Genomic DNA, 57,671 nt, shown 5'->3' on the forward strand with positions numbered 1-57,671 from the left:
ACCGGTGGTCGTGTTCGGAATAATTCTTTTGGTCAGGTCTATTACGTTGGCGCCCGCCGAGTACGCGTACGATTCAACGGGGCCAAAGCCATAAGCCACAGCATTAAAACCGGCACCGGCGACCAGGTTGTGCGTGGGCTGGCTCTGCGAGGAAGCCGTTACATCTTCCTGTAAAAAAGAATAATCCGAATTTGGTATGGCCACAAAAGTGCCCGTTGGCCGCTTACCATCAATCCGGAAAGAGCCCACATCGGCTGTTTTCATAACCACGTTAATGTAATGTTCGGTAATGCGGGTAGGCGGATTGGTTTGGTTCTGCAGCGCCGAGTAAAGCGTGGTACTGGTAACGGTTTGTTCTACCGGGTTTAAAATAACCATATCGGGGTCGCCGGGAATGGTAGGGTTATTTATATCCGGTCCATTACGCGGGTCGCAGGTTTGGGCAATCTGGTACTGCGCTACCGAAATACCTTTATCGGCATTAATAATATTGGCTTTGTTACTCTGAAATTCGATAATAGATCCTTTCCGGTAGGGGTTCAGGAGTGGCGCTCCGTTGGCACTGGTGGTAGAGCCATTTACGCGAACAGTAGTATTATCTTCGCCTACTAATATCCGGTAAACTTCAAAATGACGGTTATAAAGCGGGGCCGTTACAAAATTCTGGCCCCAGGAACTTAGCGGATAAAGCTGCTGGTACAGGTTATCGCCCCCACTGGCGCCCACACAACCAAAAGCCGTCCAGGTACTGCCCGAGAAAACGGCTACTTTTTTACAGGTAACGTTTTCGGGTACATTGGTGGTAATATGGCTCCCGGTCAGGTCTATGGTAGATTGCACCTGGTACACTTCGCCGGTATTTAGGGTAACTTTAAATGGCTTATTGGCTTGCCGGTTACCGCGGGTCTGCTGGGTGGGGGTAATCTGAATGGTAGTATTATCTTCGATGGCCACAATAGTAAACTCCGAAAAACGATTGGGATCGTTTAACAAGGGTACCGACTGTTCGAAATTAAGGGTATAATATTCACGGCCCAGGGTGGCCGCAGGCAACACCAGCGTAGCCGCCGAACGGGCCATCCGGAAAATATGAGAATAAACCACAATATCTTTTTCGGCAGTTACCCGAATACCTTTCCGCTCCACTACCTCCGAGCTACCCACATAAGCCCGGTTACCATCAATGGGCACCACTGTAACGGTGTTCGCCGCCACATTTACCTGCTGGGGCGCTCCGCCGCCAATGGTAATGCTGGCCGTGGTAGCTTCCTCGGCCGTCAGGTATAAAAACATACGCGACAATACGTTATCGATATGCCCGGTATAAGCCACCCAAAAATCGGTTCCTTTGCTAGAAGAATTCTGCGAATAAACCGGCGTAGAATGAAAGAAGGATAGTAGAGTAAAGAAACTTAGGAATAAATAAACTTTAAAAGTACCGGGTAAAATTTTAAGCATACTAATATGATTTCATTAGAATAAGCTGCGTTCTGAGGCTATTTACCATAGCTGGTCAAATTATTTCAAGAATAAAGTTAATTTATATATTCAATAATCGTCTTTTTTTAGTATAAAAATTCCTAAAATTAGTATTATCAGGTATATTCCAGTTGATTGTTTGTCTAATTTCGTTTCTGGTATTGCTATTTTGCCTGATTTCAGCAGGATATCGCCTCTTGTTTTGAACATCTGGAACACCCAATAATACCTGGAACCACGTAGCTGAACAAAAGAAAAACTTAACTATATACTTAAATCTACTTCTAATTAAAACTACCGTATAACCGCTGGTTGGTAAAGATATAAGTTTATTTTAAACCGATACCTACACTCATTTATTAATATAATAAATATTATATATTAACCATTAAAAGAAGCTACTGCTGCCGCAAATTGGGTATAATTGAAGATTTTTTAGCTAGAGCTATTCCCAGTAAGGCCGAGATCTTACTTTTAAGCCCTTTCATTTTTATTTACGTGCTGTTAGTAGCGCTATTGGTTTGCTACCTGAAGAAGTTCCGGCAGGTAAAAACACCTTATACGCGCAAAATATTCCACTTTTTAATATTTACCACGGCTAGTATTTTTCAGTTTCGGTTTGGCCTTTCTTTGGTGGTTTTGTTTGGGGCAATTGTCAGTATTTTTGTACTGGCTGCCGTAGTAGCCGGCGAAGGATTTGTTTTTTACGAAGCCATGGCCCGCCAAACTGATCGTCCTCACCGCACGTTGTTTGTACTTATTCCGCTATTTACCACTGCTTTGGGTGGGGTGCTGATTAACTTATTTTTTCCGCAGTTTTCCTATATCGGGTATCTGGTAGGCGGCTGGGGCGATGCCGTAGGCGAACCGGTTGGTACCCGCTGGGGCAAACACCGCTATGCCGTGCCGTCGTTAATGGGGGTGCCGGCCCAAAGAAGCCTGGAGGGTTCGGCCGCCGTGGTACTCGTAAGTACCGGCGTGGCTTTTGCCGGCCTCTACCTGGCCGGCTACCCGGTGCCGACTGCTATTGGTACAGCTTTGGCCTGCGGCATGGGTGGCGCGGCGGTAGAGGCCATCAGCAACCATGGCCTCGATAATTTAACCATCCAGGTAGCGGCTGCCGGTATTGCTCATTACCTGTTAACCTGATTTTAAAATTCTACCGGCTTAATAGTAGCGCTCTAAAAAGTTTGAACCATTTTGTTTATAGACTATACTAATTTTTAGATTTACTTTAAAATATACCTCTTATATTTAACGCCCAACAAATAAACCCAATCACATCCACCTTAACCAATAATTACTGTTCATGAAAAATTTTTTCTTTTCTTTCTTGTTCTTAAGCTCGCTGCTGCTGGGTTGTAAAACAAGCTCCACTACAACTACCAGCAACTCCCAAACAAATGCCAGCGGTAGCGCCAATACCAGCTCCAGCACCGGCGCTGGCGCGGTTACTTCGGCTGCGTTGTCGGAAAATCCGTTTTACGAGATGCGTATTTACTACGCTGCTCCCGGCAAACTAGACGACCTGAATGCCCGCTTCCGGAATAATACGACGCGTATTTTTGCCAAACACGGGATGGTAAATGTGGGTTACTGGATGCCAATTGATAATCCGGAAAACAAAATTGTTTACATTTTAGCTTACCCAAGCCGCCAAGCCCGCGATGCATCGTGGAAAAATTTTAGCGCCGACCCCGAATGGCAGGCCGTTGCCAAAGCCTCGGAGGCCAACGGCAAAATAGTAGCCAAGGTTGAGACCTATTACCTCGAACTCACCGATTATTCACCGGCTGTCCAAATCGAAAAGAAAAGCCCGCCCCGTACTTTCGAACTGCGCACCTATACCGCCACTCCCGGTAATATCGAAAATCTGCACGAGCGCTTCCGGAATCATACGGTTAAATTATTCGAAAAACACGGCATGACCAATATTGGCTACTGGCGCCCTACCGATCGGGATAAAGAAACAAAAAAGGACATGCTGATTTACATCCTGGCTCATAAAGACAAAGCAGCCGGCGAAGCATCTTTTGCCGCTTTCCGGGCCGATCCGGTTTGGGTAGAAGCCCGTAAAGCTTCCGAAGTAAAAGGCGGCGGCTCGCTTACCACCAAGGTAGAATCGGTGTACATGCTACCAACCGATTACTCGCCGATTAAATAAAAGCTCATTTTTGTTCCCTAACAGATTGGCCGGCCATTAAGCCGTAAAAGCCAATATCTATTTTAATGATCCTTATCATCTTTGCCTTTTTTAATATAGCTGCTTTGTTATAGGCAGCTATATTTGTATTGAAGAGATGCCAGTTCTAGCTATTTATTAGCTTGCCGGTTTTCTTGAAGAAATCTGCTGCAAGAGTTTAGGCTACAGGTGTATTTTCTTCAGCAAAAAAGATTATTGAACCTAAATTATTCTTACTTAAAAGATGCCAACCGCCCCTATAAGTGAATATTTATTAAGAATACTCCTGCCTCAGATACCAGCGCCGGGCGTTACCTGGCTGCAAAACCAATTAAATAACCTCAAAGCCGAAAAAGAATTTTACCTGGCCTTTAGTGTAGCGTCCCGCTTTACCGGTAAAAAAAAACTGAATCTAACCGAAGCGGATTTACTGGAAGCCGAAACCCTGCGTCCCGGTTTTAACCCTGCCAGTTGGACCGCCGACCAGGTTGCCCGGACATTGCTGGTGCTGGCTATTCCGCACGAAACGCCCGAAGCGTATGTGGCCACCCTGAACAGAGTTTTCAGTACCGCCGATTTAAACGAATTAGCCACTTTGTACGCCAGTCTGCCCCTGCTGCCTTACCCGGAGCACCACGTAAAACGGGCCGCCGAAGGCGTGCGCACCACCATGACCCAGGTTTTTGATGCCATTGCTTTGCATAATCCTTACCCGCACGATTATTTGCCACAGGAAGCCTGGAACCAGTTAGTTGTAAAATCGGTGTTTAATGTGCGGCCGCTGTACCAGATTTACGGACTGGATAACCGGCGGAACGAAGCACTGGCGCAAATCGCCATTGATTATGCCCACGAGCGTTGGGCGGCCGGCCGCACCCTCACCCCCGAATTATGGCGTTTGGTGGGCCCATTCCTCAGCCCGGAAAATATTAAAAACATCGAAAAATTGCTGCAAAGCCCGGAAGAAATACAGCACCAAGCCGCCGCTTTGGCTTTATCCGAGAGCAATTTGCCGGAGGCGCGGGAATTATTAGCCAAACAACCAAATCTGACGGCAGCAATCCAGGCCGGAAATATTACCTGGCAAACCATCGGCGAAAGCGCTTATCATGCGTAATAACCAAAAATCATATTCGGTCCGGATTAATTTAAAGTAAAATTTATTTAAAAAGTATATAGCTATGTTGTTTATAGATCCCCACGTACACATGACCTCCCGCACCACCGACGATTACGAAGCCATGCGTAAAGCCGGTATTGTGGCCATGATTGAACCGGCTTTCTGGATGGGCCAGCCCCGCACCGAAGCCGGTACTTTCAAAGATTATTACAGCCATTTAATTGGTTTCGAACGATTCCGGGCGAGCCAGTTTGGCATTAAACATTATTGCACCATAGGCCTGAACTCCAAAGAGGCAAACAACGAACCATTGGCCGAAGAGGTAATGGAATTATTGCCGTTGTTCGTGCTAAAAGAAGGTGTAGTTGGCGTAGGCGAAATCGGATACGACGACCAAACCCCCGCAGAAGATAAATATTACCGCCTGCAACTCGACCTGGCTAAAGAAGTAAACCTGCCGGTACAAATTCATACGCCGCACCGCGACAAACGCAAAGGTACGCTGCGCAGCATGGAAGTAGCACTGGAACACGGCTTAGACCCGGCCATGGTTATTGTAGACCACAACAACGAAGAAACCGTTAAAGACGTGCTCGACCGGGGATTCTGGGCGGCTTTTACCATTTACCCCCACACCAAAATGGGCAACGAGCGCATGACCGAGATCGTCCGCCAGTACGGCCACGAGCGCATCATGATTAACAGTGCCGCCGATTGGGGCATCAGCGATCCGCTGGCCGTTCCTAAAACAGCCGAGCTGATGCTGGAACGCGGTATTTCGGAAGAATCGGTGCGCATGGTAACCTACCAGAATGCGTTGGCCGCATTTGGCCAGAGTGGGCAGATGCAGGAAAGCGACTGGCTGGCAGCCAGCCCGATTGACCAAAGCTTAAAATTCTCTGGCAACTCTATTTTGCGCGGCGGCCAAACGCCCCGCGTAGAAACCGGCGAAAACGAAAACGACTCCCGCATTATCCGCTAATATTACAGCCTTGGGGTGTTTAAAAGAATATTGAGCAGCCATAATATTCTTTTAAACAACTCGGGTAAGTAATGCGGAATATAGGGTAATATTTGCCAAATTTGCATATCTCTTAACTGGCAAAGCCCCTAACATGAACCGAATTTACGCACACCTGGTATTAATGCGGCCGGCTAATATTATAACCGCCATCGCCGATATTATGCTGGGCTTTGCTGCCTCGGGCTCCGTTACCCTCCTGATGCAGCAAGGCGGATTTTCGGCAGCTCATCCCCAACTACAGCTTTTGTACTGGCTCATAGCCGCCACCATAGGCTTGTACGGCGGCGGCGTGGTTTTTAACGATGTTTTCGATGCAGACCTAGACCGGGTAGAACGGCCGGAGCGGCCCATCCCCAGCGGCGCGGCCACCCGGTTAAGCGCTACGGTTCTGGGAGCGGCTTTGTTAATATTCGGCATAGCGGCAGCTTTCCAGGTATCCGTTCTGAGCGGTTCGCTGGCCGTTTTGGTAGCTATCCTGGCCTTGGTGTATGATGCCATTGGCAAGCATCATTCTATTCTGGGCCCTATTAATATGGGTGCCTGCCGGGGTGGTAATTTGCTTTTAGGTATCAGTGCCGTGCCGGCGGCGGTTTCGGTTTACTGGTATTTGGCTTTAATCCCGATCGTCTATATTTCGGCCATTACCATTATCAGCCGCGGCGAAGTACACGGTGGTGATAAAAGAATATTACTGGGTGCTTTATTTTTGTACTTTTTAGTGATAGGCAGTATTCTGGGCCTGATGCGGCTGCAGCAATATCAAATTCTGTACGCCATGCCTTTCCTGTTTTTATTTACCTACCTTATCTTTCCACCCCTGCTTAAAGCTATAAAAACCCTCGAAGCTCCCCACATCCGGTTAGCCGTAAAAGCGGGGGTAATTGCCTTAATCATGCTGGATGCCACCATTGCGGCTGGTTTTGCCGGCTGGTGGTACGGTTTAATAATTCTGGCTTTGTTCCCCATTTCGCGGTTTCTGGCCAAGCAATTTGCCGTCACTTAAATAATACAGCATATTCAAAATAAAATATTTAAATTACGAGTTAATATAAAGGGATAAATGCACTTAATTTATACCCAATTTTGTTAACTAAAAAAGCAGGTTATTCATGCCTGTTGAAATATATTTTAGCGCCGATTACTCATCATGCAATTATCCTCCATTCAACAAACATTTCAGGTACCGTTCTCTTATATTGTTCATTTTACCGAAGGCTTGTTTAATCCTGATAATCTTTTATTCCGCAACGTTATCGCTCAGGATGGCGGCGAAGGCCCCCGCAAGCTTTTTTTTGTAATAGACAGCGGGGTGCAGGAGGCACATCCGGATTTACAAATCAATATTAAAAATTATATTCAGGCTCACGCCGGCGTATTAGCGCTGAACGGCGATTTAACGGTGGTGCCAGGCGGAGAGCGTTGCAAAAACCAGCCCGAACTGGTACAACAACTTTTGGAAGCAGTTAACGATTACGGTATCGACCGGCATTCTTATATGTTAGCTATTGGCGGCGGCGCCCTGCTGGATATGGTGGGTTACGTGGCCTCTATTGCCCACCGCGGCATCCGGCATATCCGCATCCCAACCACGGTTTTGTCGCAGAACGATTCCGGTATTGGCGTTAAGAACAGTGTAAATGCCTTCGGCAAGAAAAACTTCCTCGGCAATTTTGCCCCGCCATATGCCGTGCTAAACGATTTTGACTTCTTAACCACCCTAAATGACCGCGATTGGCGCTCTGGTATTTCCGAAGCCATTAAAGTAAGTTTAATCAAAGACGAAACTTTCTTCCGGTTTATCCAGCAAAATGCCGGGAAATTGGCGCAACGCGACATGTCGGCGATGCAATATTTAATTTACCGTTGCGCCGAAATGCACCTGCAGCACATTGCCGGCGGCGATCCATTTGAGCAAGGTTCTTCCCGGCCATTGGATTTTGGCCATTGGTCGGCGCATAAAATGGAAGCCCTAAGCAATTACGAGATCCGGCACGGCGAAGCTGTTTCGCTGGGCATTGCCCTGGATTCGGTTTACTCGCATTTAACCAACCGGATTTCCGCCGATGAACTGGAGCAAATATTAACTGTAATTCACACGCTGGGCTTCGATTTATACGTACCCGAACTGGATGAGCACCTGGAAGATGCTTCGCACCCGAACAGTTTGCTTCACGGCTTACAGGAATTCCGGGAACACTTGGGCGGTAAACTAACCATTACGTTGCTGGATCGCATTGGCAAAGGCGTAGAAGTTAACAGCATGGACAACGAACTAATAATTGCGTCTATACAGTATCTAAAAAAATATTATTACCAATTATCCCCGGTTCCGGAATCAAAATAACCTTATTAGCGGGTTTGGCTCCCGCAAAATAGTTAAAACATAAATCCGCAGAAAACCTGTTAAACAAAATAGGTTTTCTGCGGATCTTTTGCTTTAAATAATAGTAGGATTATACCACATCTCCTAAACGTTATTATATAAAGAGCCTGTTCTTTCTGTTCTTCTTTTGAAAGATTGCATCTTTCAAGGCTGAGGTGCTAACTGTATTTAAAAGCCTAAGTTTGCTCCAGGCCGCGGGGGCCCGTTTGGTCATTCGGGCTGTCTAAGCTTGTTTTCCTCCTATCGTCGGAATGCTAAAGCACCACAACCTTAGAAGAGCATCTTCCAGAAGGCCCTCATTGCCCAAACTGCTGTAGTCTGCTTCGTAGCTGCTGGTTTTCTAAGCATAAATCATTATTAAAAATTAATTAACAAAGCTAATCCGCAACGTTCCGGTTCGGCCGAACTCCTTCCCTAATTTAGGGAAGGTGCCCGGAGGGCGGAAGGGTTAAACACTTCCAGAAGAAAAAATCGCACCAGCGAAAGCTAAAGAGGACGAAAAAGTACCACAGCATACCAAAGCGTCCTGAATAGACAACAAAGAACCTTAATTTTAAAATAATGCCTGTTTAGCCTTCCTATGCAATAATGATAAAAGGAATTGGTATTATTCAGAACATTATAATAAAGCTACTCTATTCAATTACAAAATGCGAATTTATAAGCCGGACACAAAGCCCTTGATAGCCGCTAATGTTTCGTGCGGGCGTTCAAACATGCCCATGTGGCCGGTCTGCTCCAGGAAAAGCGTGTAAGCCGTTTTGGGTAGGTGGCATTGTTGTAAAGTCTGCTCCAGGGTTACAGCTGTATCTTGTTTTCCGGCGATAAACAAGAACGGGAAGTTAATCGTAGAGAGTACTTTTATCCGGTCGGGGCGGTCGCGCATGGCTTTAACGGTACCGATGATAGCTTCCGGCGCTACTTTCTTGCCGGTTTCGGTTAATTGCTGGATAGCCGCCTGATTCTTTTGCCGGTTTCCTTCGTAAAACAAGGGCGCGACAAACGTATCCATAAACTTTTCTACGCCGTGCTTTTGAATAAAGTCGATGGTTTTATTCCGGTTTTCCTTTTTCTCTTCTGTATCGGGCAGCGCACTCGAATGAAACATAACCACCCCTGATAGTAATTCAGGATATCTTTCAGCAAAAGCCATAGCGGTGTAGCCGCCCATTGAGTGCCCGATTAAAATACACTGCTTAATATTTAAGGACTGTAAGGCTTGCTGAACAAAAGCAGCATTGTCATCCATCGAATATTTTTCGCGTGGCGCATTATTCTCGCCGTGGCCAGGTAAATCCAATAATATTACCCGGTAATCTTGCTGCAAGGGTTTAGTATATTCCAGCCATATTTCTTTACTTTCCAGAAAGCCGTGTAAAAATACCAGTACTTTATCGTTACCACCCGAATCAATAATAGTCGAGGCACTTATTTTATCTTCCATGCGCTTTATAGTAGTTTTAAACAATAGAGCCGGCAGTTACGCTAAACTACCGGCTCTTTTTACTTTATCTTTTAAATTGAGGTTGTGCTTACACGCTAACAGGCTGCATAATCCATTGCCGCACGGTAAGCTCAATACTTTTCGGGTCGATGCCGCATTCGCGGTGTAGTTCCAGTTGGGTACCGTGTTCAAATACTTCATCCGGAATACCTAAGCGTTTCACCGGGTTGGTATATTGGTTATCGGCCATAAACTCTAATACGGCGCTACCAAAGCCACCGGGCAAGCAGCCATCTTCCAGGGTAATAATTTTATCGTACTTCCGGCAGATTTCGTGCAGCATTTTCTCGTCCAGGGGTTTGGCAAAACGCATATCGTAGTGGCCGATTTTAATATTTTCCTTCTTCAGGTTTTTGCAGACTTCTACGGCGTAGTTGCCAATGTGACCAATGCTTAAAATAGCTACTTCTTCGCCTTCCTGCACCACCCGCCCAGTGCCCACAGCTATCGGCTTCAGCGGTGTACGCCATTCGGGCATCACCCCTTCGCCGCGCGGGTACCGGATGGTAAACGGTCCCATATCGGGTTGGCTGGCCGTAAACATCAAATTCCGCAATTCGGCTTCGTTCATAGGCGCCGAAACAATCATATTCGGAATGCAGCGCATGTAAGCAATGTCGTAATTACCGTGATGGGTTGGCCCATCAGCACCGGCAAAACCGGCCCGGTCGAGGCAGAAAACCACGTTTAAATCCTGCAAACACACATCGTGAATTACCTGGTCGTAGCCCCGCTGCATAAACGTAGAATAAATATTGCAGAACGGTATCAGCCCTTGCGTAGCTAAACCCGCTGAAAACGTAACGGCATGCTGCTCCGCAATGCCTACGTCAAACGCGCGGTCGGGCATAGCCGCCATCATAATATTTAAAGAGCACCCCGACGGCATAGCCGGCGTTACGGCCATTATTTTATCGTTCTGTTGTGCCAGTTCCACCATGGTATGGCCAAAAACATCCTGGTACTTGGGTGGCTGTGGCGTATCGTGGTGTACTTTGTAAATTTCGCCGGTTATTTTATCGAAAGTGCCGGGAGCATGCCATTTGGTTTGGTCTTTTTCGGCTAAGGCAAAACCTTTACCTTTTACCGTAAGGCAATGCAATATTTTCGGTCCCGGTATGCCTTTTAAATCGTTCAGTACCGAAGTCAGGTGATTAATATCGTGGCCATCAATGGGGCCAAAATACCGGAATTTGAGCGATTCGAATAAATTGCTTTGTTTCAGCAACGCAGATTTAATGCCGCTCTCAACTTTCGAAGCAATTAATTGGGCATTGGGTCCGAACTTACTGATTTTACCCAACACATTCCACACTTCGTCGCGCAGCTTATTATAGGTGCGGGAAGTAGTAATATCGGTTAAATATTCTTTTAGGGCGCCCACATTCGGGTCGATGCTCATGCAATTATCGTTGAGCACTACTAATAAATTGGCATTAGAAACACCGGCGTGGTTCAAGGCTTCAAAAGCCATACCGCCCGTCATGGCGCCATCGCCGATTACCGCAATGTGCTGCCGGTCCTGCTCGCCTTTGTACTGCGAAGCCACCGCCATACCCAACGCCGCCGATATAGAAGTAGAAGAATGCCCTACGCCAAAAGTATCGTACTCGCTTTCTTTGCGTTTAGGAAACCCCGATAAGCCTTTGTATTTGCGGTTGGTATGAAACTGATCGCGCCGGCCGGTCAATATTTTGTGTCCGTACGCCTGGTGCCCCACATCCCAAACCAATTGGTCGTAGGGCGTCTGAAAAATATAATGCAACGCCACGGTAAGCTCTACCACCCCCAGGCTCGCTCCAAAATGACCGCCGTAAATAGAAACATTATCAATAATATATTGCCGTAGTTCCTGGCAAACCTGCAGCAATTGCTCGGGGTTAAGTTTGCGTAAATCGGCGGGCGAGTTAATGGTGGCTAAAAGCTCTCCGGGTTGTATAATCATGAGCAGAAAGTTATCTTACAATAAGAACAGGAAATTTTCGCCCTTGTTCAAAAAATGCAATAAAATATTTTAAAGAAATAACGGGCAAAGGTAATAATAAAATATTTAATCATTGTTAAACCCCAATTGCGCCTTTGCTTAAATGCCAATTCCTTTCTGTCTCCGGCACTTCCATTTTTCTACACCTGCCCTGGTTGTTTTCAGATTTTTCAGATTTAACGCCATTATAATATATGATAAACGCTCGTTTTATAGTTTGGTTATAGATAGCGGTCGTAAATAATGCCCCGGTTGGTTTAAGCAAAATAGCCGAATACCGGCCGGGTAAGTGAAGCCGGCGGAATAAATAGTTAAAGATTGCGGCATATTTTGCTTAATTTTGAACGATTAAACAGGAGCATTGCCTACTAAAAGCTGATATTGTGAGTTTCGAGATAAAATTACCGCTTTTTGAAGGACCTTTTGATTTGCTGCTTTTTTTTATTGAGCGCGACGAATTAGATATCCATGATATTCCAATTTTTAAAATTACGAACGATTTCATGGCCTATATTGCCGAACTGGAGCAGCTAAATATTGAGGTAGCCAGCGAATTTATTTTAATTGCGGCCACGCTCATGCGCATTAAAGCCAAATTATTATTGCCCCGCACCGAAAAAGATGAGCAGGGAAACGAGATTGACCCGCGTAAAGAACTGGTGCAGCACCTGCTCGAATATAAAAAATACAAAAATGTTTTAGGTGATCTGGCCCGCCTGGAAGACAGAAGGCTGATGATGGAAACCCGGGGCAATATTCCGGACGAGCTGCAACTAATTGCCAAGCGAAGCAACCTCGATTACGAACTCCAGGATTTAAACCTGTATAAATTAATGCGGGTGTACGAAAAAGCCATGAACCGCTTTGAAGAAGAGCAAAACCGGCCCAAGCACACTGTTTATACGTACCCCTACACCATCGAAGACCAGAAAGGCTACATTTTAAAACGCGTAACAACCGAGCAGGAAGTAGACTTTTTACAAATTGTAGAGGCCTTTCCGGATAAAATAGGCCTTATTTTTAACTTCCTGGCCATTCTGGAAATGCTGCAATTAAATATTATCAGCATTCGGGTTAGCGATGGATTCAATAATTTCCGTATTACTCCATTTGAGGAGAACCAAGCCGCTTAAATGGATCAGAACCGCAAAAAGCTTTTAGAGAATTTTTCTACCCGCCGCATTATGATACCCGTGGTAATCGGGTTATCGGTGGTGGGTTATATGTTTTACCGCGACCCGGCCGCGTCTAACCTGAGCGCCTTTTTAGATGCCAAAGTACACTGGTTAGTTATTACGGTACTCGTGTTAATTGTGCGCGATGCCGGTTACATGTACCGCATCCGGCACATTACTGAAAAGGCTTTATCGTGGCGCCAGAGCATTGATGTAATTATGCTGTGGGAATTTGCTTCCTGCGTCATGCCGTCGGTGGTGGGCGGCTCTACCGTAGCTACTTTTATTATTAACAAAGAAGGTATTCCGCTGGGCAAGTCGCTGGCCTACGTAATGGTTACGGCCATGCTCGATAATATGTATTTCCTAATAGTGGCTCCTATTGTACTGTTAGCTACCCAGGGCGCTATTTTTCCCGATGTGGAAGGGCTTAGTTTTTCGGTTAGCTCCAGCCTGGAAGTAGTATTTATTATCAGTTATGCGCTCATGGCCATTTACGCCTTTGTAATGGTATATGCCTTGTTCTTTAAGCCCCAGTCGGTAAAACGGCTGTTGCTGCGCATTACCTCTATGCCGTTTTTACGCCGCTGGCGGCAATCAGCGTTTAAACACGGCAACGAACTGGTATGGGCCTCGCGGCAAATAAAAGGCAAACCGTGGCGCTACTGGTTTCACGCGGCGGTGTCTACGGCCTTCGTCTGGACAGCCCGCTATTATGTGGTAAGCTGCATTATTGCGGCCTTTATTCCGCTTTCGTTTAACGAGCACCTGCTTATTTTTGCCCGTAATTTTGTCTGGAAAGTGGTTTTATTAGTAGCCGTTACACCCGGCGGGGCGGGTATTGTAGAGGCAACTTTTAAGGTTTTCTTCCAGGATTTTATTGGCCCATCGCTGCTGGTGTTAATTCTGTTGTTCTACCGCATTGTTACTTATTATTTGTACCTGGTGCTGGGTTCTATCTTCCTGCCCCGCTGGATTGCCCGGGTATTCAGGGGTAAAAAAGAAGAAGATGTAGAAAAAGTGAGCACCCTCCAAAGCTAAGTTGGGTTAGCGCTTTCCTGCCTAAGCAGGCTTTACACACAACCATAAACAAGAGAGCCCGCCGGTGTTAAACCAGCAGGCTCTCTTGTTATAACTTCTTAAACGTTTCGCTGTGCTTAGAAACGCTCGTCTTCCCCAAAGAAGAAGTCGCCTTCAATCTGCGCATTCTCGTCAGAGTCGGAACCGTGTACCGCATTGGCCTCTACCGATTTGGCATATTTTTTCCGGATGGTACCTTCTTCGGCCTGGGCTGGGTTGGTAGCCCCAATTAGTTTACGGAAATCAGCTACAGCATTTTCTTTTTCCAGAATCATAGCCACAATCGGGCCGGAACTCATGTAGCGCACTAAATCGTTGTAAAACGGACGCTCTTTATGTACTTCGTAGAATTTACCGGCTCTTTCGGGCGTCAGGCGTGTTTTTTTCAGGGCTACTACCCGGAAACCACCTTCTTCCATCATTTGAATAATGCCGCCAATGTGGTTGTCCTGCACGGCATCGGGCTTTATCATGGTAAATGTTTTGTTCTCAGCCATCTTTTAATGCTTCTATTGTTTAGATTTAAATTTATTTAAGTTTTCTTATTTATTAAACTACTACGTATCAGCAATATATACTATTTAAAGAAACCAAAAGTAGTTATTCAAAAATTACAACTGCTAAGGGTTTCTGCTAAAAAGCTAAGCCTGTGTACGGTAAATAGCGGTGCAAAAGTAATATTCTTTTAATAATATACCGCTGCCCGAAGAAAATTGTAAGCCACTGGTCCGGCGTAGCAAAAACCATAAGTGAATTATTTTTTTGTTTTAGAAGTTTATAATGCAGAATTTTGTGTCTTGTTCCTGATATAAAACAGGCACTTTTTAAGCGAAAAATGCAGAATATTGTTGCTCTAACCGAGCTACTTAAGAATCCGAAACAGATCCTGATTACCACGCATCACAAACCCGATGCCGATGCTTTAGGTTCTTCCCTTGGTTTAGCTGGCTATCTGAAAAAGAAAGGACACCAGGTAACCGTTATTACCCCCTCCGATTATCCGGATTTTCTGAATTGGATGACCGGCAACGAAGATGTGATTATCTACTCGCCGGGAAGTGATGCTTTGGTGCAGAAAATTATTAACCAGGTAGATGTTATTTTTTGCCTCGATTTTTCGGCCCTGAGCCGCATCAACGAAATGGGCGAGTATATCCGCCAGGCCCAAGCTACCAAAGTACTCATCGACCACCACCTGCAGCCCGAAGATTTTGCCGATATTTCTTTTTCGGATACCTCGGCAGCCGCTACGGCCGAGCTGGTGTTTGAGGTAATCCGGGCGATGGGTGACCAGGATTTGATTGACGTTAAAATTGGTGAGTGTTTATACGCCGGCATTATGACCGACACCGGCTCTTTCCGGCACCCCAGCACCTCGCGCAACGTGCACCTGATTATAGCGGAACTGCTTCATATTGGGGTAAATACCTCTAATATTCACCGCCTGATATACGATAGCCACACCGAATCGCGTTTACGGTTTTTAGGTTACGTGCTGAAAGATAAACTGACAGTACTACGGGAATTCCGGACGGCGTACATTGCTATTTCGGCCGATGAACTGAAAGAATACGATTCTAAAACGGGCGATACGGAGGGTCTGGTAAATTTTGCCTTATCGATGGAAGGGGTAGTTTTTGCCGCGGTTATTATTGACCGCGTTAATGCGGTAAAAATATCTTTCCGGTCGGTGGGTAATTTCTCGGTGAACGATTTTGCCCGACAGCATTTTGATGGCGGCGGCCACCGCAATGCCGCCGGTGGTATTTCTTACCTGCCCTTAGACGAAACCGTGCGGAAATTTGTTAGTCTGCTGCCGGAACACAAAAACCAACTTTTAGAAAACTAATAACTAATAATAAAACCCAATGTTAACAAAAACTAAATTTTTATTGCCGGTTCTGGCTGGCTTGTTCGCTTTCCAGGCTTGCGATAAAGGCGGTAGCTTTAAAAAATCGGAAAGTGGCTTAGAATACAAGCTATTTTCGCAAACCAAAGATGGTAAATACGAGGCCAAAGAGTTTCCTAGTTTAAAAGACTCTACCAAACTGAACAAAGAAGGCCAGATTGTGCGCCTGCACATGAAATACATTACCGCTAAAGATTCGGTATTGCTCGATTCCCGTCAGAAAGGTATGCCTTTCTGGATTCCGGTAATGAAGCCGTCTTTTAAAGGCGGTTTAGAAGAAGCATTTGCCGCTCTTACGCCCGGCGATAGCGGTGTTTTTAAAGTTAATGCCGATTCGCTTTTTGCCAAAACTTTCCAGCAACCATTGCCTAAATTCATCGAAAAAGGCTCTACCCTGACTTTCTTTATTAAATCGGAGAAAGTAATGGACCAGCAGGAAGCCATGATGGATCAGCAAACGGCCATGATGTCTTTTATGGAAAAACAGAATAAAAGCGACGATGCGGTTATTCAAAAATATATAAAAGAGAAGGGCTTGCAACCTCAGAAGACGAATTCGGGTCTATACTACGTTGTAACCCAGGAAGGCAATGGCACCAAGGCTGAGCCGGGCAAACTGGTAGCGGTAAATTATACCGGCACTACCCTCGACGGAAAAGAATTTGACTCCTCTAAAAAGAATGGTAAGCCAATTGAATTCCCGTTAGGTCAGGGCGCGGTTATCCGGGGCTGGGACGAAGGTATTGCTTTGTTAAAAGAAGGTGGCAAAGCTACTTTTCTGATTCCGTCTACCATGGCTTACGGCCCACAGGAAAGTCCAGGCATTCCGGCTAATTCCGTATTGCGTTTCGATGTAGAATTAGTAGACGTGAAGGATATGCCGGCTCAGCAGGCGCCGCAATTCCCGGTACAGCCGCAATAAATTTTATATAATAAACGATGCTCAACTTAACTAAAACTAAAATCTACCGCGGCAGCACCTTGTTTTTAACAGGGTTGCTGCTGGCCTTTTCTTCTTTTTTTCTTTCAGGTTGTCTGGAAGGAGACAGTAACGTTGATGAACTGGGGCAAGAGGCGTTGGAAGCTTATAATAAACAACTGGCAATTGACACGCTAGCGATAAAACAGCACCTGGCCGACAATAGTATTACCAATGCCAAAAGTACAAAATCCGGCGTATTCTATGTAGAACAAAACGTAGGTACCGGCGTGCAGGCCCAGGCAGGTCATGTGGTAAAAACAGATTACAAGCTGCTAAATTTAGCCGGCGATGTGCTGGATACATCCTATGGCAAAACGCCCTACCAATTTCAGATTACCGGCAGAACCGGTCCCGGAAACCCGATATTGGGTTATCAGATTGCCACTACGCTTTTGAAAGTGGGCGGTAAAAGCACCTTCTACCTACCTTCTGGCCTGGCTTACGGCACCACCGGCAGCCCGCCTAAGATTGCGCCCAATACTATCCTGATATTTGAAATTGAATTACTCGAAGCGAGGTAAAAGTTTTTTATGAACGGTATCAAATATTTTCTCTTTCTGTTGGTGTTCGGCGTATTGCTCTCGTCGTGCAAAGACGAGTATGCCGAACGGATAGAACGGCAGAAAGAACAGGACGAAGCTTCTATTCAGGAATATTTAACTGAAAACAAAATCCAGAATGCGCAGAAGCAGCCCTCCGGTATTTATTACATACCGCAAACGCCCGGTACGGGCGCCCAGGTACAAAAAGGCAGCACCATTAAAATTCACTACATTGGTCGGTACCTGAACGGGCAGAAAATACAATCTACCTATGACAGTGGCCAACCCTTAACGGTGGTGGCTAACCCGGGCCGCAACAACGGCTTAACCGAGGGCTTAAACGAAGGATTACTCCTTTTGAAAGAAGGAGAGAAAGCGACGATTATTGTTCCTTCGATGTTAGGTTCGGTTAGCTATTACGGCCAATATGGTTATGTAATGGTGTACGAAATAACGGTATTGGAAGTAAAATAAGGAAGGCATGGCCAAGTGGATTGGGAATATTTTTTTCTGCCTGTGGCTAGCCCTGAGTGCTGCTTATGCCCAAACCGATACGACTGTAACGGCTTCGGGTATTAAATACGTAATATTGCAGCAAGGTACCGGTGCTAAACCAACCAAAAATGCCCAGGTAAGGGTAAACTTTACCGGTAAATTCAAAGACGGTCATATTTTTGATACATCGGCGCTCGATAAAAAACCCCTTAAAGTACGCCTGGGTCGTGGCGAAATAATACCGGCTTGGGAAGAAATATTGTCGCTGATGCAAACCGGCACTAAACTGATAATGGTTGTACCTGCCCAACTGGGCTACGGCGATAAAGGCCTGCTTTCGGATGAAGATGGTTATACCGTACCGCCGGGTTCTGATCTTATTTTTGAGATAGAACTGGTAGATATAAAGAAATAAAGTCCCGAATAACAAAAGAGCCTCCTGGTATAAAGGAGGCTCTTTTGTTATTCGGCCAATACCTCCGACAACACATTTAAAGAACGGATTTCGCCGAGCTTTTCTACGTGCAACTGGTAATATTTAATTAAGATGTGCAGCAATTCCCGCCGCACTTTACCATTCAGGTTTTGTACCTGCTCCGGCTGGTGCAGCAAATTGTCGAAATGCGCCTCAAACAACTGAAAATGCAGAATGCCGGGGCGGCCGTTAATAAATTGCTGACTACCGGCAAAGGCTACCTGTGAGGTGATGTCGGCACCGGAAGTGGGCCCGAAGCCTAAAAAAAAGGAAAGCTGCAGCAAAAATATCAAGTGAAAATTCTCGAAGCCTTCTGTTTGCTGATCAAAATATACCATGGCCTGGTAAATGTAATCGAACAAAGGCCGGTTTTCTTCTTCTTCTTTTATCGTATACGAAACCACTTCCGATAAAAACAATAACATACTGCTCTTTCGAATATCAAAAGGAATAGACATATACGGGTAGCTGCATTTGTATTCGGAAATCCGGGTAATGCCGCCTTTAGCCGACGTGTACACCACCATATCCAGCAACGTAAATGGCTGAAATAACGCAATGCGGGGCGTAGTGGATTTTTGCCGGACACTATTTACAATATAGGTTTGCAAACCCAGTTCTTCGGTATAAACCCGGGCAATAATAGAGGTTTCCCGGTATTTAATAAAGCTTAAAACAATGCCTCGGGTTTTAACTAACATAAAGCGATAATTGGTTTGCAGGTATTGATTAAAGATTTAACGTTACCGGCAAAAGAAAGATATTTTTGCCCGTTCCAGTTTATTGCCCGATAACCGCAATTTTGCTCGTGCAGCTTTGTTTACCATTGGCAGAGGCGCTGAAGGCCAAATATACCCCCGATTTAACTCTCTTTCCGTTTCCATCACGTAAATCCCAGGCCAGCGTACCGCCGGTAGCGTGGGCTTGGTAAACCAGGTTTCCGGCGGTATCGGTAATTTTTACCAAAGCATTATTGGGTAAACCCGAGATACCCACCAAGCCGGTATAGCCCGGCCGCACCGGATTCGGATATACACTGGCACAATCGGGTTTGCCGGTAGTTTCTGTGGCTGTACCGCGCACAGAAATTAGCCCGTTCGGGGTAGAAATAAATACTTCGCCGGTGCTGTGGTTAACCGTAATATCCTGAATTTTATCTGCCGGCAAGGGGCTATTTTCGGTGGTATAATGGGCGACAACGGTCTCTCCTGCTTCCGAAAGAAGCCATAACCCATTATCGGTGCCTACCCACTTGCGGTTACCACCGTCAACCGCTATGGCCCGCACTAATTGGTTTACGAGTAAAGGCCGTCGATTTAAAACCGGAATGGTGGCGGCTATGGTATTAGCAGTAAAAATATTTTCGGGCTCGTAAAAAACGGCCACACCCTTATCGGTACCAGCCCAGACATAACCGTGTTTATCTTTAACCAACGCATAAATAGCCGAACCAGGCAGGTTCCCCATCGCCGGGGCAGTTATCAGATGGCGGTATGCGTTCTTTATTTCGTCGTAAACCAGAATTCCCCCGCTGTTTTGGTTATTCTTACTTACCGTCATCCACTTATAACCATTGTTATCAATAATTATTCTTTCCAGGTTGCCGCTATCCGGAAAGCCCGGAAAACTAAAGGAATTCCAAGAGCCATCCATTCGCAGCACGTGCAGGCCAGGGGCATTAGCATTTTGGTGCCGGTTCACAACCCAGATATTACCGTCGGCATCCGAAGTTAAATCCGTTAAGAAGATTGAATGCTCATTACCCGGCGAAGCACGCAACAGCGGGCTGTTGGCCGAATGATACAATTTATATTTTCCCAAGTCTTCCCACTCCAGCAAACCATCGCCATAACTAGCCAGGTATAATTTCTGGTTTACCGGGTTTCGCACTACGCCCACCAAATCCTGTACCAACGGGTATTGCTTTACATCCGGATAAATAAATGAATTAAAGCTTTTCCATTGCCTGGCATTTAACACCTCAAAACCTTGCTGCGATTCCTGGGGCTTATAAGTTTCGTCATAGGCTCCGTTTACCACATACACGTTTTTACTATCGGCATACATCCGAAAACCAGTACTAAATAGGGGGCCGTTGGGTATTAATATTTCGGTAGTCGCACCTGTTAACTTTACTAAACCTTTCTGGTAATCGGCTATCCAAAAAGTATTGCCGGCTTCGGGTACCGCATACCTAGGATTTTGCAGTCCGGGAGCAGCTTTTGTGGTGAGGTTATTATTTTTATCCAGCAACAGCAGCTGCTCACCGTTTGCCAGGAGCAGAAAATCCGGATAAGCGGTTAGCTGATGGAGCTGTTTATTTTGCAAATTGATAATTGTTTTCTGCCACCGGGAACCGTTGTAAAGGTAAACTGCATCGTTATTTACCGCCGCAAATATTTTATTATTAAAAGTTGTTACCTGCCGGAAATCAGGGTTGTGCGTAACTGGCAGGCCATCGGCCGGTGTAAAAGTTTTCCAGTTATGGAAATCGAGTAAATTATTGTTGCTGCGCCGGGCGGCCATCATCCCATTAGCAGTAGCCAGGTAAAGGCTGTCGTGGAGAATAGTACTGGCAAAAACCGCTACGGGCGCACCGTTCGGCCCCAGGTTACTATAGGTTTCATTTATTTCATGCTTTACCAAATCGAGCAAAACCACCCCAAAACTGCACGACAGGTAAGCCTGTTTATCGGCTAGCATTATGTGGTAAATATATTTTTCCTGGGGTAGTTGCTTCCGGAGAATAGCATTAATATTGATGATTTCACCGTCCTGCAGCAAATCAATATTTGTATTTTGGTAGGCAATAATCAGCGTTTTGGTTTGAGGCTCGTAAGCCAGCGTACTAATATTTACATCGCTGAAGCCATCAACCTTGGAAAGCGTTTTGAGTTGGTTGTAAGTTTTATCATAATAAAAGAATCCGTCTTCGGTAGCGCAGTAAATTTTATCTTCGGCCGCCGCTACTACTTTTGCCTGCTGATTCGGTTGGTGCATTTGCCAGTGTCCCAGCAGCAGGTTACTGCTTTGGGCCAGAAGGGCCAACCCGCTGCTTAGCCAGGCGGCCACACCTAAAAGCAAAATTAAAATTACTTTTACAGGCATCACGAAGGGCTTTTTATAGGAAACAGGTTCAGATAAAACCGGAGCAGCACTGATTAAATAAATTTCTTATTCTAATATAATCACCTGCTCTTCTAAATATTCCGGAATCAGCTTTTTTATTTCTCTTTCATTCCCTCCAGGAAACAATGGCGGCAGCGGGCTTCGTAGGTATCGGTTTCGCCGAGTAATACTTTCTGGGCGGAGGCGGCTTTCCGGAACGAGTAAGAGGCAATATCGCCGCAGTTCATACAAACCGCATGTACCTTGGTAACGTATTCGGCCACGGCCATCAGCGCCGGCATAGAGCCAAAAGGTTTAGCTTGGTAGTCTAGATCGAGGCCGGCTACAATTACCCGGGAGCCGTTATTAGCCAGTGTCATGCAAACATCTACCAGGCCTTCGTCGAAAAACTGCGCTTCGTCGATGCCTACTACATCACAACCGCTGGCCAGCAGCAACATGTCGCTGGCAAATTGGATGGGTGTAGACCGGATGGCATTAGCATTATGGGAAACCACATTTTCTTCGTGATAACGCGTATCGATAGCCGGTTTAAATATTTCTACCCGTTGTTTGGCAATTTTAGCACGATTTAGCCGGCGAATCAACTCTTCGGTTTTACCCGAAAACATAGAACCGCAAATTACTTCAATCCAGCCGCGGCGCGATGCGTAATTTTTATTTCCTACCCGTGGTTCAATAAACACTTTTAATCATTTTAATTTTAATTCCGCCACTCATAAACCAGCGCATTCGCATTAAGGCTCCTAACCCGAAGGAAATTTGCTTTAACCAGAGAAGGGCATTACCGGTTAATCCTTAATTAAATTAAAGCCAATTTGCCTTTAACCTGCAGCCAGGCTCTTTAGGTTAAATTACCTGGTTTTTAATCGGAATAACTTTGGTGCGGAAATTTAGTTCCTTCCGGTACCCGGCCAAGGGCATCGGCCTGCAAAGTACACTGGCAGGTAAGCCGCTCATTTTCTTTTAACCGACCTTGTTCCCGGTATTTAATTTCCGGCGGGGTTAGTTCTCCAAATCCTTCTATTCCTGCCAAAACAATAATCCGGCAGGTGGTGCAGCGCCCCTTGCCGCCACAAGCGTGCATCCAATCTATGCCGGCATTGCCTATTGCCGTTAATATTTTTTGCTCCGGCGCTACCAAAACCTCCTTCTGGTAAAGGTTTTGCAGGATCAGTTTCGGCATATTTTACTACCTTTACAAGATATCTTTTAGCAATGGAACACAAATATAATCAATTAAACCTGGAGCGGTACAGCAACAGCCTCGCTAAACTGCTATGCGATCGGTATTTTGCTATTGCGCCTACCGTTAATGGGCAGCAACTCATCGGTTTTACGCCGGTTAAACAGGTTAATCTTTTTATGATAAAAGAATTACTGTTGCGCTGGAACCAGGAAATGGCCAATCTGAAGAGTCCGTTTTTTGATTTTGAGAACGAGGAGGTAAAAGAGGCGCTGATTCAATTTATGAATGTGTTATCGCGAAAAATATTGATCAAGCGCCCGCACTTTGAGCCGCTGCTGGCCAAAGCCATTACCGATACGTTTAGATGGGTGTTGGAACCGGTAGGTGCCTTTGAAGAGAAATTTCTGCAGAACCAGGAATCTTTAACCGTTGCCAAATTGCAAAGCAACCTGAAATACATTAGCATTAACAAAGAGCTGGTACAAGACTTTCTCGATCATTTAAGCGAAGGTCCTTTGCATTACGCAGCGGTACGAAATGATTTTGGCGCTTACCTGGCCACCAGAAGATCCGAATGGACTTCGGTAGACCATATTTTAGAAGAATTTAACCGCTTAGCGCCGATTCAGAAAGCCAATTTATTTGATCAGCAGCCAGCACCGGCAGTGCCTTTACCCCCTACAATAACACAACCAGCACCGGCCGCTTTTACGCCACCTGCTCCCCCCCGACCTGCGGTCAGCGCCGAGCCCCTGCACAAAACTTTAACTTCGGAAAACAGCTTAAATAATAAATTTAAGGCCGAAACGGCCACTTTAAACGATAAGCTATCCCATAAACCGGCCCCTACCCTGCTCGAAAATCAGATGGGCCGGAAGATAGAATCCTTAAAAGATTCTATTTCTATTAACCAGCGTTTTGGTTTTATAAACGAATTATTTAACGGCGAAAATCTCCAGTATTACAATGCTATTAAGGTGCTCGACGAGTTTAAAGATGCCGAATCAGCAAAAAATTACGTATTACACGACCTGAGCAGCCGCTACGACTGGTCAAAAAAAGAAGAACACGTAAATAAGCTGCTGCGGTTAATAGAGCGCAAGTTTGCCTAAGTTTAAGTATTAAGTGATAAGTCGTAAGTACTAAAATTTTAGTGTGAGCATTCACCTAAAACTTAGTACTTACAACTTATTACTTTTTACGCTCGGGTTAAATCCTGTTTGCGGTGTGTATCTAAAGCCAGCAGAATAAATAGTAAAATTGTAAACGACCACAGCGAAGAACCGCCGTAGCTAAAAAACGGCAGCGGAATACCCACCACCGGCGCCAACCCAATGGTCATGCCGATATTTACGAGAAAGTGGAAGAAGATAATAGAAGCCACGCAGTAGCCGTACGACCGACCGAAAACTGTTTTCTGCCGCTCCGCGATAAAAATAATGCGAGAGAGCAAAGCCATAAACAACCCAATTAGTACCAGGCTGCCAATCCAGCCGTGCTCCTCTCCAATGGTACAAAATATAAAATCGGTACTTTGCTCGGGTACAAAATCGAACTTGGTTTGCGTACCTTCCAGAAACCCCTTGCCATAGAGGCCACCCGAGCCGATCGCAATTTTAGACTGGGTTACATTCCAACCAAAACCCAACGGGTCAGCCTCGGGGTTGATAAGCGCTTTAATCCGGTTTTGCTGGTGTTGCTGCAGAATATTATTTACAAAAAAATCAACACTGAAAACCATACCCACTACGGCCGCATAAATAAGCACGACCGACGTAATCTTGCGCAGTAACCGCCGGTTTAACCAGATAGCCAAAGCAAACAGCAGCGTAATAGCAATCACAAAGTAAAGCTTCGGTACCAGCAGCGTCAGGATAAATATTGCCACAAACACAGACCCCAGAATCAGAATCAACGGCGACATACCTTCCCGGAAAAAAGCCAGCAGAAAAGCCCCGAATACCAGCGCCGAACCAGTTTCGTTCGACAACAAAATAAGCACAGGCGGCAGCACGGTTATACCGGCCAGAATAGCGTGTTCTTTCCAGTTTTGCTGGCGCAGGTTAATGGTACTCATAAACTTTGAAGCGGCCAGTGCCGTTGCAAATTTGGCAAACTCGGCCGGCTGAATCCGGACGGTACCAAACTCCAACCACGACCGTGAACCCGCAATGGGCCGGGCAAATATTAACGTAAAAATAAGCAGCAGAATAATTAAGCCGTATACCACATAGGCCAGCGACTCGTATGCTTTGTAATCGATAACCAGCAGCACGATAATAATAATTACCGCCGTGCCAATCCAGATCAACTGCTTACCCGAATTGATGCTAAAATCAAAAATACTTTGTTTCAGGTCGGGGCTGTAAACGGCCGCGTATACGTTCATCCAGCCCAACAACAGCATAGCAGCGTAAATGGCTACGGTTATCCAATCTATATTGCGCGATATTTTAGGTGCCCGTTCCATGTTAGTTCTTGCTCTTATAAAATTCGCCGTTCTCAATCCAGCCTTCCCAACGCTGTCGAGGTTTAGAAATAGTACCGGTCAGGTATTTTTCAATCATTAAACTGGCCAGTGGGGCCGATGAAATGGACCCGAAACCAGCATTCTCGATGTAAACCGCAATGGCAATTTTGGGATTTACCCGGGGGGCAAACGCTGCAAACACCGCGTGGTCTTTACCGTGCGGATTCTGCACCGTTCCGGTTTTACCGCAAATATCAATACCCAGATGGCTTAGATTAGCCCACCACCCGGTACCCCGGCGCGAAGCCACTACTTCGGCCATGCCTTCAATTACCGGCTCGTAATGGCGGGAGGAAACTGAAGTAAAATGCTTTTTCTGGTAATCGGGCAAAGGTTGCTGATTTGGGCCAATTCCCTTTATTAAATGCGGCGTAACATAATAACCCCGGTTGGCAATAGTGGCCATTAAGTTAGCCATCTGCAACGGCGTTGCCCCGGTTTCGCCTTGCCCGATACTCATCGAGTAAAAGGTGGGATATTTCCAGCCGGTTTTGCCGTAAAGTTTATCGTAGTACCGCGAAGAAGCAATAATGCCCATATTCTCGTAAGGCAAATCTACCCCGAGGTTACCTGCAAAACCAAAGCTAAGTACGTGGTCGCGCCAGCTATCGAGCCCCAGGTGCGTATCCTGGTAAATATTCCGCGACCGGCCCTGGTTAACCACCGCCCGGAAAACCTGGTAAAAATAAGGATTACAGGAGTTCTCGATGGCAATTTTAAGGTTAGACGGATAAGGGTGTCCGTGCGCGCATTTTACCAGCGATTGGTTGCAAGGGTAACCGGTTTCGGGGGTAATAACCCCTTCTTCCAGCGCAATTAAGGCCTGCACTAACTTAAATACTGAACCCGGCGGATACGTAGCTTTAATAGGCCGGTTATACAAAGGTTTTTCCGGGTCGCGTAATAGCGAGAGGTAATTCTTGCCTAGGTCTTTACCGGTTAACAGATTAGGATCGTAGAAAGGTGCGGAAATAAAAGCCAGGATTTCGCCGGTACTGGGTTCAATGGCCACAATACTGCCGCGTTTCCCTTGCAGCATGCGCTCGCCGTACTGCTGCAGTTCCAAGTCGATGGAGGATACTAAATCCTGACCGGCTACCGCCATCGTATCGTACTGTCCTTCTTTGAAGGGCCCTTTGTCCAGACCCCGTACGTTTACCATGCGGTATTTTACCCCTTTTTTGCCCATCAGGGTTCTCTCGTATTCCAGTTCAATGCCACTCACGCCCAGATAATCGCCGACGGCATAGGCGGCATATTCGGGTTGTTCCAGTTTCTGTGGGCTTACTTCACCAATATAACCAAGTGCATGGGCCAAACTCTGGTGCGGATAGCCTCTTACGTTACGGGCATTAATATAAAAACCCGGAAACTCTACCAGGTTATCCTGCAAAGAAGCAAATTCTTCGGGGCTTAACTTCTGTAAAAAGGGCGAGGGTTTTACGTACGAATACGCCTTGGCTGTCTTTATTTTCAGCCGGAATTCTTCCAGGGGAATATTAAAAAGTTTACAAAAACGCAGGGTATCAATATCTTTTATTTCTTTCGGTACCACCATCAGGTCATACACCGGCAGATTCTGTACCAGCAATTTACCCTTACGGTCGTAAATAAGCCCCCGGAACGGATACTCTACCACGCGCTTAATAGTATTAGCGTCGGCGGCATGCTTATACTCCGTGTTTAATACCTGAATAAAAAATAATTTTAAAGCAAATACGGCCGCTACCACAAAAAATATGGTTTGCACTATGTATTTACGGTTCTCTAAATATTTCAAGTTTGAAAAAGCATTCGCCGGTTTAAGAAATAACTAAGACCAGGGTTCTCTGGTTCAAAATGATGTTTTTTCTTTCGCAGGCAAAGTTAATTCTAATTTTACCACAAAGAAAACCAGCGCTTTACAATTTATAATTTCTGGCTGCAATACCTTAACGGCCGGAGCGCCGGACAGAGAAAAAAAGGAGCTGAATAATAATTAAGACCAGGTAGGTAAGCAACGTACTCAGCACCACTTTGGCCATGGTAAACCCAACTTCCCGGAAACTTCCCAGTTCCAGAAAAAACAAAGCCAGGTGATGTATAAAAACCAAAAAGAGGGCATACACGGTAAACCACCGCCAACCCATTACATGCAGGTTAATGGTATCATTTTTTTCGTAATCGTCGCGGGGGGTAAGCACCAGCAAAACATAGGGCCGCAGAAAAGCCAACAACACACAAGCGGCTGCATTAATGCCTACGGTATCGTAAAAAATATCGACGGTAAGGCCCGTTAGAAAAGCCATTAAGAGTAAGGCAACTCTGGGCATTTGAATGGGCAGAAAAAGCAGGAAAGCAATATAGATGTAACAAAAGGCAGTATTAAAAAGCACTACATTCCGGACCAGCAATATTTGCACAGCCATAAAAATAAAAAACTGAAAAATATGGACGAACGTGCGCTTACTCATTTTCTTTTATACCGCTTCTGGCTTCCAGGGAGTCCCGTTCAGCCTGCCGCGTATTTTTAATTACGTAAACATAGCTCAGATTATCAAAATCAACGGCCAGCCTCACTTTTACCGTCATAAACATCTTATCTGGCTCCTGTTGCACCGATAATACCCGGCCAATCATAATACCTTCCGGAAAAACCGCATTATACCCCGAAGTAACAACGGTATCGCCTTTAGCTAATTTTATATGCCTGGGAATATAATCTAACGTGGCTACCCGGTAATTATCGCCCTCCCACCGGATGGTGCCTACCGTATTGGTACGCCTAACCTTGGCTGATACAAGCATCTGCGAATGCAGCATCGAATAAATAGTAGAATAATTTTGCGAAACTGCTTTTACCCGGCCAATTACGCCCGAGCCGGAAACAACGCCCATACCGGGTTCTATCCCATCGGCCCGGCCCACATTCAGGAGCAAATGGTTGTTTACCAGGCTTACAGAGTTTTTAATAACTTTACCCGGTACAAACTTAAAAGTACGGACTACCCCGCTAGTATCCATCTTTTGCTGGGCCAGGGCGAGGCTATCGGGTTTAACGCGATAACCCGAATCGGGGGTTGGCGGAATGCTATCCAGTTTATCGGAGAGCATAATATTGGTGAGCGACTCTTTTAAAGCTTTGTTTTCGGCTACCAGTGCCTGGTTTACCTCTACCAACCGGAAATAATCGAACACCTCGCGCTGAAACTCCAGCACGCGTCCCGCATAAGCATTCGCCGAGTTATAGAAGGCCGCTCCCTGGTAGCTGTTGTTCTTAATTATGAGGTAGGCGCATAGAATCTCCAGCAGCAGAAAAACGAGAAAACCCCGGTAACGGTATATAAAGGCAAATAAATTGCGCATCGAACGCTTTTAAGACAGCAATACATTCCGGAAGCCTTCAATATTCTTGATAGCGGCACCCGTGCCTCTTACCACGGCCCGGAGCGGATCTTCGGCAATATGAATCGGCAATTTGGTTTTAACGGCCAGGCGCCTGTCCAAGCCCCGCAGTAACGCACCGCCCCCGGTCAGGTGAATACCGTTCACATAAATATCGGCCGATAATTCCGGTGGCGAAATTTCCAGGGCTTTCAATACTGCTTCTTCTATTTTAGAAACCGATTTATCAATGGCAGCGGCAATCTCAGTGTAAGTTACTTTTATTACTTTCGGAATACCCGTCATCAGGTCGCGGCCGCGAATTTCGTAATCAGCCGGCGGATTTTCCAGTTCCGGTAAAGCCGAACCAACTTCTATTTTAATTTTTTCGGCCGAACGTTCGCCAATGAGCAAATTATGCTGGCGGCGCATATAATCCAGAATATCCTGGCTAAAAACATCGCCGGCCACTTTAATAGACTGATCGCACACAATACCTGATAGCGCAATAACGGCAATTTCGGTGGTACCACCCCCAATATCTACAATCATAGAGCCAATGGGCTGCTCTACGTCTATACCAATACCAATCGCGGCGGCCATGGGTTCCTGAATCATCCAAACTTCTTTGGCGCCGGCGTGCTCGGCGGAGTCGCGCACGGCCCGTTTTTCTACTTCAGTAATACCCGACGGAATACAAATAACCATGCGGTGTGAAGGCTGAAACAAACGGCTACCGGTATCAATCATTTTAATTAAACCCCGAATCATTTGTTCGGCAGCGTAGAAATCGGCAATTACGCCGTCTTTTAAAGGGCGAATGGTTTTAATATTATCGTGGGTTTTCTCGTGCATCTGCATAGCACTCCGGCCCACCGCTATTACTTTGTTGGTGGTGCGGTCAACGGCAATAATAGAAGGTTCGTCTACTACAATTTTATCGTTATGTATTATCAGGGTATTGGCTGTACCCAAATCAATGGCTATATCGCTCGTTAAAAAACTAAATAATCCCATTCTGTTCTCAGGCCCTGCGGCGCTCGGATTTAAATATTTTTACTTAAATCAAACTGATTTAAATATTTCGCTGCAAAACTACGTATTTTACTCCAATTTTTATACTATCTCGCTGATACAAAAAATATAAGCTTCCATACATGCTGTTTCAGCCAAATTGGTTCGCAGATTTTTTGTTAACCAGGTATTAAACCAATTATGTTTTTAATAGCTACTGATAATCATTAAGTTATATTAACCTCCGAATGAGACGCAATTGTACCAAGAACCTGGTCTGCCCGCGATGGTTGTTTTTACTTTTTTAAGTAAGTACCGCAAACTAAAAGATAAAAAGCCCGGCTGCTTTTAACTACTTAGCAGGCCGGGCTATGAAACGGAAACTCAAAATATTTTAGTGTTTAAAGTGGCGTACGCCGGTAAACACCATGCCCATGTTGTACTGATTACACAGGTCGATAGAATCCTGATCTTTGATAGAGCCGCCTGGCTGCACTACGGCTGTTATGCCGGCCTGATGCGCAATTTCTACGCAGTCCGGGAATGGGAAGAAAGCATCGGAAGCCATAACCGCTCCTTGTAGTTCAAACCCGAAATTCCGGGCTTTTTCGATGGCCTGGTTCAACGCATCTACCCGGGAAGTCTGGCCCACGCCGCTGGAAATTAAACGGTTTTCGGTGGCCAGCACAATGGTATTGGATTTGGTGTGCTTGCAAACTTTAGCGGCAAAAACCAGCGCTTTGTTTTCTGCCGGCGTGGTAGCTCGCTCCGTAACGCCTCTAAAATCAGCTTCGGTTTCGGTTTTCAGGTCTTTGTCTTGCTCTATTACGCCGTTGAGCAAAGTTTTAAATAATTTTTCGGGCAGAGCCACCGGCTTACGACGTAGCAAAATCCGGTTCTTTTTAGCTTGTAAAATTTCTAAAGCATCGGCGTCAAATTCCGGCGCAATTAAAACTTCGAAAAATAATTTGTGCAGTTCTTCGGCAGTGGCTTTGTCAACGGGTTTATTGCTGATGATTACGCCGCCAAATGCCGATACCGGGTCGCAGGCCAGCGCCGTGAGATAAGCTTCGTGCAAAGATGGCGCTACAGCCACGCCGCAGGCATTGGTATGTTTTAAAATAGCCACGGTTGGTTCGTCCTGGAATTCATCTATCAGGGCTACGGCCGCATCTACGTCTACTAAATTATTGTAAGACAACTGCTTGCCGTGAATCTGGTCGAATAAGTCGTTCAGGTTGCCGTAGAATACACCTTGCTGGTGCGGGTTCTCGCCGTAACGCAAGGGGGTACTCTCGCGAAGGCTGTGTTTAAAATATTGTCCTTCGCCGCCGTTCAGGTAAGTGAATATTTGCGTATCGTAGTGCGAAGAAATATCGAAGGCTTTGGCGGCAAAACGCTTGCGGTCGGCCAGTTCGGTACCACCCTGGTTTTGGCGCAGCAATTCTACTACTTCGGTATATTGCTCCCGCGACGATACCACCAGCACATCGTTAAAGTTTTTAGCGGCCGCCCGAATCAGGGAAATGCCACCAATATCAATTTTTTCAATTACATCGGCTTCCGGGGCGCCTGATTTTACCGTTTCCTCAAACGGATATAAATCTACTATTACTAAATCAATAGCCGGAATTTCGTAAGTCTGCACTTCAGCTTTATCGGTTTCATGGTCGCGACGGTGCAGAATGCCACCGAAAACTTTCGGGTGCAGGGTTTTCACGCGACCGCCTAATATGGCCGGATATTGGGTCAGGTCTTCTACGGCCGTTACCTGGGCGCCTAAACCTTCCAGAAAACTTTGGGTACCACCCGTAGAGTAAATGGTAACGCCTTGTTCTTTCAACAGTTCTACCAACGATTCCAGGTTATCTTTATAATAAACCGAGATTAAAGCAGATTGAATTTTTTTCATGGTTCGATAAGTCCTTTAGCTAATGAAGTATAGCCCGGTTAATAAATTACGTTAAAAGTTATTAAGCTTTCTAAGCAAGTGGTCTTTATTAATTTTTTGGTAAGCGACCGGTAACAATGCATTTTTAGCCAATTAATATTTTTTCTACAATCCTTGGAAAATGCTCGTGTTCCAGTTGCAGCACGCGGTTGGCTAATATTTCGGCAGTGTCGTTTTCCTGTACCGGGCAAAGTTCCTGGTAAATGGTAGCGCCCTGGTCGTAAAACTCGTTTACATAATGAATGGTAATACCCGTTTCGGTTTCTTTGTTGTCCAGCACGGCCTGGTGCACATGTTGGCCGTGCATGCCTTTACCCCCGTATTTGGGCAGTAAACCCGGATGAATATTGATTATTTTTTGCGGGAAAGCCTGGATAAAAGGCACCGGTACCAGCCATAAAAAACCAGCTAACACAATTAAATCGGGTTGGTAAGCTTTTACTTCTTGCAGCACGGTACCATCCCGGAATTGTTCGCGGTTAAATACGTGGGCCGGCAGGTTGAAATTTTCAGCTCGTTGCAGGGCATAAGCCATTGGATTATTCGAGAACAAAGCCACTACCCTAATCTGCGGATGGTTTTGAAAGTACTCCATCAGGCGCTGTGCATTGCTCCCGGAGCCGGAGGCAAATATTACAACGCGTTTATACAAGGTATCAGCCATAGAACCCGGTTAAAAGAAGCGCAAATATAGAACATAATCCCGGAGAATTTCTGCCCGGCGCCATCAAAATATTGAGCAGGTTTTACCATGAGGTGAAAAAACTAATAACCTGACGCTAATAAATATTAACGGGCTGGAATCAATTTGAAGCTGGAATAGTAACGAGTTTTCTACTTTACCTTAACCTTAACGGAGTTTCTGTTTTAATTCTTTGATAACGATACTGGTTTCAGCAATCCTCCTTTTCAGGCCGGCGCGGTAATGCCAGGCCCGCATCTGCGGATCATCGCTTTTATGCTTTATATCCTTTTTTAACTCCTGCAGGTATTTTTGGCTGAGCTTTAAATATTGCGGAGCCGTGGCGGGGTTATGAAAGCCTTTACCGTCTACATAAACATACACGGGTGTGGTATGGGCCGCCTGCTGCTTTCCGCCGTAAGCCCGGGCCGCCAGCCAGATACCTTTTTCGGCAGGTAAATTCAGTTCTAACGAGAGCTGCTCCGAAGATTGCCCTGCCGCATTGGCGGTAACCCGTCCTAAGACCTGACCATGTCCTACTATTTCCAACGTTTGTAAGGGCACCTGGGTAGCATGGCCCCAAGCGCGGGCGGTAATTTTTAAGGTAGTGCCTTTACTTACCTCCAGTTTGTCGCCGGGTAGCTTTTGGTTTACTTCTAATAATAACTGCGGCCCGCTCGAAACATAGGTATGCCCGGCCGTCAAACCAGCTTTCCAGTTGTTATAGTTTAAAGAATCGGGTACGTAGGTGTAAAAACGGGCGTTCCCAATGCGGGCCGAGCGCTCCGGGCGGCCTTTATCGTGGTCTTTGCCGCACCACGGAAAATCGGAGCCTGCTACGGCCGTTACCGGAATACCTAAATCCAGCAAATGATAGTAATGTTCCACAATCAAAGGGTTATCAGAAGCGCAGAATTGCAGCAGTTCCAGCACATCTACTTTACCCCTTAACCCGTCCAGCACCAGGCCGCGGTACCCGTGGAAGGTTTCGGCCTGGTGGGCATAACCGCCCAGGCCACCTAATTCCCGCAAGCGATCAAAAACTTTGTCGTAGAGGTAATATTCATTTTTATACCGGACGGAAGCCGATGCGCCAATGCCCACCACGTGGCCCAGTTCGGGGGTACGCGGATCTTCCTGGCCGGTGGTTAATAAATAACCGCCCTTCTGGTAAACGCCTTTTTCGCCCCAGGCATATTGCTGGTAGTAGGTTTCCCAAAAATCGCCCATTCGCAGCATTACCCCTACATGAATATCTTCGGCCCGGGTCCAGGTCAGCAGCAACGAATCTTCGCGCGGCGAACGCCGGATATGAATATGGTCGTCGGCCGAATACCAGCGCTTCTGGGGCATATCTACCCAGCGGGCTAATTTATAATTTCCCCGGTATATCTGCCCGGGACGGATTTGCAGTTCGTGCTGCTGGTCTATATATTCTGGTCCTTTGGAAAGCGCTAACCGGTAAGTGCCCGGTGCTAAATCTAAAGTAAAACGGCCATTCACGTAAAAAGAACTATCGGGCTGGTAGCCATAGCCATCGGCATGATCCCACACGCCGTACATCACCGCTACTGCTTCTTTTGGCAGTTTTTTTACCGCGAAGCCGTTCCGGGTCAGGCGTACCCTAACGGGCGTTTCCAAACCGGTGCTGGCATCGGTTGTCTGCAATACCAATTGCCCGGCAGCTTGGCCCTGGGCAAAACCAACACCCCCCGGCAACCAGCAGGCAAACAACATTAATACCAACAGCCTAAACCAGAAAGGGGCATTAGAGACAGACATAAGCTATTTGGGGTTTAATCTACTTCTTTCTACCGAAATATATTTATTCATTGCCCAGAACATAGAATCATGAGCACGAACACCAAATGAAATAGAAGAAGACGTTTAATACCAAATCTCTTGAACGCTCTTCCTTAACAGAACTATGGATATACCAGTTGCACAAACCTCACATGTCTTAAAAACCTGTGAGGTTTTAAGCAATGGCAGCTAGATTATGCGAGTTGGTATAATAAGTACTAAAATCCGGCGGGCTCTTGAATCCCTGCTAAGTTTACCGTAAACTCTGTGTAACAAGCGGATTCCCAAAGACTATTTCTTCCGGAAAAATCTGCACCACTACGCAGGTGAATATTGCGCCGGCAATATTTACCGGTAGTAATTTTCAAGATTTAGTCTTTACATCTTTTAAAAATCTTCGCCAATATCAAAGTATAACCCGCTGGCACCGTGGGAGCCTACCGCATAATCTATCCGGATATTTAGCCTCTCTTTTTTATTCAGCATCAGCCGGATACCGCCACCGGCCGCACTCCGTAGGTTACTGGTATTAAAATTACTGAGCTTGTTGCTTACTTCACCGGCCCCGGCAAATACCACAAAACCAACCCGCGAGAACACCTGTTGCCGGAATTCAGCCTGTAGCGCAACCATTTGCCGGTCGCGGTAGCGGCCTTCGTAAAAGCCCCGCATCCCGCCTATCTCAGCACCGCCACCACCGCCGCCCATTAAGGCTAATTCCCGGAACGGCACTTGTCCGCTGTGAAACTTACCTAAACCCTGCAAAGCAAGCACCTGGCTCGCCCGCAACGGAATAAATTTGCGAACATCCAAAGCATGTCGAACAAAGTTAAATTCAGAACCCAGGCTTTTGTTGCTAAACATGGTGCTGTAAGCGGCATAAATGCCGGTCCGGCTGTTCAACGGATTATCCCGGCTGTCGTAGAGCAGCGCTGGTCCTAATCCCGAAGTAATTACGCCATCCAGTTCGTTCGCCGGCCGTTCGTAAATTTTGCTAAGCGGGTCATCCGATTTAATATCGTATACTTTATTCAGGTGATACAATCCGCCGGCAAAAAAATAGCGTTTTACCTGCCGCAGCACCCGGTTCTGGGAATACAGCATTTTATAATCCAAAATGGTATAATCATCTACCTGATTGTTCTGGTTACCGGTGCCGTAATATTGAATGGGGAAATTAAAATAATTGGCATTGCCCAGAACAATAAACTTTTCGTGGTTGGTATAAATATTATAAGTAAGCTGAACAGAGGATTGCTTTTTTTGGGTCCGGTAAGCCAGCAATTGTCCGTTAGAACTACGGGTTAAAGAATCGTTACCAAAATTATAGACCGGCACCACCAGGGCACCGTAGCCCAACCCAGTTTCGGGCGAAGAAAACAAAGCCGGGAAAGGGGTTAAACTAAGCTTCTTGCGGTGTTGCAGGCTATCTACAGGTGCTCCGGCGGCCCAACCATTTACCTGCAGCAGACACAGAAAACAAAGCACCACCCATGTATATTTCATATAATCTGGTTTGAGAAAGCTTCAGGGTTAATAAAAGCGGAAGGATTCAGGTAAATATCAGCTTAAATAATAAGCAGTTAAAATACAACAAATCATTCAAAATAATATTAAAATCATAAAATATAGTATTCGATTATTTTACCTGGAAGGAAATTATTTAAGGATTATTACCGAAAGAAAAACATAGACAGCATACCCAGCAGCATGATACCTTTGCACCAGTTGCTTAGCCGGGCAAAATCTCTTTTGCGATCTGCCTTAACAATGTACCTTAGAAAGAAGAAGGACGGCACCAGCACCAGTAACAGCATGTAAAGGCCAAACGGTAAATCGTTGTACCGGTAAATAATGGCCGAAACTACCGTTAGGTAAAAAACAGTCATTAATCCGTACAACACCCACTTAGATCCGGGTATGCCGGCTACAATGGGCAAGGTGCGGCAGCCAAAAGTGGCATCGCCTTTTACATCTTCCATGTCTTTTATTATTTCGCGTATCACCGATATAATAAAAGCAAAAAGTGCGTAGGCCCAAACGGCTTTGTTGTCTACGCCCACGTTTACCGAAACCACCAGCAACATGGTAGCCGACAAAAAAGCAATGGTAATATTACCCAGCAACAGCATTTTTTTAAGTTGGGCCGAATACCCCCAGAGCAACAACACCGCTCCGGTATTAATAAAACCTACTGCCAACGACAAAGTAAAACCTACTATTACTCCAATAGCCGACAACAGCAGGTGTGCCACCATGGCCTGCCGCCGGTTAACGCCTTTGCCTACTACCAGGCGCTTGGGTTTATTAATGGCATCTATTTTAATATCGTAATAATCATTAATAATATAGCCGGCTGCGGCTATGCAAAATGTAGCAAGCAACAATAAATATAAGTGTTCGTCGCTGAATATTGCTAATACGGGCACCTGCGGCTGCAACAGACATACCTGCACCAACACCTGACAAAAGGCAATGATTACCAGATTAGGTAACCTGATTAAATTAAAAACTTTTTTCAAGGAGATGTAAAAACGGGATTGTGCCAAAAGTATCCGGGAAACAAATTTAGAACAAAGGCCCTTAATAAGCTACATAAAAAAAGCTCCGGGGAGGAGCTTTTCTTTTAATGAGAAGGGATGTAATGGGGATAGGCCTTAAACTTTTTTTACGTTAACGGCATTAATGCCTTTTTTACCCTCTTGGGTATCAAATTCAACTTTATCGTTTTGCTGGATTTGGATGCCATTCAAACCCGTAACGTGTACAAAAAAGTCTTCTTTGCTGATGTCGTCTGTAATAAATCCGTAGCCTTTTGATTCATTAAAGAATTTTACTGTTCCTGTTTTCATAAAAATTAAAAAATTTGAAATTAAATTATCTTGTAAATATAGGAGTATTTTATTCCGAAGCAACTTTTTCAAGATATTTTTGAACTTTTTAAAAGATAGCTTGTTTTGTATATTTTACCAAGTTCCCTGCATTTTCAAGACGGCTTCTATTAACTCTCTTACAGCCCCCTTTCCGCCGGGCTTACCCGATATATAATTAGCTACCCACATTACATCCGGGGCGGCATCTTCGGGGCAGGCGGCCACGCCGCATTGCTGCATAACCGCCAAATCCGGAATATCATCACCCATATAGGCAATATCGGCAGGTTGCAGGCTGTATTTCGTTAAAAATTGTCCAAACGCTTCCAGCTTGTTGCTTACACCTAAGTAAATATCTTCTACATCGAGCGATAATAAGCGCTTGCGCACCCCTTCTTCTTGCCGCGCCGAAATAATGGCAACCCGGTAGCCTTTCTGTATAGCATGGCGAATAGCAAAACCATCTTTAATATGAAAGCTTCGCACCTGTTCGCCGGAAGCCAGCGCCAGCAAACTCCCATCAGTTAAAACGCCGTCTACATCAAAAATAAAAGCTTTTACCCGGGTTAAATCTAGCGAAGGATGATGCTGCATGGTTTATTTGATAAATAGAACTGATAATATAGAATTATAATAGGTTGCCAGTTGCCCAATAAAATAATAAATCCAGGAAAATGTACGCTCATCAATTTATTAAAATCCCCAAGCACCAAGTTAATTATTGGTTATCGCGCCACTCGTATACCCACTTGGCCTGAATTTGTTCCAAGTGGCCTTCGTTGGCTTCTTCGCGTTTACCATCAAAATTATCCAGGCCCAGTACCCACTCCAGCAAATCGGTAAACCGGATCCGGTAAATTTTAGACTCATCAAATTCATCCCCGAATTTTTCGTACAAAGCCATGGCAATATCTTCATGGTCGCTCCAATGCATAGGGGGTTCATAGCTGTTTCTCATCTCTTTTCTATCTCTTTTATGTGGTTCTATACTTTTAACAAATATTCTATTGAATGCTCTTTTCGCGCCGACCGATATATTTTTCGGCCGAAAACAATATTTACGGAAGTAAGTTGGTTAATGCCCCAGGAAATCTTGCTCGGGTATGGTAACCACTACATCTTCGTTGCCCTGGATAACGCACTGGCAAGCCAAACGGGAATTAATGCGCGGGTCAACGGCACGGTCAATAAAATCTTCTTCTTTATCCGAAATCTCCGGCAAATCGTCCATACCGGCTTCTACGTAAATATGGCACGTGCTGCAGCCGCAAACCCCGCCGCAATTATGCTGTAGTTTTATATCGTTGTTAAGCGCAACATCCAGTACCGATTCTCCTTCCGCCGCAATATGGGTTTGGTCCGGCTGGCCGTCGGCGAACTTATACGTAATATTTATAACCTTCATGGTTTTAGCTCCTTTTAATTTAGCCTGCAAAATTACGAAACAATTCTCCGAAACAAAGGTTGCTTTTTATCAGACTTGAATTACATCTACAAAGTTTACTTAATTAAGGCTGGTTGCGGGTAAAATCACGCAGCAACAGCAGCCAACAAATGGGTAAGTATATTTTGCGCAAGCCCTATATTTTTAAAACAGTTTACAGCTATTCTGGAGGACATAATGATTACATAGAAGAATAATGACCATCTTTTGTAATATAATTTACCCCAAATTATATTATATTTACTAGGTTATTTTAATCAGTATGTCATGCGATTTCTTATTTCTTGCGTTTTCCTAAGCTTACTCTTTTTTGTTACCTCCTGCGAAGAAAAACATAATCAGGCAGGTCTGGATGCTTTTTCGAACACCCAGTTGGAGCGATGGAATAATAATCTGAGCGAAATTATTATTAAAGATATTTTTTCGCCGCCGGTTGCCAGCCGGATTTATGCTTATGCCAATATTGCCGCTTATGAGGCCTTGGTACCTGCTTATTCCAATTATCAATCGCTGGGAGGTCAGTTACATAAATTTAATGAGGTGCCCAAACCTGAAGCCGGTAAAGAATATTACTATCCGGTAGCCAGTATCAAGGCTTTTTCAACAGTTTGCAAAAAATTAACTTTGGTATCTGAAAATACCGAGGCTTTTGAAAAAGAATACCTGGCACAACTACAAAAAATTGGTATCCGGAAAGAAGTACTCAAAAATTCGTTGGCCTACGGCGAACAGGTGGGCCAGCATGTATTAGCCTGGGCCGGCAAAGATAACTACCTCGAATCGCGGGCAATGACGCGCCACATGCTATCCGAAAAACCGGAAGCCTGGCAACCTACGCCACCAGATTACATGCCGGCCGTAGAACCGCACTGGAACACCATCCGACCTTTTGTGATGGATTCGGCAGCGCAGTGCAAGCCACTAAAGCCTACTCCTTTCGATTCATTACCGGCTTCCAAGTTTTACAAGGAGGCTTACGAAATTTACAAGTATTCCAAAGAGCCGGATGATGAAAAAACTTTGATTGCCAGATTCTGGGACGATAACCCGAATGTATCGTTTACGAAAGGGCACGCTACTTTCTTTAGGCAAAAGTTAACGCCCGGCGGGCACTGGCTTTCTATTGCCACCAGCGTGATTAAAGACAAAAAACTAAATATGATGCAAGCCGCCGAAACCTATGTATTAGTTTCGACCTCGCTGGCCGACGGCTTTATCAGTTGTTGGGATGCCAAATACAAACATGCAACTATCCGGCCCGAAACGTACATCGAAAAATATATTGATCCGGATTGGGACCCCATTATTCAGACGCCACCTTTTCCGGAATTTCCGAGTGGTCACAGTGTAATATCTGCTGCAGCGGCTACCGCTCTTACCAATCTTTTTGGCGATAATTATGCTTTTACCGATTCTACGCAGTTGATGCTGGGGTTGCCGGTCCGGAAATTTAAATCTTTTTACGATGCTTCTAACGAAGCGGGTAAGAGCCGGATGTACGGCGGTATCCACTTCCAGCCGGCTAATGAATATGGTGCCCGGCAGGGCCGGGAGGTAGGCAACCTGGTAACTTCTCGTCTTAAAACCCGCAAAACGAACCAGATCGCTAAATTTTAGGCCTTAAAAATTGCCCTTCTGCAATCCGGATAATATCAGCAATATTTTATACCTGAATCGCCAAGCAAAGGGGTTCAGGTATTTTTTTACTTATCTTTTGGGTACAACCGTTAGGGGTATGGGGCCACTACGATTCAGCGGCCAAGTTTCACTTCCGGGCGGCACGAGTACAACGCATACGGACGAACCACGCCAGGTGCCAGCAAGTTTCCCTGTGGCACCAATCTATCGCTCTGTAAATAAAACTCTTTGTTTGGCCACTTCAGGGCACTTTGATCAGGATCGCTTTGCCTCCAATCACTCCAAGATTACAATAGGGGTATTATCAGCAAATAGATACAGTTACTGCTTCCTATTTTGAGTTTGAGTGTTATTTTTATTTTTTAGTTTATTCAACAGCACCATCATGTTAGGTCCGTCTGAAAACCACTTTTGTCTTATCTCAGCAGGTACCAGGGCAGGTGCCGCAATAAAAGAGCCTAAATAAAGGTCCTGGTCTCCATCCTGGTCCAGATCTCCGGCTTCGAGGGTTAACCAGTGGCCGGCAACAGCCTGCGGAAAAGTAGCGGCGGCGAACTGCAAATTTCCTTTGTTTTCCAGGTAAGTAAAGCCATTTAAAGGTTGCTGCTGAAAATCCGGAAAGAAGGCGATGGCGGCAATATCCAAATCACCATCCTGATCAAAATCGCGGGCTATTGCTTTAGAGGCACCGTACAAGGGATAAAACCAACTTTCTTTAAAATTATTGCGGCCATCGTTCAGGAAAATCCGGATACCGTGATAACGCTTAAGAGAAACCGAATAATCAGCGTTATCGCCGTTGGTATACAAAATATCCGGATGACCATCGTGGTTAAAATCGGCTACTTCCAGATAACTGGAGCCATAAACCGGCGGGAACCGCAGCACCTGTTTTTCTTCAAAATTGCCTTTACCCTGGTTGAAAAAAAGAGATATACTTTCGCTGGCCTGTGCTGCCAGTAGCATTATATCCGGACGGCCATCCCGGTTAAAATCTTTAATGACTACGTTACGACTGCCGGGTACTTTTGTTAATATTTTTTCTTCGTAATGGTTATTACCCTTATTTAAAAACCAAACCAGTTTACCCGTATGATTTCCGTAATTACACACAACAATATCGGTTAAGCCGTCCTGGTTCAAATCGGTGTAAGAAGCCTCTACCGGCCGGTTAAGAGCCTGCAATAAAGGTTGAGCGGTGTAAGTACCGTCGGGATTACGGGCATATTGCGTTAAGCTACCTTTGTTCCGGTCCGATGGCTGCAGCACTCCCAGGGTGAGCACCTTAAAACTACCATCGGGGTTAATGTAAATATCTGCGGCCGGACTTTCTAAACGAAGTGAATCAATCTGCTTTAATTCTTTACCCAGGATAAACAAATTATTTTCCTGGTCTCCCAGGAATAACCGGCCGCCTGCCGCATCAAATTTAGTTAAGGTAGTAAGGGGTAACTTCCGGTGTTTAAAGTAAAATGGCTTGGGGGTAAATAAAGGTAAAGAGGCCTTTACGGCCGGCGTAGCCGCTGGCGGCAAAGGCTTTTCCGGAGCAGCAGCATCGTAATAGCTTACTATTTTCTCCCAATCAACCTGGCTGATTAATGGTTTGTTTGCAAATACATTTGCCTGATTAACCGTTGGAATTTCTTCAAAATGCATACCCGCGTAGGGATTGGCCCCATTTAGATCCAAACCCAACCGTAGCGCCATATTAGGTAAAACCCCATTTTTCCAGGTTTGCTTATCTAAAAGATTTGGATCGGGAAATAAATGGCAACTGCCGCAGTACCCCTGAGCTAATTGTTGGCCGGTTAAATTAGCTGTATTGCCGGTAGGTAAAGGTTTTTCGAATTGGGGCTGGTTAGCAGTAGGTTTGGTTTTGCCACTACAACTTACCAGTACAAGCCAGACCACCACCCACAGGGCTCCCGCCACTTTATTCATGTTGGGTTAAATTTAAAGCTTACGGCTGCGGCCTTTAAAATCAAATATTTCTACCGAAGTCATGGTGGGCAAGCGTTCAAAACGGCGCGCCGACTGCGACAAATAAGTGGAACCGTAATTAAATTCTAATTTCTCTTTTTTACCATTGGCGTAGGTTACCACAGCCCAGGCATCAACTGGCTGTAGGGCTATTAATTGAGCTGGTTGTTTTGTACCCGGACTAACTGTATTCTTAATATTGTAAACCTTCAGGCTATCTTGGTTTTGGGTGGCTATTACTATTTTCTCTCCTTTACGGCCATAGAGCGTAGCTAATCCCTTGGCATCTCCATTAACCATAAAGCCACTATGCTGTATACTACGCGGAATAAAATTTCCCTTGCCATTGCCTTGCAGGTACAAGCCCGTAAAAGCATCGTAGCGGCCGGTAAATACTTCGGTACCGTAATCATTCCCTACCAGCAATACATCCAGGTTGCCGTCCTGGTTTACATCGGCGGTTTGCATGCCATAAACCGGTGCTATCTGGGCCTGGCGTGGCAGTAAACTCATCTTAAATTTTCCGCCACCTAAATTCTGAATATAACTGCTGCCCATCTGAACGGCCTCCAATATTAGCGCCTTTTCTAAATCTTTCGGTTTTAAAACTTCATCGATCGGCGCTTGGCTGTATTGTACGTAGCGGGCAAAAACACTGCGGGTGCGGGGCATCTGGGCGTTTAAATCGTCGCGGGTATGCATCGGGAACGGTTTAAAGGTACCATCTTCGGCTTTCATGTAGCAGGCCAGCACCGGGTCTATACTGCCATTGTTATCAAAATCTTTGGCGTAAACCCGGAGGGGCTTGTCTTTAGAAGCGGTATAGTTGGTATTTAGGCCTAAGTTACCGGCCAGGTAATCGGTATCGCCGTCTTGGTCAAAGTCGCCGGCTACCAGGCTGTTCCACCAGCCGGTTTGCTCCGCAATACCCGAAGCGGTGGTAATATTTTTTAAATTTCTACCGGTATTTTTAAAGAAAGAAACAGGCAGCCACTCACCGGCCAGCACCAAATCTACTTTACCATCATTGTCAAAATCCGACCACAAGGCATCAGTAATCATACCAAATTTACTTAGTTCCGGGCATACCTGCGCCGTTACATCAATAAACTTACCGCCATTGTTCTGCAACAAGTAACTGGCTGGCGCCAACGGATATTTTCCACTCACTACCCGTCCCCCGACAAATAAATCCAGGTCGCCGTCCTGGTCGTAATCGGCTGCTTTTACGCACGATTTGCTGCTTTGAAAAGCTGGTAAGGCTTGTTCATCTAACTGAAATATTCCTTTGCCGTTATTTTTATATAGCTTATCCTGTAAGTTTGGCGTACCCTCCTGAAACTCATAGCTGCCACTCACGGCATATAAATCCAAGTCATTATCGTTATCGGCATCAAAAAAGAGTACGCCCAATTCTTCCTGCGTTTTAGTACCGGTTAGCTGCATATTTTGGGTAGAAGATTTGAATTTGCCATTCTCCTGCTGCAAAAAGAAAGTGCCTTTTTTGCCGGCGGCCCCTCCGATATAAAAATCGTCCAGGCCATTATTATCAATATCGCCAACAGCTATGCCGGGACCATACTGGGTATATTTATGCGGTAAGGTTTTCTGGATATTAAAATCTATTTTGTCGTCTTCCTGGTGCTTAAACAGAATATTATACAACCCAGAAGCTTCCTTTAAAGGCGCATTTACGAACATTGTACTGGCATCGGGATAAACCCCATTACCGGCTGCGTTTTTCTGGTTCAGCGTTAGTACCTGGTTGGCTTTTACCTGCTTTAAGACCTGCTGTTTACCGTCGGGCCAAGTAACTTTAATTGAATCTACCACCTTATGCTGCCCCAGCCCAAAGTGCGCCGCCTGCTCTACCGTAGATAAGTAACCGGAATAGATAGAATGTTCGTAATATTGCTCCTGACCACCAGCCAGAAACACTTTTACTTTGGCGCCCAAACCCGCAGTATTAGGTGCCGCTCCGGCAAATTTTACCCGCAGGTAATTATTGCTTTTCTCTTTGGTTTTAGCTGTATAAAGGGTATTCTGATAGACAAAAGCACTGTCGTTTATATTATTTACTACAAAATCCAGGTCACCGTCGTTATCTAAATCGGCGTAAGCGGCCCCGTTTGAGAAAGATGGTTTACTTAGCCCCCAATCGCGGGTTTTATCGGTAAACTGTAAGCTGCCGTTATTTTTGAAAACATAATTAGGCAGTTTTATTTGCGGAATAGAATCAACCAGGCTCATTTCGTTGGCTACCATATTCATACCGGCGTTGTAAACCGCAAAATCATGGTCGGTAATATCGCGCGGAAACCCGTTGGTAATAATTACATCGCGTAAGCCGTCGTTGTCGAAATCTGCTACCAAGGGCGTCCAACTCCAATCGGTTTGGTACAAGCCGGTTAATTGCCCTACCTCGCTGAATACCGGATGACCTTTGGGCGAAATACCATTATTTAATTGCAACGTGTTGCGGGCATACTGGTGCTGGTAGCCGTAAATATTGTTGTTGAAATAGGTAACATAATTGTTCGATTTCACCATCATCTTCTTCCGCTTGTTATCTTCGGGCAGCATATCCACCGCCATAATATCAACCAGCCCGTCGTTGTTAATATCGGTTACGCTGTTTCCCATGGCCGAGAAACTGGTGTGTTTGATATAATCGGTTATTTTATTTGAGAAGGTACCGTTCTTGTTGTTGATGTAAAGCAGGTCATTAGACAGGTAATCGTTGGTAACATAAATATCGGGCCAGCCATCCAGATTAATGTCGTTGATTGCTACTCCTAAGCCGTAGCCTTCGTAAAGAATGCCGGCTTCTTGGGTAATGTTGGTAAACGTATTATTGCCGTTGTTGCGGTAAAGCCGATCGTTGTTCTCGGCGGTGCCGTTGTTTATTTGTTTGCGGTAACTGGTAGGCAAGCCGTTGGTAATGGTATTAGTTAATACATACAAATCCAGGTCGCCGTCTTTGTCATAATCCAGGAAAGCGGCATTGGTAGAATAACCGGTGTCGGCTAATCCGTAAGCGGCCGCCGATTCGGTAAAGGTTGGCACCCCATCTTTACCAGTACCATTATTAATATACAGCAAATTAGCCCTACTGGCCGCGTTCTTCTTCATGGTAGCAGTTACATACATATCCAGCCAGCCATCGTTATTAATATCGGCCAGGGCTACGCCCGAACTCCATTTTCCGCCGCCAGTTACCTTAGCTTTCTGGCTTATGTCTTCAAACTTAAAATTGCCTTTGTTCAGGTAAAGTTTGTTCGGCACCATATTACCGGTGAAGTAAATATCGGACAGGCCATCGTTGTTAAAATCGCCTACGGCTACGCCACCCCCGTTATAAATATATTCCTGGTTTAAAATATTAAGGGTGTCGCTTTCAAATATCCGGTTAGCGAAGGTAATGCCGGTTTCTTCGGGAGAAAGTAGCTGAAAAAGGGTATTGGGTTCTTTTTCACAACTATTAAGGAAAAAGGAGCTGATTAAGAATACAACCAGCAGGGAGGGCCTTGTAAACATAATTAAGAAAAGGAGAACAAAAGAAATATTTTAGTAATGCTAATCTCTAAAATTAACAAAATATCCAGAGATATTAAATAGGATTAAATAATAAAAGGCAGGATTAAACAACCCTGCCTTTTAATTTAACAAATTTGGTTAAGTAAGCACCCCAGATTAATACCCGATGTTCTGTTTAAGGTTGAAAGTACCATTAGCTAGGCGGCTGGTAGCTATTACGCGTTCCGGAACCGGCATATATTCGTCCTGATTTTTTGTAAACTGCGCGTTCACAAATTTAGGAACATAGGTTTTTTCGAAAGCAGCATAATTATTTAAAACTACATCGGCAATACCCCAGCGTACCAGGTCAAACTTGCGGTGGCCTTCCATAGCCAGTTCTAGTTTCCGCTCTTCCATAATGGCTGCCAGGGCTTGTGCTTTAGAACCAAAATTAGCATACAAACCAACTTTGTAGTTTCCTACTGGCCCGGTGGTATTGGTACCCACATTGGTAATACCCGCAATTGTTTCAGGGCTACCGGCACGGGCACGTACTATATTAACATGGTCAGTGGCTTTACTCAAGCTTCCGGCCTGGGCTTCTGCTTCAGCTGCCATCAGAATTACATCGGAATAGCGCATTAAAGGAAAACTAAGCGCATTAGCCGGTTGTCCCCAGGCACCAGTACCAGCCGAACCACCAGATTGTTCTGCCTGGGAATGCACGTTTTTCTTAGGACTGTAAGGGCCACCATTGTTAATATCACGAATCCAGGCACGGCCAGGGTGCGGACCATAATCCAGGTACTGAATACCCCGCCGACCTACAGTATGATCTAAACGTGGATCAAGCGTACCAGCGTAAGGGGTAAACGGATCGGTTGCCCGCTGCTTATAGTCACTGGTTACACCATTCGCCGCATAAGGCGTCATTGTAGGCAAACCAGTTGCTGCATCGGTCATATAAGAATTAACCAGAGCCTGAGACGGCTGGAAGAAACCGCAGCACCCTCCTGGGGCACCAGCATTATGCGGGAAGTTCAAATTATTCTCCCAGTTCGCATTGGCATTAGCGCCGGCACCATCGTTATGAGCATACTGAATAGCAAATATTGTTTCGGCACTATTTTTAGTGGCTATCCGGAAATTAGCTCCAAAATTTGGATTTAAGGCGTATTTATTACCTTGGGTATTAGTACCATTGGCCATTACATCGTTCAGAATTGGCAAAGCAGCGCTATATTTATTCTGAAACATCATGGCTTTGGCCAGGAAAGACGCGGCAGCCCATTTGTTGGCTCTTCCTCTATCTGTCAGGGTACCAGGTAAATTATCCTGCGCAAACTTAAAATCCGCTTCAATCTGAGGCCATATTTCTACTTGGTTGGTGATAGCCCGGTAATCCTCAGTGGTAAGAGCGGTTTCTGGAATCCAAGGAAAACCCAAGCCAAATACTTTTCTTCCTTCCATGTGGAAGAAACCTCTTAAAAAGCGGGCTTCCCCTTCAATGCGCTTGGCATCCGCCTCAGATAAATCAGTAGCAACTTTTAAAGCTCTGATTACCTGGTTGGCCATACCAATACCATCTACCACCCCATTCCACTTAGCTCCCATTTCACCACCAGCAGTTTGCTGATAAAGTTCTATTGGGTTTATGCTGTTAAAGTCGGATGGCTCAGTACCTTTATTTGCATCATCGGCGGCAACGCTGCCCCAAACCCAGTTAGTAGAGCCAGTGGTTTGGGTCTCCGGACGACCATCGAGGGCAGCATAAGCTGCAATCAGCATACCTTCAATACCCTTTTTATTCGTTAAAGCAGCTTCGGAGTAAACCCCTACCGGGCCTAGCTCCAGAAACTCTTCTTTACAAGCGCCCATAATGCCGGCGAGTAGTAAAGAACTGAGGGATAACTTTATAAAAAATTTATTCTTCTTCATTTTAATAATAGTCTAATAATATTGTTTATTCTGTTTCCCAGGGATTAGAATCCTAAGTTAATACCAAATATAAATTGTCTGGCATTCGGATAATTAGCCTGGTCAACGCCCATAAATTGGTCATCACCGGTATTGTTGTTGTCACCCACAATGCTGATATCAGGGTCGGCACCAGTATAGTCAGTAATGGTAAACAAGTTCTGACCTTGTACATAAACTCTTAAATTGTTTAACCGAACTTTATTGGCAATACTAGTGGGTAATTTATAACCCAATTGCAGGGTTCTCATTCTGAAATAAGAACCTTTTTCAACAAAATAATCGGTAGAGATACCAGAAGAGTAAGTGTCTTTGGAGCTGATGATTGGCAAGGTGCCATTCGGGTTCGATTCAGACCAGGAATTTTCTAATACCCGGGTACTTACACCGCCCACAAAACCTCTCATATCGGTAAACCATCTGGTAAAGTTATACAGGTCGTTGCCGTAGTTCCAGAACAAGAAGGTAGAGATATCGAAATTCCTGTAAGCCAAAGATAAGTTAGAACCTAACTGGAATTTAGGAATTGGATTACCTATGATAGTTCTGTCGGCATCATCAATTTTGTTGTCACCGTTCTGGTCTTTAAGTCTCCAGGAGCCAATAGTTTTGTATGGCATAGCAGGACCGGCATCTAATTCGGCCTGGTTTTGGAAAATACCATCTACCTCGTAACCAAAGTAAGAAGAAATAGGATATCCTTTCTGAACTGCAATAACGTTACCTAAACGGCTAGCACCCCGGTAAATAACCTGGCCTTCTTCGGCCATTTTAGTCAGTTCATTGGTATAACGGGTAAAGTTTAAGCTGGCATCGTAATTAAACTCGCCGGCAAAGCTACCGGTAGTTCCCAGGTTAAGGTCAAAGCCACGGTTACGCATGCTACCAATATTAATTCTGGGCTGTGTAATTTCGGCCATTAAACCATTCCGTACCTGGTCAATTAAAAGGTCTTTCGTTTCAACGTTATAACCTTCTAAAGTAACAGTTAAACGGCCATCGAATAAAGAGGCATCAATACCTAGGTTAGTTGTTTCGGTAGTTTCCCACTTGGTAGTTAAGTTGCCCTGACGTGACTGCCGGTAACCTACGGTAGAAGCATTGTTCTGGCCGTTAATGGCATACCACGACTCTCTTCCACCAGAAGCAAATGTTGAGAATTGGTTGTTGGCATCTACGTTACGCTGACTACCCATTTGTCCCCAACCACCACGCAGTTTTAACTCGGTAATAAACGGAATTCCTTGCAGAAAAGCTTCATCAGAAATACGCCAAGCGGCTCCGAATGCCGGGAACACACCAACTCTGGACTCTGGTCCGAATTTCGAAGAAGCATCCCGCCGTACCGTAGCGTTAATCAAATATTTATCCCGGAATCCGTAATCTACCCGGCCAAACAAAGAGTACAGCGAAGAACGGCCAGTGTTGAAAGTAGAAGTATTACGAATGCCTGTACCGGATTGAATAGTCCGGAAATCTAAGTCTGACAGGTCATAATTCTGGTTAGAACCCGTAATTCCACGGCCAGAACCTTTAACCGCTTCAGTACCCGCCAATAATTTCACATTGTGGGTTTCGGCAAATGTGCGGTTAAAAGTCAGGGTGTTGGTCCAGGTCCAGGTGTTGAAGTAACCATAGCTCTCTGAGAATGAATTTTGGGTTTGGTTTTCAGAACGCTCGTAGGTAATAGCAGTAAAGTTATTGTTATAGTTATTACTGTAATCGGTACCAAACGAAGTTCTGGCTGTTAAACCCTCCATTATATCTACCTCAGCGAACACATTACCAAAAATTTTATACCCATTATTTTTATTATCCTTGCCCCGGGTTAAGTTAGCAATAGGGCTACTACCGTTACCTGATTCACCTACCCGGTTACCAGCAAAACCACCATTAATATCATAAACCGGCAAATATGGCACCATCCGGTAAGCTTGCGCCCAGGCTCCGCCTTCGCCAGCTTCACCACCACCCTGTCTGGTTTCGTAAGTTAACTGCAGGTTTTCGCCCACCCGAACTCTTTTAACCGGATTAAACAAGGTATTTGCCCGTACAGTAGCGCGATCATAACCAGTATTAACAATTGTTCCTTCCTGGTTAAAATAGTTTGCACCTAAAGAGTAAGTACCTTTCTCCGTACCGCCAGAGGCATTAATCTGATGGCTTTGAATAAGCGCAGGGCGGGTAATTTCCTGGAACCAATTAGTACCCGGACTCGCTTTAATGATTTGGTAAAAGGGAGCTCCTGGTGTTATATTATACTTAGCCGCATCGGCCCGGGGATCACCAGCCGGAACACCACCTGAAAAACCCGGACTAACCACTATATAGTCAGGAGCTACCGGGGTGGTACCGCTGCCAAATATTGGACTGGTAGTAGGTACACCACCGTTTCTCCGGGAAGTAAACAAATATTCGCCGTACTGCTGCGTATTAAGCATTTTGGGCATCGAACTTTCCGGTATTATTTGTACACCGGCGTAAGAATCAATGGAAATGCTGGAGGTACCGGCTTTACCTCTTTTGGTGGTAACAATAATTACCCCGTTTGCCGCGCGTGAACCATAAATAGACGCCGAAGTAGCATCTTTTAAAACTTGCAGTGATTCAATATCCTGAGGGTTTAAAGAAGATGGGTTTTCGGTAGGTACACCGTCAATTACATAAAGCGGGTCGTTGTTACCGAAAGAAGCAAAACCCCGGATACGCACTTTGGCGCCGGCACCCGGCTGTCCGTTACCACTAACCGTAACCCCGGATGCTCTACCCTGTAATTGCGCCTGTAAGTTAGCCGCGGGCGTTTGCAATAATTCGGTGGGTTTAACCACCGAAACCGAACCAATAATGTCCCGCTTTTTTTCAGTGGTATAACCGGTAACTACTACTTCCTCCAGCGCTTTCGCATCGTCGGCCATGGTCACGTTTACAGTTCCCGGACCCGAAAACGATTTTTCTAAGGTAGTATAACCAATAAAAGAGAAAACCAGGGTACCACCTGTTTCGGGTACACTTAAGCTGTATCGGCCATCGACATCGGTAGCCGTACCGTTAGTTGTTCCTTTCAATAATACAGTTACACCAGGAAGAGCGTCTCCGCTAGAAGAAGTAACCCGGCCGGTAATTTGCCAAACCACTGGTTTGACAACAGTTTTGTTTGTTTCCACGGCTGCCTGAAGGGGTGCAGAAATCCCTCCAAAAGCAAGCAGCATCAACAATAGGCAACTTTTACGTTGCCAACGATGCGTAACTTTTTTCATTTTAACTTTGGATTTTGAATTGTTTGAGTGTTGGAATATTAACTCATAAATATAAGAAATAAGAGAATCAGAAGTACACTTTTTGTAGGTACAATTGTATATTTACAACACTATCAACAGAAAGCAATAGTCTTTGTAAAATTTACAATAAACTTGATTTATTGATGTGAATCCAATTGAAAACTGTTTCCTTTTTTAGACTTTTGATTTAACAATATTGCTAATTTTCTAAAAAAAGGCTCAAAAATATGTTTATTAGTGTCGTTTACACATTTATAACTAAATAATTTTGATGTTTTTTAACCAGAGACGGCTTATTACTAGCAAAAAGCGTTCATTCCGCACAAAAATACTTATCAAAATTATTTTGGCATACTGGTAGTGGTTGTTGCCCAACGCTTATTAGGTACATTCCCCATTTTAAAAACCAGCACACCACCCGTCAAAATATCATTATGCCGTAAATAGGCATTATTATATGTTTTCCCGTTCAGAGTGGCGCTTTGAACGTAAATATTCGCCGGCGAAAGGTTCTCGGCCCGGATGCGGAAAGAGCGGTTATGGCCAACCGGTAAGCTTATTTCTTTAAACTGGGGAGTACCTATTATATAATATGGTGTACCGGGCGTAACCGGGTAAAAACCCATGGCGCTAAACACGTACCACGCCGAAGTCTGGCCAGTATCGTCGTTGCCGCTAATGCCGCCGGGGCCGCTGCCGTATTCGGTTGTTATTATTTCGTTTACTCTTCTTTGTGTTTTCCAGGGGGTATCGGCATAGTTAAACAGGTAAGCGATGTGATGCCCCGGCTCATTGCCGTGCCAGTATTGTTTCTGGTCGAAAAAAGCATCCAGCCGCTGCCCAAACTTTTCTTTGCCACCCATCAGGGTTACCAGGCCGGGGACATCTTGCTGCACCGAGTACGTATATTGCCAGGGCGTACCTTCGGTAATATAAATTTCTTTTTTATTGGGGTTAATATCTTTGTACCAAGAGCCATCAGCGTGCCGCCCCCGCATAAAACCAGATTGACTATCGTAGATATTTTTGTAGTTATTACTTCGTTTTAAGAATAGCTGATAATCTTGCTCCTTGCCGAGGGCTTTGGCCAGTTGACTAACTGCAAAGTCGTCGTAAGCGTACTCTAAAGTGCGCGATACCTGCTCGCGTTTATGAAACGCCTGCCAAACAGAATCCTCCATGGGAATATAGCCATACTTTATATAAGAAGGCAAAGCCCGACGCCCCCGTCCATCGGCGTAATCTTCCGGTCCGGCCGGCTCCAGGGCATTTTTGCGCATGTACCGGTAAGCTTTTTCGGCATCAAAACCCCTAATACCTTTTATATAAGCATCGGCAATAACCGAGGCGCCGTGGTCGGCAATCATGGCTGAGGTGTAACTGTTCCAGCACGGGAAGTTAGGTAGCCAGCCGCCGCTCTCCGACATGGAAATTAACGTACTTACCATGGCCCGGGCGCGTTCGGGTTGCAGCAGTACGTAAAGCGGGTGCACGGCGCGGTAAGTATCCCATAACGAAAAATCACCATGAAATTCAAAATCATTGGTTCTTTCGGTTTTATATTGCTGCGCAAACGCCGGATAAGTACCGCTTACATCGCTGTACACGCGGGGCAGCAGCATGGTGTGGTACAGGGCCGTGTAAAAAATGGTTTTCTTCTCGGTATTATTATCCCTTACCTGCACCGAACCTAAAGCTTTATTCCAGGCCGCAGTGGCAGCATCTTTTACTTTATTTAAATCCCAGGCCGGAATTTCGGCTTCTAAATTCCGGCGGGCTTCGGCAATGCTGGTGAAAGAAGTACCCACTTTTACTTTAATAATATCGCCCGCCTGAACCGCGTAGGTTACATACCCGCCGGCGCTTTTTCCTTCTCCGGTAACCGTTATCTGGGTCGAGACTGAACCATCGCGGAAGGTACCGGCCGTTTTAAAAGGCTTACTAAACTGAATAACAAAATACCCGCTAAAACCCGCCGGCTTGCCTTGCCCCTGGTAAATCCGATGCACCGGATTATAGCCGCTTATTTCGTTTTTGCCCACATCAATACTTAATTGTGCCTGGCCTTCGTCGCTGTTGGGGTAAATAATTAGGGGGGCTTGTTCAGCGGCTTGGTTAAACCGGAACTGCAGCAAACCGGTCCGGGAAGTAGCTGTAATTTCGGCATCAATATTATAGCTGGTGAGGTTTACGGCGTAAGCAGCCGGCGAAGCTTTCTCGGTAGCGTGGCTGAAGGCCGAGGCATATTTCTCTGGGTTAACTTCTACGGCGCCGGTGGTGGGCATAATGGTAACGCTGCCGTAATCCTGGGTACAGGAACCGCTCATCCAATGGCTGCCCCGAAAACCTGATATTTTGGTATCCGCGTGATAATACGGCGAGATGCATTTTCTTTCGGTGGTGCGAGTTTGGGGTGTCCAGTGGGTCATGCCAAAGGGTACGCCTACCGCCGGAAAGGTCTGGCCTTTCAGCTCCGACTGGGCTTCGCTGTGGGCTTTGGCGCTGGCGGTGGTAGCCAGGCCAGTGCCAATCAGCGGATCGACGTACTGTACCCAATTGGTAGTTGGTGGTTGCTGGGCAAAACCGGCCAAACCGCAACTACTCCATATGAAGGATAAAACGAAAAGACGAAATAAAGTTAACCGGTATTTTTTTACAGAATTATATCCAATCATTAGGCTTTCGAAAGTATACATTGCATAATCTAAAGCTATGCCCAAATAAATTTATTAAATCCGGCCCTGATACCCACGTCTGTGATTGTAAGGAAACCTATTCAGCAAATAGCCCCTGGTTTCCTCCTGCTACATTAATTAGCAGTTCTAAATAATATTATACGAAGTAAGCGGGCATTTTTAGTTACCAGCTTGTAAAATATTGATTATTGTTTATTAATTATAGGGCTATCGTAAAAAATAAAGATCTTCTTTAATCCTGGTAACTGAAGCGTGGTTCCACTATCAACTGACCGGTAAAATCTCCATTATCGTCCGGCTAAGAGTGATTCTGCCATATACCTGCTTTAAATTTAAAGAAGTATAACTTGGAACTACTTATTCTAACCAGTTTTCACCAGAAAAGGCGATTATGACAATTTTGTAAAAGCCATAGTTTTAATATTTTCTGCAAAAATTCGTTGCAAAACAAGTGCGGCCGGTAATATTACCAGCCGCACTTGTAAATGAATCTTTTGTATAAACTTTTATATCGCTACGTAATCTTTCAGGTAAATCGCCCTTTCTTCCGGCGTCCATTTCTGCTCTATTTTTATAATATTACTTGCATCGGCAAATTTCACGGGTTTCGATTTTACGGTCAGGCGGATGAAATGATGATTGAAAACACCCAAAGCTATATGCATCGGTTTTACATCGCCCTGCTCCAAATGCCGTTTTTTACTACGGATATACAAATCAAAATCAGCGCCCTGAATGCGTTCATCCCAAAGCCCTACTTTTTCCAGACCACGCCGCGTCATGATTACTGAATTACCTACAAAGCCTTCCTGCACCTGGTTACCAAAACGGGCATAACGGCGGGCGCAGAACTTTTCCCAGTCGCCGTACATTAGTTTAGCCATTAACCTAAAAGTAAAACCGTTGCGGGCAATATTACTGATAATATTTTTAATTAATTTCCAGCGACGGCCCAAGGCTAAAGTAGCCGGCACACTTTCTACGCGCTCAATGCCGCAACTGGTAATAATATCGAGCTGGTTGGCCTGCATGGCTTCCAGAATGTGCTTGTCCCACTGCGGGGCCACAATAATATCGTTGTTTAAAAAGGCCAGTACCTCGTATTTAGCCTTCCGAATGCCTTGGTTCTGGCAGTACGGGTACGAATAATTTTGTTCGTTCTGGATAACGGTGGCGCCTATGCTCTGAAAAAACTCGCGGCTGCCATCCGTAGAGTTATTATCGATTATGATTAACTCGAACGGGTAATGGGTATACTTTACCAGCTTTTCGTAAAACAGCTTGTTCATTGCCAATTGGTTATGCACCGCTGTAATAATACTGACCATGTTGTGTTTTTAAGTAACTATCAGGCTGCAAAGGTACCAAAATAACCTAAACCCACCACCACCCCTGTTCCGTTGCCGATTAATGCTTACCTTGCAGCAATTTTCTGTTACCCATTTATTTTCCGGATGAAAACCTATTTCCGTTTACTGGCCTTTGCCAAACCTTATAGCCGGTTTGTACCGTCCTATGCTATTTTGGCAATATTAGCTGTTTTATTCGGGTTGGTAAACTTTTCGCTGTTGATTCCTTTACTCAACGTTTTATTTAATACCACGCCCGAAGTAGCGACTCCCGCCAAACCAACTTTTGCCTTAAATATTGAATATTTTAAAGACCTATTTAACTACACATTTTATAACATACGGACCGAAAAAGGACCAATGGGTGCGCTGCAATACGTTTGTGCTATTATTCTGGCTTCGGTCTTTTTATCGAACCTGTTCAAATATTTGTCGCAGCGGGTAATGACTTCCATGCGGACGTACGTGGTGCGAAACCTACGGCGGGCTTTGTTCGAGAAAATTTCTAACCTGCACGTAGGCTACTTTCACCACCAGCGCAAAGGCGATTTGCTTTCGAGTGTTTCGAACGATGTAAGCGAGATTGAAAACTCCGTAGTAAGCTCGGTGCAGGTGGTTTTCCGGGAGCCACTCATGATTATCGGATATTTCATTTTCCTGTTCATGATTTCGGCCCAGCTTACCCTTTTTACTTTACTTATTTTACCAATTTCGGGCGGCATAATTGCTTTTATTGGGCGCAAATTACGGCGCGATGCCAAACGGGGCCAGGATTTACTTGGTAATTTACTCAGCGTAATGGAAGAAACCATATCGGGTAACCGGATTATTAAAGCTTTTAATGCCCAGACCTACGTGCAGGAAAAATTTGACATAGAAAATAACCGCTACAAAGATGTGTTAAGCTCGGTCTGGAACAAGCGCGAACTGGCTTCTCCGGTTTCAGAATTTCTGGGCATTACGGTAGTAGTGGGCGTTTTGCTGTACGGCGGTCACCTGATTATTAACCAGCAATCGGATTTAAGCGCTAGCGAATTTATTACCTTTATTGCCCTTTACTCCCAAATATTAATCCCGGCCAAGAATATTTCTACCGCCATGACTAATATTCAGCGGGGTATTGCTTCCGGCGATCGCATCCTGAAAATAATTGATTACCCAGAGCAGGTAACCGAAAAACCCAACGCCCTGCCGCTGCCGGCCTTTACCTCCGGCATCGAGTACCGCAACGTCGATTTCCAGTACGAGAAAGAAAAAGTATTAAATAATATTTCGCTAACAGTACCCAAAGGTAAAATGGTAGCGCTCATCGGGCAGTCGGGCTCCGGTAAATCTACCCTAGCCGACTTACTGCCCCGTTTTTACGACGTAACCGGCGGCCAGCTATTAATAGACGGCATCGATATCCGGGATATAAAAATAACTGACCTCCGCGAGCAAATGGGCATTGTAACCCAGGAAGCAATATTATTTAATGATACCATCTTTAACAACATCGCCTTTAATAAAATTAACGCTACCGAAGCCGAGGTTATAAACGCCGCTAAAATTGCCAACGCCCACGAATTTATTATGCAAACGCCGAACGGCTATAACACGCTCATCGGCGACCGCGGCGGTAAACTATCGGGTGGACAGAAACAGCGCATCAGCATTGCCCGGGCCATTCTCAAAAATCCGCCTATTTTAATATTAGATGAGGCCACTTCGGCCCTGGATACCGAATCGGAAAAACTGGTGCAGGAAGCCTTAACCAACCTGATGAAAAACCGCACCTCGATTGTAATTGCGCACCGCTTAAGCACCGTGCAGCACGCCGACGAAATTGTGGTAATGCAGAAAGGCCAGATTATGGAACGCGGTACGCACGAGCAATTGCTGGCCCAAAATGGTTTGTATACCCGGCTAAACCAAATGCAGGTAGTAGCCCTAAGCTAATTTTTAGTATATGGCTTACACTTTGGGATTGATTGGTAAGTTAATATTTTAGACGGCGGCTGGCTAGCCCTAAGATTAAGTTTGCGTAAGAGAAAATATATTCTTTTATTACTATAAACTAAAAAAACTATGGAAACAGTAAAGAAAACTGTCAATATTCTGGTAATGATTTACCTAATATTGGCCCTGCTGATATATTTAGATATTTTAAATATCGGGCAAAACACTAATCCGGGTTTTTATACCAACTTTTTCCTGGCCGGCGGCTTGCTGATGCTGCTGGAACTAGTAACCGAGAATATTTACATCCTGTTCTTAAAGCGGAGCCACGTAAAACAATACCAGAACAAAATTAACGAGCTTAAAGCCAGCCTGTACGACCAGAAACAGGAAACGCAGGATTTAATAAAAAAGCACAACGAAGAGCTGGCTATTGCCCGGGCTAACCAAAATGCGGCACCGCCTTTGGTGCAACATCCGCAGCCAACTTCGCGGCCTGTGCTCACGCCTATTAATCCGGATGTTGATATTACCTCGGCCCCTTTACCACCTAAACCAGTAAACCCAACCGATTACCCAACCCGAAATACTGATTCTGATAATTACCGTGAACCAAACCGCTGAAACTATCCTGGCCGAACTGAACGAGGCGCAACAGGTTTTAACCAACTTTTTAACTACTCCCGAAAATATTAACCGCATTCAGGCGGCTGCCGAATTAATGGCGGTGGCCGTACAAAACGGACGCAAAATATTATCGTGCGGCAACGGCGGCTCTATGTGCGATGCCATGCACTTTGCCGAAGAACTAACCGGCCGCTACCGCGACGACCGCCCGGCTATTCCGGCCATTGCCATCTCGGATGCCAGCCACATGAGCTGCGTCTCCAACGATTACGGTTACGATTCCGTGTTCTCCAGGTATGTAGAAGCTTTGGGTCAGCCCGGCGATGTAATACTTTGCATTAGTACCAGCGGCAATTC

At 45.3% G+C, this 57,671-nt stretch carries 46 protein-coding genes (2 of these 46 cut by a window edge); 18 read left to right on the forward strand and 28 right to left on the reverse strand.

Annotated features, from left to right (window positions below):
* Positions 1-1,458, reverse strand: the beginning of a protein-coding gene (locus AAE02nite_RS14995; protein WP_146898994.1) for a PKD domain-containing protein. It extends 2,520 nt beyond the left edge of the window; the window shows 1,458 of its 3,978 coding nt (coding positions 1-1,458); the start codon lies at positions 1,456-1,458; the stop codon falls past the left edge of the window.
* A 519-nt stretch (positions 1,459-1,977) separates the two neighbouring features.
* On the opposite strand from AAE02nite_RS14995, the gene AAE02nite_RS15000 reads away from it, so the two are divergent.
* The 6 genes from AAE02nite_RS15000 to AAE02nite_RS15025 all read left to right on the forward strand — a co-directional run bounded on the left by AAE02nite_RS15000 (position 1,978) and on the right by AAE02nite_RS15025 (position 8,149).
* The gene (locus AAE02nite_RS15000; RefSeq protein ID WP_246151067.1) at positions 1,978-2,628 is read left to right on the forward strand and encodes a diacylglycerol/polyprenol kinase family protein; all 651 of its coding nucleotides are present in this window, start codon (positions 1,978-1,980) and stop codon (positions 2,626-2,628) included.
* A gap of 160 nt (positions 2,629-2,788) precedes the next feature.
* Entirely contained in the window at positions 2,789-3,643 is an 855-nt protein-coding gene (locus tag AAE02nite_RS15005) for an NIPSNAP family protein (RefSeq protein WP_146899000.1), read from the forward strand.
* 262 nt (positions 3,644-3,905) lie between these two features.
* Positions 3,906-4,778: an EboA domain-containing protein gene (locus AAE02nite_RS15010; RefSeq protein ID WP_146899003.1), complete on the forward strand. Its 873-nt coding sequence runs from the start codon at positions 3,906-3,908 to the stop codon at positions 4,776-4,778.
* Between the two features lie 64 nt (positions 4,779-4,842).
* The gene (locus tag AAE02nite_RS15015) at positions 4,843-5,763 is read left to right on the forward strand and encodes a TatD family hydrolase (RefSeq protein ID WP_146899006.1); all 921 of its coding nucleotides are present in this window, start codon (positions 4,843-4,845) and stop codon (positions 5,761-5,763) included.
* 133 nt (positions 5,764-5,896) lie between these two features.
* Positions 5,897-6,808, forward strand: a complete 912-nt coding sequence (eboC, locus tag AAE02nite_RS15020) for a UbiA-like protein EboC (RefSeq protein ID WP_146899009.1) — start codon at positions 5,897-5,899, stop codon at positions 6,806-6,808.
* 144 nt (positions 6,809-6,952) lie between these two features.
* Entirely contained in the window at positions 6,953-8,149 is a 1,197-nt protein-coding gene (locus AAE02nite_RS15025) for a 3-dehydroquinate synthase (RefSeq protein WP_146899012.1), read from the forward strand.
* A 697-nt stretch (positions 8,150-8,846) separates the two neighbouring features.
* Here AAE02nite_RS15025 and AAE02nite_RS15030 read toward each other — a convergent pair.
* Both AAE02nite_RS15030 and dxs read right to left on the reverse strand, forming a co-directional pair.
* Positions 8,847-9,632: an alpha/beta fold hydrolase gene (locus AAE02nite_RS15030; protein WP_146899015.1), complete on the reverse strand. Its 786-nt coding sequence runs from the start codon at positions 9,630-9,632 to the stop codon at positions 8,847-8,849.
* 88 nt (positions 9,633-9,720) lie between these two features.
* Positions 9,721-11,637, reverse strand: a complete 1,917-nt coding sequence (dxs, locus tag AAE02nite_RS15035) for a 1-deoxy-D-xylulose-5-phosphate synthase (protein WP_146899019.1) — start codon at positions 11,635-11,637, stop codon at positions 9,721-9,723.
* A gap of 422 nt (positions 11,638-12,059) precedes the next feature.
* Between dxs and AAE02nite_RS15040 the strand changes: the two genes are divergently transcribed.
* Together AAE02nite_RS15040 and AAE02nite_RS15045 are read left to right on the forward strand one after the other, a co-directional pair.
* Positions 12,060-12,809 carry a segregation and condensation protein A gene (locus tag AAE02nite_RS15040; protein WP_146899022.1) on the forward strand — a complete coding sequence of 250 codons (750 nt, stop codon included), beginning with the start codon at positions 12,060-12,062 and terminating at the stop codon, positions 12,807-12,809.
* Entirely contained in the window at positions 12,810-13,892 is a 1,083-nt protein-coding gene (locus AAE02nite_RS15045) for a lysylphosphatidylglycerol synthase transmembrane domain-containing protein (RefSeq protein WP_146899025.1), read from the forward strand.
* A gap of 116 nt (positions 13,893-14,008) precedes the next feature.
* On the opposite strand, the gene AAE02nite_RS15050 is transcribed toward AAE02nite_RS15045, so the two are convergent.
* Positions 14,009-14,428 (reverse strand): nucleoside-diphosphate kinase, encoded by a 420-nt coding sequence (locus tag AAE02nite_RS15050; protein ID WP_146899028.1) that lies wholly within the window; start codon positions 14,426-14,428, stop codon positions 14,009-14,011.
* A gap of 338 nt (positions 14,429-14,766) precedes the next feature.
* Between AAE02nite_RS15050 and AAE02nite_RS15055 the strand changes: the two genes are divergently transcribed.
* The 5 genes from AAE02nite_RS15055 to AAE02nite_RS15075 are packed head-to-tail and all read left to right on the forward strand — an operon-like array spanning position 14,767 to position 18,274.
* Positions 14,767-15,780, forward strand: a complete 1,014-nt coding sequence (locus tag AAE02nite_RS15055) for a DHH family phosphoesterase (protein WP_146899031.1) — start codon at positions 14,767-14,769, stop codon at positions 15,778-15,780.
* 19 nt (positions 15,781-15,799) lie between these two features.
* Positions 15,800-16,762 carry an FKBP-type peptidyl-prolyl cis-trans isomerase gene (locus AAE02nite_RS15060; RefSeq protein WP_146899034.1) on the forward strand — a complete coding sequence of 321 codons (963 nt, stop codon included), beginning with the start codon at positions 15,800-15,802 and terminating at the stop codon, positions 16,760-16,762.
* Positions 16,763-16,779: 17 nt separating this feature from the next.
* Entirely contained in the window at positions 16,780-17,343 is a 564-nt protein-coding gene (locus tag AAE02nite_RS15065) for an FKBP-type peptidyl-prolyl cis-trans isomerase (RefSeq protein ID WP_146899037.1), read from the forward strand.
* 9 nt (positions 17,344-17,352) lie between these two features.
* Complete coding sequence (locus AAE02nite_RS15070) at positions 17,353-17,838, forward strand: FKBP-type peptidyl-prolyl cis-trans isomerase (RefSeq protein ID WP_146899040.1); 486 nt, start codon at positions 17,353-17,355, stop codon at positions 17,836-17,838.
* Between the two features lie 7 nt (positions 17,839-17,845).
* Complete coding sequence (locus tag AAE02nite_RS15075) at positions 17,846-18,274, forward strand: FKBP-type peptidyl-prolyl cis-trans isomerase (RefSeq protein ID WP_146899043.1); 429 nt, start codon at positions 17,846-17,848, stop codon at positions 18,272-18,274.
* Between the two features lie 47 nt (positions 18,275-18,321).
* Here AAE02nite_RS15075 and recO read toward each other — a convergent pair whose 3' ends face one another.
* The 4 genes from recO to AAE02nite_RS15095 all read right to left on the reverse strand — a co-directional run bounded on the left by recO (position 18,322) and on the right by AAE02nite_RS15095 (position 22,649).
* Complete coding sequence (gene recO / locus AAE02nite_RS15080) at positions 18,322-19,035, reverse strand: DNA repair protein RecO (RefSeq protein WP_146899047.1); 714 nt, start codon at positions 19,033-19,035, stop codon at positions 18,322-18,324.
* 79 nt (positions 19,036-19,114) lie between these two features.
* A complete protein-coding gene (gene porZ / locus AAE02nite_RS15085; protein WP_146899050.1) occupies positions 19,115-21,442 on the reverse strand; it encodes a type IX secretion system anionic LPS delivery protein PorZ in 2,328 nt (775 codons plus the stop codon).
* Between the two features lie 116 nt (positions 21,443-21,558).
* Entirely contained in the window at positions 21,559-22,149 is a 591-nt protein-coding gene (locus AAE02nite_RS15090; protein WP_146899053.1) for a thymidine kinase, read from the reverse strand.
* Positions 22,150-22,328: 179 nt separating this feature from the next.
* Positions 22,329-22,649, reverse strand: a complete 321-nt coding sequence (locus AAE02nite_RS15095; protein ID WP_146899057.1) for a 2Fe-2S iron-sulfur cluster-binding protein — start codon at positions 22,647-22,649, stop codon at positions 22,329-22,331.
* A 32-nt stretch (positions 22,650-22,681) separates the two neighbouring features.
* Between AAE02nite_RS15095 and AAE02nite_RS15100 the strand changes: the two genes are divergently transcribed.
* Positions 22,682-23,764 carry a DUF8457 domain-containing protein gene (locus AAE02nite_RS15100; protein WP_146899060.1) on the forward strand — a complete coding sequence of 361 codons (1,083 nt, stop codon included), beginning with the start codon at positions 22,682-22,684 and terminating at the stop codon, positions 23,762-23,764.
* A gap of 86 nt (positions 23,765-23,850) precedes the next feature.
* On the opposite strand, the gene rodA is transcribed toward AAE02nite_RS15100, so the two are convergent.
* The 14 genes from rodA to AAE02nite_RS15170 all read right to left on the reverse strand — a co-directional run bounded on the left by rodA (position 23,851) and on the right by AAE02nite_RS15170 (position 38,273).
* On the reverse strand, positions 23,851-25,122 hold the full coding sequence (gene rodA / locus AAE02nite_RS15105) for a rod shape-determining protein RodA (protein ID WP_146899063.1): 1,272 nt from the start codon (positions 25,120-25,122) through the stop codon (positions 23,851-23,853).
* Between the two features lies 1 nt (position 25,123).
* Entirely contained in the window at positions 25,124-26,932 is a 1,809-nt protein-coding gene (gene mrdA / locus AAE02nite_RS15110) for a penicillin-binding protein 2 (RefSeq protein ID WP_246151068.1), read from the reverse strand.
* A gap of 181 nt (positions 26,933-27,113) precedes the next feature.
* Complete coding sequence (locus AAE02nite_RS15115; RefSeq protein WP_146899069.1) at positions 27,114-27,635, reverse strand: hypothetical protein; 522 nt, start codon at positions 27,633-27,635, stop codon at positions 27,114-27,116.
* Positions 27,628-28,527 (reverse strand): rod shape-determining protein MreC, encoded by a 900-nt coding sequence (mreC, locus tag AAE02nite_RS15120; protein WP_146899073.1) that lies wholly within the window; start codon positions 28,525-28,527, stop codon positions 27,628-27,630. The genes AAE02nite_RS15115 and mreC overlap by 8 nt, the downstream gene beginning before the upstream one ends.
* A gap of 9 nt (positions 28,528-28,536) precedes the next feature.
* A complete protein-coding gene (locus AAE02nite_RS15125) occupies positions 28,537-29,562 on the reverse strand; it encodes a rod shape-determining protein (protein WP_146899077.1) in 1,026 nt (341 codons plus the stop codon).
* A gap of 391 nt (positions 29,563-29,953) precedes the next feature.
* On the reverse strand, positions 29,954-31,471 hold the full coding sequence (purH, locus tag AAE02nite_RS15130) for a bifunctional phosphoribosylaminoimidazolecarboxamide formyltransferase/IMP cyclohydrolase (protein WP_146899080.1): 1,518 nt from the start codon (positions 31,469-31,471) through the stop codon (positions 29,954-29,956).
* Positions 31,472-31,595: 124 nt separating this feature from the next.
* Entirely contained in the window at positions 31,596-32,174 is a 579-nt protein-coding gene (purN, locus tag AAE02nite_RS15135; protein ID WP_146899083.1) for a phosphoribosylglycinamide formyltransferase, read from the reverse strand.
* Between the two features lie 186 nt (positions 32,175-32,360).
* Positions 32,361-33,974 carry a CehA/McbA family metallohydrolase gene (locus tag AAE02nite_RS15140; protein WP_246151069.1) on the reverse strand — a complete coding sequence of 538 codons (1,614 nt, stop codon included), beginning with the start codon at positions 33,972-33,974 and terminating at the stop codon, positions 32,361-32,363.
* Between the two features lie 408 nt (positions 33,975-34,382).
* Positions 34,383-35,501, reverse strand: coding sequence for a BamA/TamA family outer membrane protein (locus AAE02nite_RS15145; RefSeq protein WP_146899086.1), 1,119 nt, complete (start codon positions 35,499-35,501; stop codon positions 34,383-34,385).
* A 167-nt stretch (positions 35,502-35,668) separates the two neighbouring features.
* Entirely contained in the window at positions 35,669-36,517 is an 849-nt protein-coding gene (locus AAE02nite_RS15150; protein WP_146899090.1) for a geranylgeranylglycerol-phosphate geranylgeranyltransferase, read from the reverse strand.
* Positions 36,518-36,652: 135 nt separating this feature from the next.
* Complete coding sequence (locus tag AAE02nite_RS15155; RefSeq protein WP_146899093.1) at positions 36,653-36,847, reverse strand: cold-shock protein; 195 nt, start codon at positions 36,845-36,847, stop codon at positions 36,653-36,655.
* Between the two features lie 114 nt (positions 36,848-36,961).
* Positions 36,962-37,462, reverse strand: a complete 501-nt coding sequence (locus tag AAE02nite_RS15160; RefSeq protein WP_146899096.1) for a KdsC family phosphatase — start codon at positions 37,460-37,462, stop codon at positions 36,962-36,964.
* A gap of 124 nt (positions 37,463-37,586) precedes the next feature.
* A complete protein-coding gene (gene iscX / locus AAE02nite_RS15165) occupies positions 37,587-37,826 on the reverse strand; it encodes a Fe-S cluster assembly protein IscX (RefSeq protein WP_146899099.1) in 240 nt (79 codons plus the stop codon).
* 117 nt (positions 37,827-37,943) lie between these two features.
* Positions 37,944-38,273 carry a 2Fe-2S iron-sulfur cluster-binding protein gene (locus tag AAE02nite_RS15170; RefSeq protein ID WP_146899103.1) on the reverse strand — a complete coding sequence of 110 codons (330 nt, stop codon included), beginning with the start codon at positions 38,271-38,273 and terminating at the stop codon, positions 37,944-37,946.
* A 306-nt stretch (positions 38,274-38,579) separates the two neighbouring features.
* Between AAE02nite_RS15170 and AAE02nite_RS15175 the strand changes: the two genes are divergently transcribed.
* Positions 38,580-39,929, forward strand: a complete 1,350-nt coding sequence (locus AAE02nite_RS15175) for a vanadium-dependent haloperoxidase (protein ID WP_146899106.1) — start codon at positions 38,580-38,582, stop codon at positions 39,927-39,929.
* 342 nt (positions 39,930-40,271) lie between these two features.
* Here the strand turns inward: AAE02nite_RS15175 and AAE02nite_RS15180 are convergent, their stop codons facing one another.
* The 6 genes from AAE02nite_RS15180 to AAE02nite_RS15205 all read right to left on the reverse strand — a co-directional run bounded on the left by AAE02nite_RS15180 (position 40,272) and on the right by AAE02nite_RS15205 (position 54,728).
* Positions 40,272-41,891, reverse strand: coding sequence for an FG-GAP repeat domain-containing protein (locus AAE02nite_RS15180; RefSeq protein WP_146899109.1), 1,620 nt, complete (start codon positions 41,889-41,891; stop codon positions 40,272-40,274).
* A 12-nt stretch (positions 41,892-41,903) separates the two neighbouring features.
* Positions 41,904-45,467, reverse strand: coding sequence for a VCBS repeat-containing protein (locus AAE02nite_RS15185; RefSeq protein ID WP_146899112.1), 3,564 nt, complete (start codon positions 45,465-45,467; stop codon positions 41,904-41,906).
* A gap of 156 nt (positions 45,468-45,623) precedes the next feature.
* Entirely contained in the window at positions 45,624-47,387 is a 1,764-nt protein-coding gene (locus tag AAE02nite_RS15190; protein WP_146899116.1) for a RagB/SusD family nutrient uptake outer membrane protein, read from the reverse strand.
* 44 nt (positions 47,388-47,431) lie between these two features.
* Complete coding sequence (locus AAE02nite_RS15195; RefSeq protein ID WP_146899119.1) at positions 47,432-50,683, reverse strand: SusC/RagA family TonB-linked outer membrane protein; 3,252 nt, start codon at positions 50,681-50,683, stop codon at positions 47,432-47,434.
* A 362-nt stretch (positions 50,684-51,045) separates the two neighbouring features.
* The gene (locus AAE02nite_RS15200) at positions 51,046-53,400 is read right to left on the reverse strand and encodes a GH92 family glycosyl hydrolase (RefSeq protein WP_307725548.1); all 2,355 of its coding nucleotides are present in this window, start codon (positions 53,398-53,400) and stop codon (positions 51,046-51,048) included.
* 506 nt (positions 53,401-53,906) lie between these two features.
* Positions 53,907-54,728: a glycosyltransferase family 2 protein gene (locus AAE02nite_RS15205; RefSeq protein WP_146899126.1), complete on the reverse strand. Its 822-nt coding sequence runs from the start codon at positions 54,726-54,728 to the stop codon at positions 53,907-53,909.
* Positions 54,729-54,854: 126 nt separating this feature from the next.
* Between AAE02nite_RS15205 and AAE02nite_RS15210 the strand changes: the two genes are divergently transcribed.
* The 3 genes from AAE02nite_RS15210 to lpcA form a co-directional block, all read left to right on the forward strand.
* Entirely contained in the window at positions 54,855-56,687 is a 1,833-nt protein-coding gene (locus AAE02nite_RS15210; RefSeq protein WP_146899129.1) for an ABC transporter ATP-binding protein, read from the forward strand.
* 129 nt (positions 56,688-56,816) lie between these two features.
* Positions 56,817-57,311, forward strand: coding sequence for a hypothetical protein (locus tag AAE02nite_RS15215; RefSeq protein ID WP_146899132.1), 495 nt, complete (start codon positions 56,817-56,819; stop codon positions 57,309-57,311).
* Positions 57,295-57,671 carry the 5' portion of a D-sedoheptulose 7-phosphate isomerase gene (gene lpcA / locus AAE02nite_RS15220; protein ID WP_146899137.1) on the forward strand. It continues 214 nt past the right edge of the window, so the window shows 377 of its 591 coding nt (coding positions 1-377); its start codon is at positions 57,295-57,297; the stop codon falls past the right edge of the window. The genes AAE02nite_RS15215 and lpcA overlap by 17 nt, the downstream gene beginning before the upstream one ends.

The organism is Adhaeribacter aerolatus (assembly GCF_007991635.1).
Taxonomy (GTDB): Bacteria; Bacteroidota; Bacteroidia; order Cytophagales; family Hymenobacteraceae; genus Adhaeribacter; species Adhaeribacter aerolatus.

Excerpts from the sequence above, each read along its gene's own strand:
- AAE02nite_RS15005 (WP_146899000.1), top strand. The coding sequence starts at position 2,789 with ATGAAAAATTTTTTCTTTTCTTTCTTGTTCTTAAGCTCGCTGCTGCTG.
- AAE02nite_RS15010 (WP_146899003.1), top strand. The coding sequence starts at position 3,906 with ATGCCAACCGCCCCTATAAGTGAATATTTATTAAGAATACTCCTGCCT.
- AAE02nite_RS15015 (WP_146899006.1), top strand. The coding sequence starts at position 4,843 with ATGTTGTTTATAGATCCCCACGTACACATGACCTCCCGCACCACCGAC.
- eboC (WP_146899009.1), top strand. The coding sequence starts at position 5,897 with ATGAACCGAATTTACGCACACCTGGTATTAATGCGGCCGGCTAATATT.
- AAE02nite_RS15025 (WP_146899012.1), top strand. The coding sequence starts at position 6,953 with ATGCAATTATCCTCCATTCAACAAACATTTCAGGTACCGTTCTCTTAT.
- AAE02nite_RS15030 (WP_146899015.1), bottom strand. The coding sequence starts at position 9,632 with ATGGAAGATAAAATAAGTGCCTCGACTATTATTGATTCGGGTGGTAAC.
- dxs (WP_146899019.1), bottom strand. The coding sequence starts at position 11,637 with ATGATTATACAACCCGGAGAGCTTTTAGCCACCATTAACTCGCCCGCC.
- AAE02nite_RS15045 (WP_146899025.1), top strand. The coding sequence starts at position 12,810 with ATGGATCAGAACCGCAAAAAGCTTTTAGAGAATTTTTCTACCCGCCGC.
- AAE02nite_RS15050 (WP_146899028.1), bottom strand. The coding sequence starts at position 14,428 with ATGGCTGAGAACAAAACATTTACCATGATAAAGCCCGATGCCGTGCAG.
- AAE02nite_RS15055 (WP_146899031.1), top strand. The coding sequence starts at position 14,767 with ATGCAGAATATTGTTGCTCTAACCGAGCTACTTAAGAATCCGAAACAG.
- AAE02nite_RS15060 (WP_146899034.1), top strand. The coding sequence starts at position 15,800 with ATGTTAACAAAAACTAAATTTTTATTGCCGGTTCTGGCTGGCTTGTTC.
- AAE02nite_RS15065 (WP_146899037.1), top strand. The coding sequence starts at position 16,780 with ATGCTCAACTTAACTAAAACTAAAATCTACCGCGGCAGCACCTTGTTT.
- AAE02nite_RS15070 (WP_146899040.1), top strand. The coding sequence starts at position 17,353 with ATGAACGGTATCAAATATTTTCTCTTTCTGTTGGTGTTCGGCGTATTG.
- AAE02nite_RS15075 (WP_146899043.1), top strand. The coding sequence starts at position 17,846 with ATGGCCAAGTGGATTGGGAATATTTTTTTCTGCCTGTGGCTAGCCCTG.
- recO (WP_146899047.1), bottom strand. The coding sequence starts at position 19,035 with ATGTTAGTTAAAACCCGAGGCATTGTTTTAAGCTTTATTAAATACCGG.
- porZ (WP_146899050.1), bottom strand. The coding sequence starts at position 21,442 with ATGCCTGTAAAAGTAATTTTAATTTTGCTTTTAGGTGTGGCCGCCTGG.
- AAE02nite_RS15095 (WP_146899057.1), bottom strand. The coding sequence starts at position 22,649 with ATGCCGAAACTGATCCTGCAAAACCTTTACCAGAAGGAGGTTTTGGTA.
- AAE02nite_RS15100 (WP_146899060.1), top strand. The coding sequence starts at position 22,682 with ATGGAACACAAATATAATCAATTAAACCTGGAGCGGTACAGCAACAGC.
- rodA (WP_146899063.1), bottom strand. The coding sequence starts at position 25,122 with ATGGAACGGGCACCTAAAATATCGCGCAATATAGATTGGATAACCGTA.
- AAE02nite_RS15115 (WP_146899069.1), bottom strand. The coding sequence starts at position 27,635 with ATGAGTAAGCGCACGTTCGTCCATATTTTTCAGTTTTTTATTTTTATG.
- mreC (WP_146899073.1), bottom strand. The coding sequence starts at position 28,527 with ATGCGCAATTTATTTGCCTTTATATACCGTTACCGGGGTTTTCTCGTT.
- AAE02nite_RS15125 (WP_146899077.1), bottom strand. The coding sequence starts at position 29,562 with ATGGGATTATTTAGTTTTTTAACGAGCGATATAGCCATTGATTTGGGT.
- purH (WP_146899080.1), bottom strand. The coding sequence starts at position 31,471 with ATGAAAAAAATTCAATCTGCTTTAATCTCGGTTTATTATAAAGATAAC.
- purN (WP_146899083.1), bottom strand. The coding sequence starts at position 32,174 with ATGGCTGATACCTTGTATAAACGCGTTGTAATATTTGCCTCCGGCTCC.
- AAE02nite_RS15140 (WP_246151069.1), bottom strand. The coding sequence starts at position 33,974 with ATGTCTGTCTCTAATGCCCCTTTCTGGTTTAGGCTGTTGGTATTAATG.
- AAE02nite_RS15145 (WP_146899086.1), bottom strand. The coding sequence starts at position 35,501 with ATGAAATATACATGGGTGGTGCTTTGTTTTCTGTGTCTGCTGCAGGTA.
- AAE02nite_RS15155 (WP_146899093.1), bottom strand. The coding sequence starts at position 36,847 with ATGAAAACAGGAACAGTAAAATTCTTTAATGAATCAAAAGGCTACGGA.
- AAE02nite_RS15160 (WP_146899096.1), bottom strand. The coding sequence starts at position 37,462 with ATGCAGCATCATCCTTCGCTAGATTTAACCCGGGTAAAAGCTTTTATT.
- iscX (WP_146899099.1), bottom strand. The coding sequence starts at position 37,826 with ATGAGAAACAGCTATGAACCCCCTATGCATTGGAGCGACCATGAAGAT.
- AAE02nite_RS15170 (WP_146899103.1), bottom strand. The coding sequence starts at position 38,273 with ATGAAGGTTATAAATATTACGTATAAGTTCGCCGACGGCCAGCCGGAC.
- AAE02nite_RS15175 (WP_146899106.1), top strand. The coding sequence starts at position 38,580 with ATGCGATTTCTTATTTCTTGCGTTTTCCTAAGCTTACTCTTTTTTGTT.
- AAE02nite_RS15180 (WP_146899109.1), bottom strand. The coding sequence starts at position 41,891 with ATGAATAAAGTGGCGGGAGCCCTGTGGGTGGTGGTCTGGCTTGTACTG.
- AAE02nite_RS15185 (WP_146899112.1), bottom strand. The coding sequence starts at position 45,467 with ATGTTTACAAGGCCCTCCCTGCTGGTTGTATTCTTAATCAGCTCCTTT.
- AAE02nite_RS15190 (WP_146899116.1), bottom strand. The coding sequence starts at position 47,387 with ATGAAGAAGAATAAATTTTTTATAAAGTTATCCCTCAGTTCTTTACTA.
- AAE02nite_RS15195 (WP_146899119.1), bottom strand. The coding sequence starts at position 50,683 with ATGAAAAAAGTTACGCATCGTTGGCAACGTAAAAGTTGCCTATTGTTG.
- AAE02nite_RS15200 (WP_307725548.1), bottom strand. The coding sequence starts at position 53,400 with ATGTATACTTTCGAAAGCCTAATGATTGGATATAATTCTGTAAAAAAA.
- AAE02nite_RS15205 (WP_146899126.1), bottom strand. The coding sequence starts at position 54,728 with ATGGTCAGTATTATTACAGCGGTGCATAACCAATTGGCAATGAACAAG.
- AAE02nite_RS15210 (WP_146899129.1), top strand. The coding sequence starts at position 54,855 with ATGAAAACCTATTTCCGTTTACTGGCCTTTGCCAAACCTTATAGCCGG.
- AAE02nite_RS15215 (WP_146899132.1), top strand. The coding sequence starts at position 56,817 with ATGGAAACAGTAAAGAAAACTGTCAATATTCTGGTAATGATTTACCTA.